Source organism: Entomoplasma ellychniae (assembly GCF_002930155.1).
Classification (GTDB): Bacteria; Bacillota_I; Bacilli_A; order Mycoplasmatales; family Mycoplasmataceae; genus Entomoplasma; species Entomoplasma ellychniae.
Genome location: NZ_PHND01000001.1, coordinates 346,027 through 403,697, shown reverse-complemented (window position 1 = coordinate 403,697; position 57,671 = coordinate 346,027). Strand labels below are relative to the sequence as shown.

General features: G+C 25.5%; 60 protein-coding genes (2 of these 60 only partly in view). 38 read left to right on the top strand and 22 right to left on the bottom strand.

The genetic code is table 4. The features are described 5' to 3' along the window. The 24 genes from EELLY_RS01805 to EELLY_RS01690 form a co-directional block, all read left to right on the top strand. Nucleotides 1–832: the 3' portion of a glycosyltransferase family 2 protein gene (locus EELLY_RS01805; protein WP_104205785.1), read on the top strand. The gene continues 125 nt to the left of window position 1, outside the view; the window shows 832 of its 957 coding nt (coding positions 126–957); its start codon lies beyond the left edge, outside the window; the stop codon is at nucleotides 830–832. Nucleotides 833–835: 3 nt separating this feature from the next. Then, on the top strand, nucleotides 836–1,636 hold the full coding sequence (locus tag EELLY_RS01800) for an RDD family protein (RefSeq protein ID WP_104205784.1): 801 nt from the start codon (nucleotides 836–838) through the stop codon (nucleotides 1,634–1,636). Between the two features lie 2 nt (nucleotides 1,637–1,638). After that, complete coding sequence (locus EELLY_RS01795) at nucleotides 1,639–3,801, top strand: ATP-dependent helicase (RefSeq protein WP_181021040.1); 2,163 nt, start codon at nucleotides 1,639–1,641, stop codon at nucleotides 3,799–3,801. Nucleotides 3,802–3,878: 77 nt separating this feature from the next. Further along, a complete protein-coding gene (locus EELLY_RS01790; protein ID WP_104205783.1) occupies nucleotides 3,879–4,148 on the top strand; it encodes an HPr family phosphocarrier protein in 270 nt (89 codons plus the stop codon). Between the two features lie 60 nt (nucleotides 4,149–4,208). Then, nucleotides 4,209–5,201, top strand: a complete 993-nt coding sequence (locus tag EELLY_RS01785) for a CPBP family intramembrane glutamic endopeptidase (RefSeq protein ID WP_104205782.1) — start codon at nucleotides 4,209–4,211, stop codon at nucleotides 5,199–5,201. Beyond that, on the top strand, nucleotides 5,201–6,109 hold the full coding sequence (locus EELLY_RS01780; RefSeq protein WP_104205781.1) for a pseudouridine synthase: 909 nt from the start codon (nucleotides 5,201–5,203) through the stop codon (nucleotides 6,107–6,109). Before EELLY_RS01785 ends, EELLY_RS01780 begins: the two co-directional genes overlap by 1 nt. Nucleotides 6,110–6,121: 12 nt before the next feature. Continuing rightward, nucleotides 6,122–8,170, top strand: coding sequence for a hypothetical protein (locus EELLY_RS01775; protein ID WP_104205780.1), 2,049 nt, complete (start codon nucleotides 6,122–6,124; stop codon nucleotides 8,168–8,170). 224 nt (nucleotides 8,171–8,394) lie between these two features. After that, nucleotides 8,395–9,228, top strand: a complete 834-nt coding sequence (gene rpsB, locus EELLY_RS01770) for a 30S ribosomal protein S2 (protein ID WP_104205779.1) — start codon at nucleotides 8,395–8,397, stop codon at nucleotides 9,226–9,228. Between the two features lie 21 nt (nucleotides 9,229–9,249). After that, nucleotides 9,250–10,143: a translation elongation factor Ts gene (gene tsf / locus EELLY_RS01765; RefSeq protein ID WP_104205778.1), complete on the top strand. Its 894-nt coding sequence runs from the start codon at nucleotides 9,250–9,252 to the stop codon at nucleotides 10,141–10,143. Nucleotides 10,144–10,148: 5 nt separating this feature from the next. Next, entirely contained in the window at nucleotides 10,149–10,694 is a 546-nt protein-coding gene (locus tag EELLY_RS01760) for a hypothetical protein (RefSeq protein ID WP_104205777.1), read from the top strand. Between the two features lie 70 nt (nucleotides 10,695–10,764). Beyond that, a complete protein-coding gene (locus EELLY_RS01755) occupies nucleotides 10,765–11,505 on the top strand; it encodes a polysaccharide deacetylase family protein (protein WP_104205776.1) in 741 nt (246 codons plus the stop codon). Between the two features lies 1 nt (nucleotide 11,506). Then, entirely contained in the window at nucleotides 11,507–11,803 is a 297-nt protein-coding gene (locus EELLY_RS01750; protein ID WP_104205775.1) for a hypothetical protein, read from the top strand. Nucleotides 11,804–11,882: 79 nt separating this feature from the next. Then, entirely contained in the window at nucleotides 11,883–12,599 is a 717-nt protein-coding gene (gene pyrH, locus EELLY_RS01745) for a UMP kinase (protein ID WP_104205774.1), read from the top strand. A gap of 4 nt (nucleotides 12,600–12,603) precedes the next feature. After that, on the top strand, nucleotides 12,604–13,149 hold the full coding sequence (gene frr, locus EELLY_RS01740; RefSeq protein WP_181021039.1) for a ribosome recycling factor: 546 nt from the start codon (nucleotides 12,604–12,606) through the stop codon (nucleotides 13,147–13,149). Between the two features lie 52 nt (nucleotides 13,150–13,201). Next, nucleotides 13,202–14,863, top strand: a complete 1,662-nt coding sequence (gene argS, locus EELLY_RS01735) for an arginine--tRNA ligase (RefSeq protein ID WP_104205773.1) — start codon at nucleotides 13,202–13,204, stop codon at nucleotides 14,861–14,863. 14 nt (nucleotides 14,864–14,877) lie between these two features. After that, nucleotides 14,878–16,353: a hypothetical protein gene (locus EELLY_RS01730; RefSeq protein ID WP_104205772.1), complete on the top strand. Its 1,476-nt coding sequence runs from the start codon at nucleotides 14,878–14,880 to the stop codon at nucleotides 16,351–16,353. A 1-nt stretch (nucleotide 16,354) separates the two neighbouring features. Then, complete coding sequence (locus EELLY_RS01725) at nucleotides 16,355–16,936, top strand: hypothetical protein (protein ID WP_104205771.1); 582 nt, start codon at nucleotides 16,355–16,357, stop codon at nucleotides 16,934–16,936. A gap of 10 nt (nucleotides 16,937–16,946) precedes the next feature. Continuing rightward, nucleotides 16,947–17,783 carry a hypothetical protein gene (locus EELLY_RS01720; RefSeq protein ID WP_104205770.1) on the top strand — a complete coding sequence of 279 codons (837 nt, stop codon included), beginning with the start codon at nucleotides 16,947–16,949 and terminating at the stop codon, nucleotides 17,781–17,783. A 47-nt stretch (nucleotides 17,784–17,830) separates the two neighbouring features. Beyond that, nucleotides 17,831–18,664 (top strand): segregation and condensation protein A, encoded by an 834-nt coding sequence (locus EELLY_RS01715; protein WP_104205769.1) that lies wholly within the window; start codon nucleotides 17,831–17,833, stop codon nucleotides 18,662–18,664. Further along, nucleotides 18,654–19,307, top strand: a complete 654-nt coding sequence (scpB, locus tag EELLY_RS01710; protein WP_104205768.1) for an SMC-Scp complex subunit ScpB — start codon at nucleotides 18,654–18,656, stop codon at nucleotides 19,305–19,307. Before EELLY_RS01715 ends, scpB begins: the two co-directional genes overlap by 11 nt. Next, nucleotides 19,307–20,059: a pseudouridine synthase gene (locus tag EELLY_RS01705; protein ID WP_104205767.1), complete on the top strand. Its 753-nt coding sequence runs from the start codon at nucleotides 19,307–19,309 to the stop codon at nucleotides 20,057–20,059. The genes scpB and EELLY_RS01705 overlap by 1 nt, the downstream gene beginning before the upstream one ends. 371 nt (nucleotides 20,060–20,430) lie before the next feature. After that, nucleotides 20,431–21,144: a YebC/PmpR family DNA-binding transcriptional regulator gene (locus EELLY_RS01700; RefSeq protein WP_104205766.1), complete on the top strand. Its 714-nt coding sequence runs from the start codon at nucleotides 20,431–20,433 to the stop codon at nucleotides 21,142–21,144. A gap of 22 nt (nucleotides 21,145–21,166) precedes the next feature. Next, complete coding sequence (locus tag EELLY_RS01695; RefSeq protein WP_104205765.1) at nucleotides 21,167–21,958, top strand: hypothetical protein; 792 nt, start codon at nucleotides 21,167–21,169, stop codon at nucleotides 21,956–21,958. Between the two features lie 165 nt (nucleotides 21,959–22,123). Beyond that, the gene (locus EELLY_RS01690; protein ID WP_104205764.1) at nucleotides 22,124–22,354 is read left to right on the top strand and encodes a S1 RNA-binding domain-containing protein; all 231 of its coding nucleotides are present in this window, start codon (nucleotides 22,124–22,126) and stop codon (nucleotides 22,352–22,354) included. Nucleotides 22,355–22,420: 66 nt separating this feature from the next. Here the strand turns inward: EELLY_RS01690 and EELLY_RS01685 are convergent, their stop codons facing one another. Continuing rightward, nucleotides 22,421–22,984, bottom strand: a complete 564-nt coding sequence (locus tag EELLY_RS01685; protein ID WP_104205763.1) for an inorganic diphosphatase — start codon at nucleotides 22,982–22,984, stop codon at nucleotides 22,421–22,423. A gap of 112 nt (nucleotides 22,985–23,096) precedes the next feature. Between EELLY_RS01685 and EELLY_RS01680 the strand changes: the two genes are divergently transcribed. From EELLY_RS01680 to EELLY_RS01620, 13 genes are all read left to right on the top strand, one after another. Further along, a complete protein-coding gene (locus EELLY_RS01680) occupies nucleotides 23,097–23,924 on the top strand; it encodes an ECF transporter S component (protein ID WP_104205762.1) in 828 nt (275 codons plus the stop codon). 339 nt (nucleotides 23,925–24,263) lie between these two features. Next, nucleotides 24,264–24,722 carry a hypothetical protein gene (locus EELLY_RS01675; protein ID WP_104205761.1) on the top strand — a complete coding sequence of 153 codons (459 nt, stop codon included), beginning with the start codon at nucleotides 24,264–24,266 and terminating at the stop codon, nucleotides 24,720–24,722. Nucleotides 24,723–24,841: 119 nt separating this feature from the next. Next, entirely contained in the window at nucleotides 24,842–25,114 is a 273-nt protein-coding gene (rpsP, locus tag EELLY_RS01670) for a 30S ribosomal protein S16 (protein ID WP_104205760.1), read from the top strand. A gap of 13 nt (nucleotides 25,115–25,127) precedes the next feature. After that, entirely contained in the window at nucleotides 25,128–25,622 is a 495-nt protein-coding gene (locus tag EELLY_RS01665) for a ribosome maturation factor RimM (protein ID WP_104205759.1), read from the top strand. Beyond that, complete coding sequence (gene trmD / locus EELLY_RS01660; protein WP_104205758.1) at nucleotides 25,622–26,338, top strand: tRNA (guanosine(37)-N1)-methyltransferase TrmD; 717 nt, start codon at nucleotides 25,622–25,624, stop codon at nucleotides 26,336–26,338. The genes EELLY_RS01665 and trmD overlap by 1 nt, the downstream gene beginning before the upstream one ends. Nucleotides 26,339–26,351: 13 nt before the next feature. Continuing rightward, nucleotides 26,352–26,738, top strand: a complete 387-nt coding sequence (gene rplS / locus EELLY_RS01655) for a 50S ribosomal protein L19 (RefSeq protein WP_104205757.1) — start codon at nucleotides 26,352–26,354, stop codon at nucleotides 26,736–26,738. Between the two features lie 447 nt (nucleotides 26,739–27,185). Then, nucleotides 27,186–28,505, top strand: a complete 1,320-nt coding sequence (locus EELLY_RS01650; protein ID WP_104205756.1) for an ATP-binding cassette domain-containing protein — start codon at nucleotides 27,186–27,188, stop codon at nucleotides 28,503–28,505. A 41-nt stretch (nucleotides 28,506–28,546) separates the two neighbouring features. After that, complete coding sequence (gene ylqF / locus EELLY_RS01645; protein WP_104205755.1) at nucleotides 28,547–29,494, top strand: ribosome biogenesis GTPase YlqF; 948 nt, start codon at nucleotides 28,547–28,549, stop codon at nucleotides 29,492–29,494. After that, nucleotides 29,488–30,114, top strand: a complete 627-nt coding sequence (gene rnhB, locus EELLY_RS01640; RefSeq protein WP_104205754.1) for a ribonuclease HII — start codon at nucleotides 29,488–29,490, stop codon at nucleotides 30,112–30,114. Before ylqF ends, rnhB begins: the two co-directional genes overlap by 7 nt. 54 nt (nucleotides 30,115–30,168) lie before the next feature. Further along, nucleotides 30,169–30,474, top strand: coding sequence for a single-stranded DNA-binding protein (locus tag EELLY_RS01635; RefSeq protein ID WP_104205753.1), 306 nt, complete (start codon nucleotides 30,169–30,171; stop codon nucleotides 30,472–30,474). A 1-nt stretch (nucleotide 30,475) separates the two neighbouring features. Next, nucleotides 30,476–31,246, top strand: a complete 771-nt coding sequence (locus EELLY_RS01630) for a DNA-processing protein DprA (RefSeq protein ID WP_104205752.1) — start codon at nucleotides 30,476–30,478, stop codon at nucleotides 31,244–31,246. Nucleotides 31,247–31,325: 79 nt separating this feature from the next. Beyond that, the gene (locus EELLY_RS01625) at nucleotides 31,326–33,272 is read left to right on the top strand and encodes an ABC transporter ATP-binding protein (RefSeq protein WP_104205751.1); all 1,947 of its coding nucleotides are present in this window, start codon (nucleotides 31,326–31,328) and stop codon (nucleotides 33,270–33,272) included. After that, entirely contained in the window at nucleotides 33,265–33,558 is a 294-nt protein-coding gene (locus EELLY_RS01620) for a hypothetical protein (protein ID WP_104205750.1), read from the top strand. The genes EELLY_RS01625 and EELLY_RS01620 overlap by 8 nt, the downstream gene beginning before the upstream one ends. A 228-nt stretch (nucleotides 33,559–33,786) precedes the next feature. Here the strand turns inward: EELLY_RS01620 and EELLY_RS01615 are convergent, their stop codons facing one another. From EELLY_RS01615 to EELLY_RS01520, 21 genes are all read right to left on the bottom strand, one after another. Then, a complete protein-coding gene (locus EELLY_RS01615) occupies nucleotides 33,787–34,923 on the bottom strand; it encodes an Mbov_0401 family ICE element transposase-like protein (RefSeq protein ID WP_104205495.1) in 1,137 nt (378 codons plus the stop codon). 92 nt (nucleotides 34,924–35,015) lie between these two features. Then, nucleotides 35,016–35,570, bottom strand: a complete 555-nt coding sequence (locus tag EELLY_RS01610; protein ID WP_104205496.1) for a hypothetical protein — start codon at nucleotides 35,568–35,570, stop codon at nucleotides 35,016–35,018. Between the two features lie 227 nt (nucleotides 35,571–35,797). After that, entirely contained in the window at nucleotides 35,798–36,694 is an 897-nt protein-coding gene (locus EELLY_RS01605) for a lipoprotein (RefSeq protein ID WP_104205497.1), read from the bottom strand. A 413-nt stretch (nucleotides 36,695–37,107) separates the two neighbouring features. Further along, the gene (locus tag EELLY_RS01600) at nucleotides 37,108–39,621 is read right to left on the bottom strand and encodes a type IV secretory system conjugative DNA transfer family protein (protein ID WP_104205498.1); all 2,514 of its coding nucleotides are present in this window, start codon (nucleotides 39,619–39,621) and stop codon (nucleotides 37,108–37,110) included. A gap of 236 nt (nucleotides 39,622–39,857) precedes the next feature. Continuing rightward, nucleotides 39,858–41,915, bottom strand: a complete 2,058-nt coding sequence (locus tag EELLY_RS01590; protein WP_104205500.1) for a relaxase MobL — start codon at nucleotides 41,913–41,915, stop codon at nucleotides 39,858–39,860. Nucleotides 41,916–42,094: 179 nt separating this feature from the next. Next, on the bottom strand, nucleotides 42,095–44,551 hold the full coding sequence (locus EELLY_RS01585) for an HsdM family class I SAM-dependent methyltransferase (RefSeq protein WP_104205501.1): 2,457 nt from the start codon (nucleotides 44,549–44,551) through the stop codon (nucleotides 42,095–42,097). Nucleotides 44,552–44,602: 51 nt separating this feature from the next. Beyond that, the gene (locus EELLY_RS01580; protein ID WP_104205502.1) at nucleotides 44,603–45,103 is read right to left on the bottom strand and encodes a sugar-phospahte nucleotidyltransferase; all 501 of its coding nucleotides are present in this window, start codon (nucleotides 45,101–45,103) and stop codon (nucleotides 44,603–44,605) included. Nucleotides 45,104–45,123: 20 nt separating this feature from the next. Beyond that, nucleotides 45,124–48,375 carry a hypothetical protein gene (locus EELLY_RS01575; protein ID WP_104205503.1) on the bottom strand — a complete coding sequence of 1,084 codons (3,252 nt, stop codon included), beginning with the start codon at nucleotides 48,373–48,375 and terminating at the stop codon, nucleotides 45,124–45,126. 7 nt (nucleotides 48,376–48,382) lie between these two features. Beyond that, complete coding sequence (locus EELLY_RS01570; protein WP_104205504.1) at nucleotides 48,383–49,897, bottom strand: Mbov_0396 family ICE element transmembrane protein; 1,515 nt, start codon at nucleotides 49,895–49,897, stop codon at nucleotides 48,383–48,385. Next, a complete protein-coding gene (locus EELLY_RS01565) occupies nucleotides 49,897–50,238 on the bottom strand; it encodes a hypothetical protein (protein ID WP_104205505.1) in 342 nt (113 codons plus the stop codon). Before EELLY_RS01565 ends, EELLY_RS01570 begins: the two co-directional genes overlap by 1 nt. Next, nucleotides 50,231–50,836, bottom strand: coding sequence for a hypothetical protein (locus tag EELLY_RS01560; protein ID WP_104205506.1), 606 nt, complete (start codon nucleotides 50,834–50,836; stop codon nucleotides 50,231–50,233). The genes EELLY_RS01565 and EELLY_RS01560 overlap by 8 nt, the downstream gene beginning before the upstream one ends. Further along, nucleotides 50,817–51,077 (bottom strand): hypothetical protein, encoded by a 261-nt coding sequence (locus tag EELLY_RS01555; RefSeq protein WP_104205507.1) that lies wholly within the window; start codon nucleotides 51,075–51,077, stop codon nucleotides 50,817–50,819. The genes EELLY_RS01560 and EELLY_RS01555 overlap by 20 nt, the downstream gene beginning before the upstream one ends. Continuing rightward, nucleotides 51,070–53,922 (bottom strand): Mbov_0397 family ICE element conjugal transfer ATPase, encoded by a 2,853-nt coding sequence (locus EELLY_RS01550; protein ID WP_104205508.1) that lies wholly within the window; start codon nucleotides 53,920–53,922, stop codon nucleotides 51,070–51,072. The genes EELLY_RS01555 and EELLY_RS01550 overlap by 8 nt, the downstream gene beginning before the upstream one ends. Continuing rightward, nucleotides 53,909–54,109, bottom strand: a complete 201-nt coding sequence (locus tag EELLY_RS01545; RefSeq protein WP_104205509.1) for a hypothetical protein — start codon at nucleotides 54,107–54,109, stop codon at nucleotides 53,909–53,911. Before EELLY_RS01545 ends, EELLY_RS01550 begins: the two co-directional genes overlap by 14 nt. A gap of 186 nt (nucleotides 54,110–54,295) precedes the next feature. Then, on the bottom strand, nucleotides 54,296–54,454 hold the full coding sequence (locus EELLY_RS04120) for a TRASH domain-containing protein (protein ID WP_146063613.1): 159 nt from the start codon (nucleotides 54,452–54,454) through the stop codon (nucleotides 54,296–54,298). A 26-nt stretch (nucleotides 54,455–54,480) separates the two neighbouring features. Beyond that, entirely contained in the window at nucleotides 54,481–54,930 is a 450-nt protein-coding gene (locus EELLY_RS01540) for a single-stranded DNA-binding protein (protein WP_104205510.1), read from the bottom strand. 11 nt (nucleotides 54,931–54,941) lie between these two features. Then, nucleotides 54,942–55,493, bottom strand: coding sequence for a hypothetical protein (locus EELLY_RS01535; RefSeq protein WP_104205511.1), 552 nt, complete (start codon nucleotides 55,491–55,493; stop codon nucleotides 54,942–54,944). A 22-nt stretch (nucleotides 55,494–55,515) separates the two neighbouring features. Beyond that, nucleotides 55,516–55,677 (bottom strand): hypothetical protein, encoded by a 162-nt coding sequence (locus tag EELLY_RS04175; protein ID WP_181021025.1) that lies wholly within the window; start codon nucleotides 55,675–55,677, stop codon nucleotides 55,516–55,518. 38 nt (nucleotides 55,678–55,715) lie between these two features. After that, nucleotides 55,716–56,090 (bottom strand): ASCH domain-containing protein, encoded by a 375-nt coding sequence (locus EELLY_RS01530; RefSeq protein WP_104205512.1) that lies wholly within the window; start codon nucleotides 56,088–56,090, stop codon nucleotides 55,716–55,718. Between the two features lie 2 nt (nucleotides 56,091–56,092). Then, nucleotides 56,093–56,377, bottom strand: coding sequence for a hypothetical protein (locus EELLY_RS01525; RefSeq protein ID WP_104205513.1), 285 nt, complete (start codon nucleotides 56,375–56,377; stop codon nucleotides 56,093–56,095). Then, nucleotides 56,378–56,728: a hypothetical protein gene (locus tag EELLY_RS01520; protein ID WP_104205514.1), complete on the bottom strand. Its 351-nt coding sequence runs from the start codon at nucleotides 56,726–56,728 to the stop codon at nucleotides 56,378–56,380. It lies immediately after the preceding gene. A 325-nt stretch (nucleotides 56,729–57,053) separates the two neighbouring features. On the opposite strand from EELLY_RS01520, the gene EELLY_RS01515 reads away from it, so the two are divergent. Then, nucleotides 57,054–57,671, top strand: the 5' portion of a protein-coding gene (locus tag EELLY_RS01515; RefSeq protein WP_219818100.1) for a hypothetical protein. 84 nt of this gene lie beyond the right edge of the window; 618 of the gene's 702 nt are visible here — the first part of the coding sequence; it begins with the start codon at nucleotides 57,054–57,056; the stop codon falls past the right edge of the window.

The following is a 57,671-nucleotide window of genomic DNA, read 5'->3' as shown; positions in this document are numbered from 1 at the left end:
GGAAAAAGAATCGATTGATTTTATTAAAGATCAATTTTTAGATAATGATAAAATTTCAATCATTTTGAATTCAAAAGGACAAGGGAACGGTTTAAACTGAAATAATGGAATTAAAATAGTTAATGGTGATTATTTTTGTTTATTAAAAGAAGGTGATTTAATCGAACATAATTTTGTTGAAAAAATTCAAGAAATTACATCTTCTCAAAAAGAAAAACTTGATATTATTGAAGTTCAATTTGAAAAAAAAGAATTGATTGAAGCCGTAACCACTCCTTTACTGCCGACCAATACTCTATACCACCCATTAAAAGATAGTGTTATATTTGCATATGTAACTCAAGAAATATACGGAAAAATTTTTAGAACTAAGTTTATTAAAGACTTTAGAATCCAGTTTAAAAAATCAGTTCGTTTTGATTTATTATTTTTGTTTATGTCACTAGCACACAGTAAAACTTTTTATTTATCAGATTTAGTTTTGTTTAACCATAGAACTTCACCACCTAAGTATTCAATTTTTGATATGGCAAACCAGTGACCTCATATTTTAAACTACTATAGAAGAATTGGCATATACAAAGATTACAAAGAAGAATTAGTTTTTGCTTATCATTACAATTTATGTTATTTATATTTAAACTTAGTTAAAAAAATTGATAATGAGCTAACTTATAATAAATCACTTAAATATGTTTCAGACAAAATAAATAGAAAATTAAAAGAGTTTATTTCTACTAATATTTATCTTGATTCACAATTAGTTCCTGAGTTTAATGAAAGAATCTTAAACCTTCATTCATTTATTAAACAAGAAATGTCTAAGAAGTAAAATATGAATTCACAATTATCTAAAAACGAAAACAAAGTTTCAATAATTGATAAAAATTTATTAAACTATGAATATATTAATTATGAACTTGCTAGTTTATATAAAGTATTTTTTGCAAGGTTATTAGATTTATTAATTTCTTCATCAATATTTTTAATATTGAGTTTGATAATGAAACAGTTTTCTCACCAAAGTGTTTTACTTTTTTTATTTACTTTTTTTATCAGTGTTATTATTAATTTTGCATATTTTGTTTTTTTACCATATTTTTTAAAAGGTAAAACTTTTGGAAAAATTATTTTTGGTTTAAAAATAGTAAAGAATAAAAAAGATTCTAAGTTAAAATTTTCAAACATTTTATTTAGAGAAATATTTTTATTATTAGGTGAATGAATGACTTACTATTTATTGTTATTAATATTTTTAGTAATGATAAGTAAAGGAAGACAAACAAATAACATTCTATACACAAGAATTGGTATTATTATATTTTTTATCAATAATCTATTATTATTAGTATGAGTAACAGCGTTGTTGATAAACATAAAGTTTCAAAAAAATCATCAATGTAATTATGATTTAAAACATAAAATATTTATAGTTAAAAAAATAACAAACATTTCAACTTCAGAAAAAAAATTTGAGATAACTTTAAAAGAAACACCAGGTTTTTTAAAAAAAGAAAACTTAGGTGACATTTTTAAAGAAAATGAATCAATATCATTGTCTGTTGATAAAAATAAATTAAAAAGTGAAAAACAAAAAACAAAAGAGAAAAATAAAGAAATTGATACAAAGGAGTAGTAATGATAGAAAATTTATTAGATGAGCTAAATGAAAAACAAAAGCTTGCAGTTACTACAATTAATAACCCTTTAAGAATAATTGCTGGTGCAGGTAGTGGTAAAACAAAAGTTATAACAAGTAAAATTGCTTATTTAATTTTGGAAAAACAAGTAGCCCCATGAAAAATATTGGCTGTAACCTTTACCAACAAAGCTGCCAATGAAATGAAAGAACGTGTTAAAAAATTAATTCCAGATATGAATTATGCACCGCAAATATCAACTTTTCACGCTTGATGTTCAAGAGTTTTAAGAGAAGAAAATGAAAATATAGACTTACCAAAAAACTTTCTAATAATTGATCAATATGATCAAATTTTAATTATTAAGAGCATAATCAAAGAATTTTTTTCAGAAAACATTAATTTAAGAAAAAATATGGAAAGAAAAATCATTTACAGAATAGCTAATTGAAAAAATGATTTACTTGAACCATACGAAGCTATGGATGAGTGCTACAGCACAACTGAAAGAGCAATAGCTGAAATATATGGTAAATATCAAGAACATTTAAAAGAAATGAAGTCAATTGATTTTAATGATTTACAAATATTAACATACAAATTATTTAATAATCATCCTGTAATTTTGCAAAAATGAAAAGATAGATATGACTATGTTATGGTTGATGAATTTCAAGACACTAACGATTTACAATTTGATTTAATCAAGTTTATTACTCAAAACAAAAATAATTTAACCGTTGTTGGTGACCCTGATCAAACGATTTATTCTTGGCGTGGAGCTAAAGTTGACATCATTTTAAACTTTAATAAAACTTTTCCAAATGGTGTAAGTATTACATTAGATCAAAACTATAGATCTACACAAAATATATTAGACCTTTCTAATGATTTTATTAATAATAATAAAAATCGTGAAGCAAAAGAAATATTTACAAAAAATGGGAATGGTGAGTTGCCTGTTTTAAAAGAGTGCACCTCTAAACAAAATGAAGCTGAATTTGTTGCTCAAAAAATTAAACAACTAATAAAAGATGAAGGTTATAATTTTCAAGATTTTTATATTCTCTATAGAATGAATGCTTGATCTCAAGAGTTTGAAAAAGAACTTTATAATAATAGAATTCCTTTTCAATTAATTGGTGGTATGAGATTTAGAGATAGAAAAGTTATTAAAGATGCCAACGCATTTTTAAGAGCAATATCAACAGGAGATACAGCATCAATTGAAAGAGTGTTAAAAAGTATTCCTAAAATTGGGGATGTAACTATTGAGAAAGTTAAATCTTTAGCAGAATCAATGGGTATTAGTTTGAATGATCTAATTTTAAAAGAAGATGTAGCATTGTTAGAAAACATTTCTAAACATTTACCAATAATAAAATCAACTTTAATTAAAGGAATTGAAATTTTTAAACAAGAAAACAGTATAAGAGCTAGTTTGCAATATATGTTAGTAGAAATTGGATATATTAAAAAATTAAAAGATACTAATAAAAATGAAGATATTGATTACATAGATGCATTGTATGATCAATTAGAAAACTTTGACAAAATTTATGATCCTAAAGATTATGAGAACACAGATAAAATAGTTTCATATTTACAAGAAGAGTCGTTGTTAAACTCAGAAATAGATGAGCTAGAAGTTAATAAAGTAACTTTATTAACAGTTCACTCTGCAAAAGGTTTAGAAAATAAAGTTGTTTTTATTGTAGGTTTAAATCAAGATATTTTCCCAGGTAGACTTTCTTCAAATTCTCAAAAAGAAATTGAAGAAGAAAGAAGAGCTTTATATGTTGCTCTAACAAGAGCAAAAGAAAGATTATTTATAACTTATGTTAAAGGTGATTTTTCATTTATTTCACAATCAGAATTATTGCCTTCAAAATTTGTAAGAGAGTTGGATGAAGACATGTATACTTTTGAAGGCAAGTTTCAAAATAAATTAAACCCTTTTATTAAAAGTAAAAATTATAATTCTAGCAATTTAAATGATAGTGTTGCAAGCAAATTTTCAAAAGGTGACATTATAGAACACATGATTTTTGGTGATGGTGTTGTTATAGAAGAAAATCAAGGAAAAATGAAAGTAGCTTTTTCTTCAGATTTTGGTATTATGCCCATTAGTGCAAGTGATGCTGCTATAACAAAAAAATAAGACATTAATATTTATTAAAAAAAGTATTTGATTTGTTATAATATAAATATTAAGAATAATAGGAGAATAAAATAACAATGACACAATTTAAAGCAATTATAATTGATAAAGTGGGTGTTCACGCAAGACCATCACAAATGATAATAGCTGAAGTTTCAAAATACAAATCTGATGGAAAAATCATTTGTCGTGATAAAGAAGGTAATTTAAAATCAATAATGAATGTATTATCAATGCAAATTAAAAACAATGATGAAATTACTGTTGTATTTACTGGAGAAGATGAGCAAGCCGCTGCAGATGGTGTTAAACAAGTTATGATTAATGCTGGTTTAATTGCTGGTTAATCAATAATAAAAAAATTGCTGTTTAAAAAAAGCAATTTTTTTATATTTAGAAAGGGGTTTATGAAGTCAATAAAAAATTATTTTAAAAATATGGATAAAACCTTAAAGTTTGAAAGCAATATTGATTCAAATTTAGAATTTAAATTCAACATCTATAGACCAAAAGTAGAAGGTGTTATTTTCACCACTTTTGTTTTAATTATTCCTTTTTTCTTGCTTTTATTAATCAGTCTTATCTTGAAACCAAACGCATCCAATACTGATGAAAAAAATAATTCTATTGTAGCTTTGAGAAGTGTTTTATTAGTTAGTTCACAAATATTAAGTGCTACTATTGGAGCTTACATACTTTACAAAAGAGATAATCAGTTGTTTTTAAAAACAAGTATATTTGGGGTGTTTGCTTTTATAATATTGCCTTTTGCTATAGTTATTATCATTATTTCGATTATAAACTTAATTAGTAATAATGAAATATTGACTGGATTTTCATCATTGATAATTCAAGGTGTTGTAGAAGTTGGGATTGCTTATTTAATGTTAAAAAAGGCCATCAATTTAAAACTTAGAATAAAAAAAACTTTACAAAAAAATAAAAAAGAGTTATTATTTTTAACTTTTGCCATTGGATGACTAATGTTGATAATTTCAATGCTTTCAACTTTGTTAATAACTCAAAAAACATCTAATCAAGAAAGTTTAGAAAATTTGTTGCATAATTCGTCTAAAATAGTTGTGGTATTTTATTTAATTTTATTGTTTGCTTTCACTGTTGTGATAGCACCATTTGTGGAAGAAATAGTTATCAGGGATGGAATCTTTACTGCTTGTGGTAATAAATGATTTGGTTTTGTTGTATCTTCGTTATGTTTTGCAATGATTCATGTTTTTAATGATGGAGATATACAAAATATTTGGATTTATCTTTTACCAGGAATTGTTTTATCAGCAACTTTTATTTACACAAAAGGCAATGTTACTTATACTTGACTAATTCATGCATTAAGCAATTTTATAAGTTTTATTTTAATAGTAGCGAGGCTAATATCATAATGAACAAATTTAAAGCGAATCAAAATGATAAAAATCAAACGATCTTTAAATTTTTAAAAAAGAAATACAAAGATACTCCATTATCAGTAATTTATAAATGATTAAGAGTTGGAGACATTAAGATTAATGATAAAAGAGTTAAGTTAAAAAGTTATTTGATTCAAGAAAATGATGAAATTACTGTATATGATAATAATAAGCCAACTAAAAGAGATACATTTATTAAGTTAACAAATTATAACCTAAATGTAATTTTTGAAGATCAAAACATTTTGATAGTAGAAAAACCATTTAATCTTGAAGTTCACTCACCAGTAGCTACTAGTTTAGATGATATTGTTAAAAGCTATTTAATTGATAAAAATGAATATAATCCAAGTCAAGAAAATTCTTTTGTAATTAGTCATGTACATAGATTGGATAAATTAACTGCTGGTTTGATTATCTATTCTAAAAACAAAACAGCGCATTCTTTGCTAACTCAAGCTATTCAAGAAAAAGATATGATTGAAAAATATTATAGATGTAAAATTGATATACCAGTGACAGAGACATTAATTGCTGATGGTTGAATTGAATACAATCCAGTTTTAAAAAAATCTGTTTACACTGAAAACGAAGAATTTGGATTTAAAAAATGTAAGTCTGTATTTAATGTGGTTAGTTTAGATGTTATTAATGAAACAACTGAATTAGAAGTGCAAATTTTTACAGGTAAAAAACATCAAATTAGGGCAACTTTAGAATATTATCAAGCTCCTATTTTGAATGACACAAGATATTCAGGAACAATTGTTAATGATAGAAAAATGATTTATTTGTATTCATGCAAATTAGTATTTCAAAATATGATAAATGAATTAGAATATCTAAATGGTAAGATTATAGAAATTACACCTGCTTGATAGAAAGGTAATGTTATGGAAGAACTGCATCAAGAACAAGTTTTTAGCACCGAAATTCTGAATGGTTCAAAAACATCTGCTAGATCTAGCGTTTTTAGTGCTGGTGTTGGTTTGATAGTTACAATTACAAATGCTTTTTTGCAAATCTTAATGATTTATTGGATTTTAGGTGCGTTTGGGACACAATTTAATGGGTTCATAAGAGTTTCTATAGCACTATCTATTGCTGGAGGAACAAGTGAAGGTGCTCTTGGTATAACCACTGTTGTCTTAATGGCTAAACCAATTTTAGAAAAAGATTGAATTTCGGCAAATGAAGTTTATTCAACTTCAAAAAGACAATATAAAACTAAAATGTGAAAAAATTTATTTTTAGTATTAATAATTTCAATAGCTTATCCATTGTTCATAGCCTTATCTTCAACAATTGAAGCTGGTGGTAAGCCTATGTGAAATATTGAAACATCAAATGGCAACTTTGTGCATGTATGACAATTGGGTTTTATTTGCTTGTTTTTTGGTTTTCGACAAGTTATATCTTCAGCTATTTTTGGTATTTATGAAAATATTTTAGAAGCTGATAAGCAAAATTATTTAAGAAGAACTATTATTTTATTTACAGACATTATTGTTTACATGAGTATATTAATCATGTTAAATTTAACCTATAATCCTTTAGGAAATGATATCAAAACTATGTATATTGCTCCTGTCATAGCTTTTTTACCAATGCTGGCATATCCTTTCATAAGAGGCTTTTTAATAAGATTTTATGTTCTTAAAAAGTACAAGTGAATTAAGTTTTATTCAGATTTTAATGATTATAAGTTAATGAGAAATTCAAATAAAATGTTTTTCTCATCAATTACTTTAAATGTGCTTATGAACTTCGACATTTTTATTTTATTTATAATTTTGGGATCATCAGGTCTGAAAGTTTCATCTATGATGTCAATATATATGATTATAGCTTTGAATATTAGATTAATGATGTTGACTTTTATTACTTCTTTTAGAGAATACTTTTTATTAGTCATTCTAAAAGAAGGAAGACTTTCATGAAAAAATTATGTTAATTATGAAATGTATACTTATATTATTGCTGCTTTTAATTTCATAGTAATGGCTTTGTCGACTCAATTTCTGTCATCAGGGCTTTATGGTAATGTTTTAACAAACGAAACATTTGCAACCGCTGCTGAAGCTCATGCTCTAAAGTTCATTTTTAGTAATAAATTATTTTCTATTTTATTTGCAGCATCAACTAGTGCTATTATTATTATTCAAGGTCAGTTTATGCTAATTGAAGCAAAAGGGACTGCAAACAAAATTGTTAAAGCTACTAATATTATTGTTTTTATATATGTTTCTTTAACAATTTTATTGCTATATCTTATTACTTTAACATCAATCATAGATACCTCAAATGATCAATGAATGATAAAAGTTATAACTGGTTTTTATATTATGAAATTATTTTTTTCAGGAATTATATATTTTACTTTATGATTCTACACATGAAAATATGTAACCTATAACTCAGGAATAAAAGGAGTTACTACCAATTTGATTTTTATGTTGACACCAATGACTATAGTTATTGTATTTATGTACACTGGGTTGGACAAAGTTGCTAAGCTTGATATTACAATAGTTGATAAGGTCGTTAAAATAGAACCAATTTCTGTAAAAACTCTTATTGCAATGTTTTCAATAGTTACATTTATGAGTTTGCCATTGTGCTTTTTGTTACCCATATTATTTAAACCAAAAACAGGTATATCAATTATTTTAAATATCCCAATTGTTAAAAAACTTTTAGAAAAACAAAAAGTTTCATTAAAATTAAAAAGATTTGCACAAGTAGGTTTGGACTACCAACAACAAAGTAAGTCAAATGAAGAGTTTATTAACGAACTTTATAATAACTTGAAAGTTCAAAATGCCAAAAATGTATTTGAATTAGATGAGGAAATATCTCATTCTAATTCAAAATATCAGTTTCAAAATAATCCAAAAATTTACACTGTAAAATCTTCTAATAAGAAAAAAAATCAAAGTTAAAACAAGCAAGTCTTGTTTTTTTGTTTTTGTTTATCAATGTTAAAAACAAATTTTGGTATAATAAAAATAGTTGAATCTTTATTCTTAAGTTTTTAATTTTAAATAAATTCAATCACATTTGAGAATTCACAAGCCTAGTGCCTTAATTTTTAATAAAAAAGGTGGTATGTGTTCGAATCATTTGGAAGTTTAACAAATATATAAAAAGGAGATAAAAAAAATATATGGATAAACAAATAACAAGAGAGCAGTTGTCTGCTGCTGGTGTACAATATGGTCACCAAACACAAAGATGAAATCCAAAAATGGCACCTTACATTTATTCATCAAAATCTAAAAATCATATTATTGATTTAGAAAAAACTATGATTCAGTTAGAATCAGCTCAAAAACTTTTAAGTAGAGTTGGTGCTAAAGGGGATAAAGTTTTATTTGTAGGTACTAGAAAATCTGCTAAATTAGCAGTTAAAGAAGCAGCTTTAAGATCTGGAAACTTTTATGTCAACCAAAGATGATTGGGTGGGACTTTAACAAACTTAAAAACAATTTTAATAAGAATTAAAGCTTTATGAAAAATTGAAGAAGAAGAAAAAAATGGGCAATTAGCTTTAAGAACTAAAAAAGAACAAATTTTAGTTTTAAAAGAAAAAGCTAAATTAGAAAAATCTTTAGGTGGAATTAAACAAATGCGTCAATTACCTGCTGTTATGGTGGTTATTGATCCTAAAAGTGATGAAATAGCTGTTAAAGAAGCTATGAAATTAAAAATACCTGTAATCGCACTATGTGATACAAATGTTGATCCAGATGCTGTAAGTTTAGCAATTCCTGGTAATGATGATTTATCAGAATCAGTAAACGTAATTGTTAATGCATTAGTTGATGCATATGCAGAAGGTGCAAAATTAAATATGCCTGAATCTGTTCTAAAAACAATTATGGTTAAACGTGAAAAACCAGATTTTTTAAATGGTGAAAAACCTCCATACAAAAGGGAATTTAAACCAAGAGAACAAAGAGAATTTAAACCAAGAACATCTGAAACACAAAAAAATTAATATTAAAGGAGATAGCAATAAATGGCTGTAAATGCACAACAAATTAAAGAATTAAGAGAAATAACACAAGCTGGAATGATGGATTGTAAAAAAGCTTTAGAAGCAACAAATGGCGTAATTGATGATGCTATTGTTTGATTAAGAGAAAATGGTTTAGCAAAGGCTGCTAAAAAATCTGATCGTATTGCTGCTGAGGGTGTATCTCTTGCAAAAGAAAATGATAAAAATTTAGTTATTATTGAAGTAAACTCAGAAACTGATTTTGTTGCTCAAAATGAAAAATTTATTAATTTAATAAATCAAGTGGCTGATACTATTTTGACTTCAAACGCTAAAACTTTAGAAGAAGCTTTAAATACAAAAACTAAATCAGGTGAAACTGTTAAAGAAGTTTTAATTAATGCCACTGCTACAATTGGTGAAAAAATAGAATTAAGAAGGTTTTCATTAATTGAAAAACAAAGTGGATATTCAACCACTTTGTATAATCATTCAAATAAAAGAGTATCTGTTGCTTTAAAATTTAAAGGTGAATTAGATTCAAATGATGCATATAGTGTTGCAATGCATGTTGCTGCAATGTCACCTCAGTACATTAACCAAGATGAAATCCCAACATCATTTAAAGAAGCTGAATTTAGTATCATTAAAGCAGAAGCAAAAGATGATGAAAAATTAAAAAGTAAGCCTGCAAATATTTTAGAAAATATTTTAAAAGGTAAATTATCAAAAAGACTTTCAGAAATTAGTTTAGTGGATCAACAATATGTTGTTGATGAAAGTTTTAAAGTTGGCGATTTCTTGAAATCTAAACATGTTGAAATCATTGATATGGTTAGATATGAAGTTGGTGAAGGAATTGAAAAAGTTGTATCTGATTTTGCTAGCGAAGTAGCTGCACAGTTAGGAAATTAGTCTATATGCAATACTTATTAATGAATATTGTTTTACTTTTATTGAACATAATTATTTTAGGATCTTTAGGATATTATTTTTGGAGTTTTTATAAATTAAGCACAAGAGCAAAAAAAGTAAATTATTTAGTATTTGGAATTTTAATAACAATGTTATCAATATCTTTAATCTTATCTATTGTGGGGATTATTTTAAATAGAATTGATAATGTAAATAAAACAGCCTTGTATGTGTGGGTGGTATCTCAAATAATGACAATTATTTGCATTGTATTTTTATTTTTATTTTCACAAAGTTTATGTGTAGGTTTAAATGACAAAGCTATTTTATTGTTAGGTGAACAGATTAAAAATAAAGATATTATTAAGATTATAAATGATACAAATTCTCCAAAAGTTTTTGTATTTTATAAACAAGGTAAAAGAACAACTAAATGTATTAAATTTAGTACAAAAATGCTTAAACCAAGTTTTTTTGATGAAAAAATACTTGGTATTAAAGTTGAAGATGAAGATGCTAAATTATATATTAAAAATTCAAATAAAAAGTAAATAAAAAAGTTTATCTATTTTTTGCATATATGGATTAACAAATTTTTATTTAATTTTTAAAGGGACTGTTATGAAAAAAAGTTGAAAAATTACAGTGGTTTTTGTTATTTTTATAGGACTGTTATTTAATGTCATAACAATAAATCACAATAAAGAAGTCAATAAAATTAAAACTGATAAAAAGGTTGTCATGTTGACTTTTGATGATGGTCCCTCATCTTATGCAGATAATAAAATTATGGATATTTTAGATCATTTTGATGTTAAAGTTACTTTTTTCATGACTGGAATCAATTTACAAAAATATAAAAGCGACATTGGAATAAAAAAAGTCGTTGATAGAATGATTAAAAGTGGTCATTCTTTAGGAAATCACTCGTACTTTCATAATAAATACATTAATTATCAAAAAAAATTAATAAATGAATTAGATGGTGTTAATCTAATGATTCAAAATATATACTTAGAAAATGGTATCAAAATAGATAAAAAAGATATCCCTATTAGAATGCCATATTTACAATATTATAAAGGCTTAGGCTATGTTATTCAAAGAATAAAAAATCCTTTTTGAATAAGAGGATATTTAGGAACGGATTATCTTGAACAAGTTACAGGTAAAGACAAAATATTAAATCAATATATCAAACATCTAAAAAAAGGTCAAATATTTGTTGCACACTCCAAAGATTATGCAAAAGTTTGATTACCAGAATTAATACAAAATTTAAAAGCAAAAAAATATAATTTTGCTAACTTTACTCAAAATGAAAGATTTCACTATTCTAATTACGGAAAGTTGGTTTTTTAAAATGGCATATTCATGAATAGAAATTTTACAACTTATTGTTGCTTTTGTAATTGTAATCACAAGTTATTGCATAATTGGTTTTTTTATTTATAAAAAAATAAGACATAAATATAGTGTTTTAAAATTAGTATTAAACACAGCGTTATTATTTTTTTCAACTATATTATTGATATATACTTTGTTAATTATGAATATTTTGTATAATAATTGAGCTGTTGCAAATTACCTTACTTTATTTTTAGAAGTTGTTTGTAGCATACTGATAGTAATTATATTTTCATTTAAAACTGCTAAATAAAAGATAAAGTATTCAATCACGAATACTTTTTTTATAACTTTTTTGGGTATAATAAATAAGATGAAAAGAAGGTGTTTAAATGAAATATAAATATAATACAGTCTTACTTAAATTAAGTGGAGAAGCCTTAAAAAGCGAAACCGAAATTTATAACAAAGAACAATTAGTTGGTATTGCTAAACAAATTGTTGAATTAGCAAAGAACGGTTTAAAACTAGGGATTGTTATTGGTGGGGGAAATATTTGACGAGGTAATCTTGGTAAAGATATTGATATGCCCCAAATAAATGCAGATTATATGGGAATGTTAGCAACTGTTATGAACGGATTAGCTTTAGAATCTACAATTAAAAGATTAGGATATGAAAAAGTTAATGTATACTCATCTTTGCCAATTGAAACTGTAACTGATGATTACAATTTTAAAAGAGCTAGATTAAGTATGAATGAAGGTTATATTTCAATTTTTGTTGGTGGAACTGGATTTTCATATTTTTCAACTGACACTAATTCTGTTATTAGAGCAATTGAAATTAAAGCTGATGTTGTAATGATGGCTAAAAATGGTGTAAAAGGTGTTTATGATTCAGACCCTAAAATAAATCCGAATGCTAAATTTTATAGTGAATTAAAGTACTCAGAAATTTCAGAAAAAAAATTAAGAGTTATGGATTTAACCGCATCAACGTTAGCTCAAGATGCAAACATTCCTATTGAAGTGTTTGATATGCAAGGAGATAATAATATAATTAAAGTATTAGAAGGTAAGTTGGAATCAACTATTATTAAAGGATAAAAAAATGCAAGAATTAATTAACAAAACTGAGCAGTCAATGAAAGAAACTATTTCGAATTGACAAACCCATATTAAAACAATTAGATCTGGTAGAGCAAATGCTTCAATGTTAGATAGAGTAATGGTTAACTATTATGGGAGTTTGACACCAATAGCTCAAACAGCTGCAATAACAACTCCAGAACCTCAAATGATTCTTATTAAGCCTTGGGATAAATCATTACTTCACGAAATTGCTGCAGCAATTGTCAAAGCTGATTTAAAATTAAATCCCAATGAAGATGGTGATGTAATTAGAATCAATATACCCCCACTTACTGAGGAAATAAGAAAAGACATTGTTAAAAGTTTAAATAAAGAGTTAGAAAATTTCAAAATTAGAATTAGAAATATTAGAAGAGATGCTATTGATACAGCAAAGAAAAATAAAGATATTAGTGAAGACCTTGTAAGGGATTTCGAAAAAGATATTCAAGTTGTTACAGACAAATTTATAAAACAACTTGAAGACATTTCAAAAGACAAAGAAAAAGACATAATGTCTTTATAAAAACAAGCAAACATTTGTTTTACAAATGTTTTTTGCTTAAAGGAGTAAAAAAATGAATAATATATTTGACATAATTAAAACTGATTTAAATGAAATATCTAAGCAACTTCATTTAAAGAAAGAACCACTTTTAGAACTTAATAAAAATAATATTAATACTCATTTTTCTACATCTATTGCGTTAATAAATGCAAAAGATAAGAAGATGAATCCGATGGAACTTGCTGAATCTATTAAAGTAATTTTATTAGCAAAAAGTTATTATAGTGAAGTCGAAGTGGCAAAACCAGGTTTTATTAACATCAAATTAAAATGTGAATTTATTTCTACTATATTAAAGAATATAAATACTCTTAAAAAAATGTATGGATTTAATAATAAAAAAAACAAGCTAATAAATCTTGAGTTTGTATCAGCTAACCCAACAGGTTTTTTACATGTTGGACATGCAAGAAATGCTGTGGTTGGATCTGCTTTAGAAAAAATATTAATTGCTGATGGGTATGACACACAAACAGAGTATTACATTAATGATGCTGGTAATCAAATCAATATTCTGGCTGTAACTGTTTTTGTTCATTACTTGTGGTCTTTTGGAATTGAAGCTGTTAAACCAGAAAATTCATATGGTGGAACTTTTTATGATGACTTAGCACAAATTATCAAAGATAAATATGGTGATAAGTTTGTTAAAATTAAATATGATGAAACTCAAATATTAGACGAAAAAACTCAAGATGTATTTAAAAATGAATCTGTAAATTATTTTCTTGAAGAAATTAAATTGCAGTTAAAAGCATTTGGTGTAACTTTTAATTATTTTTCAAGTGAAAAAGAAATGTATGTAACCAAAGATATTGATAAATTATTTAAAGAACTTGAAAAAAATAATGCAACTTATAAAAGTGAAGGTGCATTATGGCTTAAATCGTCAAAGTATGGTGATGATAAAGATAGAGTTTTAATTAAAACTGATGGTTCTTTAACTTACATGGTGCCTGATTTGGCAATGCATAATAGTAGATTAAAAAGAAGCAAAGCTGATTTATTAATAAATGTATTTGGCGGAGATCACCATGGATACATTGCTCGTATGAGAGCAGGTCTTGAATTGTTAGGTTATAACCCAAATATTTTAGAAATAGAGATAGTTCAAATGGTAAGGGTTGTTAAAGATGGCCAAGAGTACAAAATGAGCAAAAGAAAAGGTACTGCTGTTTGATTAGTCGATATAATGGAAATGGTTGGTAAAGATGCTTTAAGATATATGTTAGCTTCTAAATCGAGTAGTTCGCATATGGATTTAGACTTAGATTTGGTTCAACAAAAAAATGCGACTAATCCAGTTTACTATGCTCAATATGCAACAGCTAGATGCAATTCTGTTCTAAAACAAGCAAAGGAAAAAAAAGTTAATCCTAATTATAATGAAACATCATTATTAACTAATGATAAAGAACTGCAATTACTTTTATTATTAGACAGTTTTAATCAAGTAATTGCAATATCAGCTAAAAATAGAGCACCACAAATAATTTGTGAGTATATTCAAAATATATCAAGACAATTTCACTCTTATTATTCTGATAATAAGATTATTGATGAATCTAATATAAAACTTAGTGAGTCAAGAGTAGGGTTAGTATCAGTTATACTACAAACTTTACAAAACTCATTTGATTTGATAGGAATACAAGCTTTAGAAAAAATGTAATAGAAGGAAGTAAAATGCAATATTTAGATTTATATTTAACATCGTTTTTTTTAGTTATAGTTATTGCATATTTCTTATATGTATTTTTTAAAGACAAAAATAAAGAAAAAAGATGGGCTTTCTTTATAGCCCAAGTTTTTTTAACAACCACTTCAGGTGTGATGATTGCAAATATTAATTTTAATAAAATGAATGAAATATTTAAAGGTAACACAATGATTTTATCAATCATGATGATAATTGGAAGTTGAGTGTTGTTTTATGCTATATTCAAGTTTGTTTATGGTCACTTGTCTATAAAATTTAATAACAGAAAAGATTTTATTAAATATTCTAATTTATTTTTAATAATAGCAATTTTATTGTTTTTTATTCAAACAGAAAATAATTTTGTTTTAATTACTATATTTATCATTCAAGCCATTTTGATTGGTGCGTGTCTTGGAGTTCAATCTTCATATTTTTTATATTTCAATGAACAAAAGTTTAATAAAAATTTCCCACTTAAAGTTTCGTTTATTTTGGGTACTACTATATCTTTGGCATATCTAACTTCAAATCTTTTAATTAGTTTAGTGCATATAGTTCCAAGTGATGCTTACTTTATAGAGTTATATGCGCCAATAGTATTAGTTATAATAAGTTTTATTCTGTCATTTTTTTTAAAAGAATATCCAGATAAAATTGGTGGATTTTCAAATAGAATAATTCATCAAATGGCACCTTACAAAAAAAATATTTTAGTCAAGATGATTATTTTAACAATTACTTTATCAATTATCTACACAACTTTACAATCACCTTTTATTAAAATGTATATTATAGCTGAACTAAAGTCAAAAGGAGCTAGTTGTTATTTTTTAAATGCTATTGATAGACAATACACAATCATGTTTTTTGTCCCGCATTTAATTCTTGGATATATTATATTTAAAATATTTAACAATAAAATAAATCTAAATTATGCACTTATATTAGTTCTTGGTCTTATGTCTTTAACCTTATTAGTAAATACTTTTTATTTAAATGCAATTTTGTTGATTATTTCAAATATTATTTTTGGTTCAGTATTATTTACTTTGATGTATTTTTGAATGTCTTTTGCATTAATGTGAAATTCTCGGGCAAAGCAAAAACCAATTTTGGGATGAGTAACTGGTAGTTTTGTGCTAAGTCAGTTTTTAATAACAACTTTATTTAATTATGTCATTTTATTAGATAATTCAATTTTCATAGTTAAAAGTACAAGTGAAATAATAAGTGCTGAATTAATAAATTTAGAAAATTTTAAGAATAAATTATCTATATTTTTGAAATTAGTTTTTGCAATTATGTTTATGGTTAATTGCATTTACATAATAATGGTATTTATGTGATCTAAAACAATTATTGCAGAGTATCAAGATGTAAATTTTATGGTTCAAAAAATGTATAAAATTGAAAAGCAAAGTATAGAAGATAAAATTAATAAAAGAATGGTAGAGGATTAAAATGAATAAAAAAGAATTTATTGAAAAACTTAAAGAAGTTGAAAAAGATGATTTAAATATTAATGATAAAGTTTTTAGAGATTTTATTAAGTTTTTTGTTAATTCTTACAATTTAACTATTGATAAAGAAACATTTTCTCATTGAAATTATTTAGTTATAAACACAACTAAATACAATAAAAGAGCATTTACAACTCAATCAGATTTATGAGCCTTAGTGTATGATGATTATTTTGATAAAAATGAAAACTTAGATTTATTTAAAAATGCTTTACACAACACTATGTTTAAAGAACAAATAAAATATTTAAATCAAAATGTAAAATTTAAAGACGACTATGCAACTAAAAAAGATAATAAAACTTTAAGTCAAATTGAAATACATCACACTAAAAAACTTTTAGAATGAACTGTCAATTATATTGAAGAACTGAAAAAAGCCAAACAATCAGCTATTCAATCAAATCAAATTAATAATTTATTAACTAAAGATGTTTCTCTTGAGTTTTTCATTGAAAAACATGATTATTTTTTAAAAGTTTTTAATTGACATAAAATGGGATTTGAAATAATAATAGGATAAGGAGCCAAAAATGAATCATGATTTAAAGATAAGTTTAGATAAACTAAAAAAAATTATAAAACTAATTAAAACTAAAACATTAAATGATCAAGAACTTGAAAATTTATTGTCTTTTATATCGCAATTAATTGATAATCATTTCTTTAAAAGCTCTAATTTAGTTAATAAGCTCAATAAAAATTTAATTAAAAATAATAGAATTATAGATATAAAAATTAATAGTGATTCAGAAATGATTTCAAGCAAAGATGCTCATGAATTTTTATATTTATTAAAAACATTTTTTTCATTAGCATTATCTAAAAAAATGTTTTTTAATATTTATATTTTTACTGAAGTCAATATGATTATTAATTATTATATTATTAATTCTATAAAAAATAAAAGTTATGATATCTTTAACAATAGATTTAAAATAAATGAATTAGAATATCATAATCAAGTTGTAATGTACAAATATTTGTTTTCTATTTTTGATAAGTTAATTTATATTAGCGGATTTATCGTAAAAAAATATAATTTGACAAAACACGAAATTGAAAAAGACTTAAAGTTTGTTAAAGACTTTGATAAAGTTGCTCAACCTTTTTTCAAAAATTCTCTTAAAAAAGAAAATACCAAAATTTATCTGAAACTTTTAAATCAATCATCTTCTTGACATTTTTTAAGAAAACTAAGAAATAACTTAGAACATTCTTTTAGTGATAATAAATCAGAATTTAATATTTCATTAGAAACAGAAATGTTATTTGTTTTAATAGCCAGAACTCTGATACAAATACATAATGATTTCAAAAATGATAAAGAACTATTCAAACTAATTGACATGAGCCAAAAAGTGAGTTAAAAAACTCATTTTATTATAAAATATAAAAGAATTACAAGGAGATATTTATGAAACATTGAGATAAATTAACGATCGATAATTTTTCAGGTCCTCTTGATATATTGTGAAATATGATTAAAGACAAAAAAATAGATATTCAACAAGTTCAATTAATTGATATAGTGGATCAATATCTTTCATATATTAATAGTCAACAAAAATTAGATATTGAGATAGCTAGTGAGTATTTAGTTATGGCATCACAATTAATAGAATTAAAGTCAAGAAAGTTATTACCAGAGCAAAATCAAGTAACTGATGAAGATGATTTACAGTTTGATGATTTAATTGAACAAATTACACAATATGGTCAAATTAAAGAATTAACTAATTTCTTTTATAATAAACAAGAAGAATATTTAACTTCGTTTTCTAAACCTAAATCAAAGCAATCTTTTAACAAATTATTAAAAAAAGATGATGAAGAAGATATTGATATTTTAAATATAGATCTTGAAGAGTTTGTTAACATTTTTAAAAATGCTATGGAAAGACGGCAACAAGAAGATGTTTTAAATGATGAAGGATTTTGAGATGAAGAAGATGGTTATGACCCAAACCATCAAGAAATAATTTCGCCCCAAATAATTGCTAAATCTATTGTTTCAAGAATGAAAACCAATAAAAGAAAAAGTTGAAAATTAGAAGAAGTTATAATTGATTATGAGGTTAGTTTAATGAATATTATTTCAACATTCTTAGCTATACTTGATTTGGTTAGGCACCAATTGGCAACAATCAATCAAAAAGAAGAAACTTTGGAATTTACTTTTACCGAATCAGTTATAGAGGATGAAACATTGTTAAAAGTCATAGAGGAGGCAGTATCAGATGAACAGTAGTATGAAATCAATTATTGAAGGACTTTTATTTGTATATGGAGAAGAAGGGATAAGCCTTTTAGAAATTCAAAATGTTTTGGAAGACAAAAGACCTGTTGATATTCAAGAAGTTATTTTAGAATTAGAAAAATCATACAGTTCAAGTGAAGACTGTGCTTTTTCGATTCAAAAGTTTGGTAAAAATAAGTATCGTTTACAAACAAAACCTGAATTGCATGAATATTTAGCAAAGTTAGAAGCTACAAAATCTATTTCAAGACTATCTCCTTCTTGCGTTGAAGTTTTATCAATAATTACTTATAAAGGACCTATTTCAAAAAATGGTATAGATGAGATAAGAGAAGCTGATTCTGCATATCAGTTTTATAAACTAAGAGATAAAAAACTTATTAAAGCTGTAGGCAAATCTGAAACAGGTGCAAACTTATATTCTATTACAGACAACTTTTTTAAACTATTTAATATCCAAGGCGGGATGGAATCTATCCCCCAAATTGATTTATTTCATTCAACAGTGAATAACGAAGAAAAATTAAATATTAATTTTGATTCAGAAGCTGAAAAAATGAATCAAAAAAATTCTGAAGTAGAAATAGTTAATGACGAAGATTTCGAAAACTTTGATGGAGATGTGAATTTTTAATGGAAAGGTTACAAAAAATACTTTCAGCAAGAGGTGTAACTTCTAGAAGAAATGCTGAAAAATTAATAATTGAAGGAAGAGTTGTTGTTAATGGTGAAAGAATTACTGAATTAGGTTTTAAAACAACCACCGATGCTGAAATCATGGTTGATGGTAAGATAACTGAAACAAGTAATGAAAAGTTTTATTATCTATTTTATAAACCAAGATTAGTTTTAACAACCATGTATGATCCTAAACAAAGGAAAACCGTTGCTGATTATTTTAAAGATGTTCCCACAAGAGTTTATCCTGTTGGTAGATTAGATTATGATGTTAGTGGATTGATTATAATGACTAATGATGGTGAATTTGCGAATTTTGTTATGCATCCAAGATATGAGTTTTTTAAAACATACCAAGGTCTTTGTGAAGGAAAAATTAGTCATAAGCAAGTTTCTGAATTAGTTAGTGGTGTAACAATTGATAACGATTATTTTACTAAAGCAATTGATGCAAAATTAGTAAATTACAATGTAGAAAAAAATCAATCTATTGTTGAAATGACAATTGCAGAAGGTAAAAAACACCATGTTAAACAAATGTTTGATGCTATTAATGCAGATTTAAAAAAATTGAAAAGAACAAAAATAGAGTTTTTAGAAATTGATGATTTAAGAATTGGCGAGTTTAGAGAATTAAAAGCACATGAAGTAAAAAAGTTTTATGGAATATATAATTCAACAAAACGCAAAGAAGATAAGTTTAAATAAAAAAGGTTAAATGTTGATTGAATATATAAACTATGGAGTTGGCAAAACAACAATATTTAACAAGTTATCAAAAATAACTGTTATCAACTTTTTGAAGATCTATTTATGCATAATTAATTTTGATTTTTTTAAAACCTGATAAATATGAATTTAGAAGACAAATATAAAATACTATTAGATCAAACAATAATTAAAGATCCTATTTTTACATAACTTAATATAAAATGAGTTATGTAAAAGAAAATTATTAAATCAACTTTATAACACTATCAAGAAAATTAAAACAATTTAAATTTTATTAAAATAAATGGTAATGATAATGATTTAAATATTAAAATTAAAATATATTAAAACGTAAGGAGCAAAATTAAATGGGAAGAGCGCATGAAGTTAGAGCTTCGTCTATGGCAAAAACTGCAGCTAAAAAGTCAGCTGCAAATGGTAGAGCATCCAAAGAAATATATATGGCAGCAAAACAAGGAGGAAGTGACCCATCATCTAATTTGACTTTAAGAGGTCTAATTGAAAAAGCTAAATCGAATCAAATACCTAAAGATGTAATTGATAGAGCTATTAAAAGAGCTAATGGTGGAGATGCTGAAAACTATGTATTTAATAGATATGAAGGTATGGGTCCAGGAAATTCAGCAATTATTGTTGATGCCTTAACAAGCAATGTCAATAGAGCGGCTGCAAATATTAAAGATGTTTTTAATAAAAACCATGGTAATCCAGAAGGGAAAGTTTCTTTTTTGTTTGAAGAAGTTTCTTTTTTTGCATTTGATCATTCAAATCAAGAAGAAGTTTTAGAACATTTAATAATGAGTGAAATAGATATTAATGACGTTGAAGAAGAAGACGGTTTAGTAATAGTGACAGCACCATTCAAATCTTTTAACGCTGTTAAGTCATCTCTTGATGAATTTGGAATTTTGCAATATGTAGTAGCAGAAACTAGAATGGTACCAACAGATGGTTATATTAATATTTCTGAAATAGAACAAAAACAAAATTTAAAAACATTGTTAGACAGACTTGATGAACTTGAAGATGTTCAAAATGTATACCATAATGTAAATATGTAATAAAAAAAGCCAGGAGGTTACTATGAATTATTTAAATTTATTTTTACTAATATTAAATTTTACTGGTTTTATAGTTCTTTCTTTTATTTATGTTTATTTTACAAAACAATATTATACTTATGAAGTACCTCGAATAAATTCATATAATGATGTTATTAGTAATAAACAAATTGAATATTTTATAGAAAAGTTAAAAGAAATTTATAACTTGCAAGGTTACAATGTAGTTTATGAATCAACTTCAAAATATGTAAGGTTATTTAAAAATGTTAAAAAAAATAATAAGATAGTAATTTCAAAAAGAATTTTTGAATCAGTTGGTTATGAGATAGATTACTTAATGTCTAGAATGTGATTATCAGATAAAAAAATAAATCGCAAAAAAGGCATAATAGCTTATAAAATAAGTTTAAAATTGATACCAATTTGCATTTTAATTTTTATGTTCATTATTTTTATTTTTCAGTTTGTTGTTTTTATAATAATGCAAGGCAGTGATGTTGAAACAGGAAGATTAAAATCTAATTTTTTATACTTTTTTTGACAATACCCTGTTTTATCAATATCTTTTTTATTTTTTATTTTTCTTTTATTAATTAATTACTTTTGATCAATGACATTAAAACTAAAAGTTGAAAGAAATTATACATTTGAATGTGCTAAGATTATAAACGAATATTTTGATGAGTTTAAAATTGACTTTCAAGCTGCTAGAACTTATTCTATAGCTTTTAAACTAAGTTTTATGCCAATTTATAAACCACAGAACTTTTGAGAAACATCAAAATGAGTTGGGCCTTTTGTGTACTTTTAGTTAAAAAATAATCAAATAATTTAACTATTGTGTATAAATTTTGATTTTTTTCATAAATGATTTGATATCATTAAATTAATACATTATAAAATATCATAACTTAGATTTTCACCTTTGTTGTACCATTATTATTTGTATAAAATTATAGAAAGAAGATCATAAGAAATGAACACAGTTATTACAGCACAAATATCAGACATCGCACCATTTGGAGCATTTGCAATTTTTGAATTAGATGGAAAACAATACAAAGGCTTAATCCACATTAGTGAAATTGCTAACTCATTTGTAACTAACATTAACGATTTTGTTAAAGTTGGTGAAGATGTTCAAGTTTTAATTTTAGAATTAAACGAAGAAAAAGCTCAAGCTAAATTATCAATTAAACAAGTTTAATAATAATAAATCTTTACAAATAAAAAATCACTTATTAAATTAAGTGATTTTTTATATAAAAATAAATTATCCTTGACCAATACCTTTATCTTTTCATTCTTGCAAAATTAAATCTTTTTCTCCTTTATCTAATCTATCTTTATATTTAATAAATCTTTTTTTACATTCATGAAGTTCTTCAATAGCTTCTTCTAAAGTTCCTCAACCATTAATTTTAACTGTTTTATTTTGTAAAGCTTTGTATTGTAAGAAAAAGTTTTCAATTTCATCTTTTAAGTGTTGTGGAACGTCTTTAAGTGTTTGATAATCATTAAATCTAGGATCATCATTAAAAACCCCAAATAATTTAGTATCAATTTCCCCTGCATCTATCATTTTAATTGATCCTAAAATTCTAACACTAACTTGTACACCTGGTAAAGTTGGGTAAGTACATAAACTTATAACATCTAATGGGTCCCCATCTCAGTCTAAAGTGTTTTCTATCATTCCATATTCGCCTGGGTAAAAGTTCGCTCCATATAAAACTCTATCCAAAATTATTCTTCCAGTTATCCCATCAACTTCATATTTATTAGATGAGCCTTTTGGTATTTCAACAACTACATCAACTATGTTATCTTTTGCCATTTTGCAATTTCCTCTTTTCTAATTAATATTTTATAATATTTACAAACAATTTAATGAAATATATTGAAAATAATAAAAACTAATTTATAATTATTATAAGTTAGGATTAATTATGACAACAAAAGATAAAAACAAAAGATTAAGTAAAATAGAAGACATTTCTGAAGAAGAAGTGAATAAACAAATACAACCAGAAAAAGACCAATATGTTGGAGATCATCATATTACAAAATCTGGAGATCATGATCATGTTAAAGAAAATGAATTTAAATTGCATATAGAATTTAGACTTTCAAGATCTCAACTAATTTTTAAAATTGTTTTAACTGGGATATTTATTGCTTTATGCTTTGCTGTTTCAGCAATTGATATGGCACTAGAGGCAATTAGGTTGCCATTAAACGACCAATTATGACTAACATTTAAATTTTTAGATATAGCTTTGATAACTATTTCTATAGCTATGTTAGGTCCAATATTTGCGTCTGTAATTTCAATTTTAGCACCTTGAATACATGGTATTGTTCATGGTTTTGAACATGGTGTAATAACACCATCAGTTGAAATGTTATCTGGTATATTAATAGTTTGATTAGTTTGACTGGTGTTTTATTATTTCTTTAAAAATTCTCCAATTCATCAAGACCAAAATAAAAGAAAAAAATATTTTAAAAGATTTGTACCTTTGCCAATTTTAATAACTGCTTCAACTCTTATCACAACTGCTCTATTTGTATTTGCATTATGAGTATCACCTGATCATCATCATGAACACACACACGAACACAGTGCTGGTGAACCTGAATTAGATGACATTAATGTAAAAATATTATTTTTAGTTTTTTGTTGAAACTTTTTAAAATATACTCTAGCATTTGGAGTGTTTAGCATTATTGAGTGAAAAATGCGACCTATTAATCATATTTATTACAAAAAATAAACTCATAATAGGCATGAATTGTTAAAATTATAGTGTGATATAAATCATACTATTTTTATTAATATAAAAAGTGGGGTTAACATCCGAAATGAAAAATTTAAAATGATTTTAGAAGAAGTAAACAACCAATCTAAAGATTTTTATGTTATAGGTTCTTATGTTGAAGCACTTGAAAATGAAGATTTTAAAAATATAATGAAAATGAGTTTTCTAATATGATTTATCAATATTCAGATCAAAAAATTGCTGATTTTTTACCAAGAGATAAAAATGTTGTTGTGGGATTTTCATATTTTGTACCACCAATAGTTAATTGCTATTTAGAAAGTTAGGAATTATATGTTTTTATTAGTCGTATTTTTTGCACCAATTATGATCAGTATTATTGTTTTGATTGCAATTAATTTTTTTATTTTAAGTAAGCGTAATTTTGAAGAAAGCAAAATTTATTTCGTATCTGTAATTCTTTTAGATGCTTTTATTACTTTTTGACTATTGATTTGAATTGGATTAATAGTGTTGTTTTTATATGAACATGAAGCATTTTCTTTATTTTATCAATATATAATTATTATCACTATTTTATACATTGTAAAAGCATTAAATATTGTTTTTTGTTACATACAATCAAAAAAAATAAAAGTTTTTGAAGGAAATATAATTGCAAACTCAAAAGTGCAAATTTGATTATTTTTATTTTTATTTATAATTCCATTTGCAAATATTATTTGGATTTTTAGAATTTTGTTTTCAATGGTATCTCAAGAAAAGAATAAAGAAACGGTTAATAAAGTATAATAAATATAATAAAAAATATTTTTTTATTTATGAGGAGTTAAGTAAAAGTACTTGACTTCTTTTTTGTTTATTAGTAAAATAATTAAGGTTTTATAAAAATACATTCACAAGGAGGATACATGGTAAAAATAAGATTAAAAAGAATTGGAAAAAAACAATCACCTTTTTATAGAATTGTTGCAGCTGATTCAAGAGTTAACCGTAATGGTCAATACATTGAATTAATTGGAACATTTGATCCATTAAAATCAGAAATTAAAATTAATAAAGAATTAGCTTTAAAATGATTACAAAATGGTGCTCAACCAACTGAAACAGTTAGAGAGCTATTATCTAAACAAGGTGTAATGAAATCATTACATGAAGCTAAATTAGCAAATAATAAAAAATAGCTAGCATATAAATATGGATAAAAATAATTTATTGCACATAGGGAAAATTGTTAATACATTCGGAATAAAAGGTGAATTAAAATTTGTCTTAAATTCAGAATTAACAATTAAAAATTGAAATGATTTCAAACTAATTTTTATAGAATTAACAAGTAAAGAGATTTTACCTTTTAGCATCATAGACTTTAGAGATAAAAAAAATCATTTAATTATCAAACTTGATGGTATTAATAATATAAATGAAGTAGAACGTTTTAAAAATAAATATGTTTACTTTAATAATGAAAAAAATGTTTTTGAAAAAAAGGTGAATTTATCTGATTATCAAATAAATTATAAAAATCAAACTTTATATATTGTCGATTATATGTTCAATGGTGTTTATGACTTAATAAAAATTAAAATTTATGAAAAAGAATTTTGAGTACCATTAGTTGAAAAATATATTGAAAGACAAGACGATAATAAATTAGAAATTATTTTGAAAGATATTGAAGGTTTAATGTAATGAGATATTCAATTTTAACTTTGTTTCCAGGTATGATTAAATCTTATATTTCAGAGTCAATTATTAAAAAAGCCTTAGAAAAAAACAAGATTGAATTAGAAATAGTTGATATAAGAAATTTTACAAACCTTGCTCAAAATCAAGTTGATGATTATCAGTTTGGTGGGGGTAAAGGAATGGTTTTAATGTGTGATCCTGTTGTTAAAGCAATAGAAAGTGTTAGAACTGATAGTTCGTTAGTTATTTTAACCACACCCCAAGGAAAAACATGAAATCAAAATTTTGCAAGAGAAATAGCCAGAAAACAAAATCACTTAATTATTGTTTGTGGGCATTATGAAGGTTTTGATGAAAGAATATTAAATTATGTTGATATTGAAATATCAATTGGTGATTATGTTTTAACTGGAGGAGAACTACCAGCACTAATAATGCTTGACTCAATTACTAGGGTTTTACCAGGAGTAATAAGTCGCGAGTCTCACCAACAAGATAGTTTTGAAAACAATTTATTAGATTATCCAGTATATACACAACCGCGTGACTTTAGAGGTCACAACGTACCAGAAGTTTTATTGAGTGGACATCACGCAAATATAAAACAATGAAGAGAACAACAACAATTAATAGCTACTTTTAATAAAAGACCAGATTTAATTGATGAATCAAAATTAAGTAAAGTTCAATTAGAACTTTTAAAAAAATTAAAAAAATAAAGGAGAAAAAGACATGGCATCTAAAGCAACAAAAACTATGTCATCAAAGTATGACATAGTTAACAATCAACTTAGAAGTGACTTACCAGACTTTACATCAGGAGATACAATCAAAATTGATGTAAAAATTAAAGAGGGAGAAAAATTTCGTACCCAAACATTTGAGGGTTTAGTAATTAAAACTCAAGGATCAGGTATAACTTATTCAGTTGTAGTTCGAAAATTATCAAATGGTGTGTTTGTGGAAAGAACTTTCCCATTACATTCACCAATTGTTGATAGTGTAACTGTACTTAAAAAAGGACGTGTACGTAGAGCTAGAATTTACTACATCAGAAACTTATCAGGTAAAGCTGCAAGAATTAAAGAAGTATTACCACCTAAAAAAGAAAAAAAATAGTAAATCAATAACTTTTAAAAAGTTACGCAAATGTGTAACTTTTTATTTTCTTATTTCCAAACATGCAAATTTTTAATAAAATAATTTCAGTAAAAAACATTAAATTAAATCATGGTATGAAGATAAAATTTAACTAATCGTATACTGATTACAGTAATATTGCTCAAACAAAATCTTTATTTTGTATTGGATAATTGTTAAAGTAATAACTAATAAGATTATCCAAATCATTGATAAGAAAAACTAAATAACAACTCATATAATTTTTCTCCTTTATTTTTAATCCTTATAATTACAAATTAATTTAAAAAAAATTTTGTGATAAATATTTTAATAAAAATGTATAATTATACTATATAAAAAGGTGGAATAACGACATGGATAAAACAGTTTAAACTTAAAAAAATATTTAATTCATTATCTTTTTTGAAAAAAGGAGATAACGATATGATACAAATAAATAATTTTAAACTATCCCAAAATGGACAATTTTTGTTTAAAATACAAAAATTGCAAATTAATAATAATAACCAAATTATTGCACTTATTGGTAATAATGGAGTCGGTAAAACAAGTTTTGCAAAGGCTGTTGCAAAAATTGAACACAAATTTGAAGGTGTTTTAACAAACACATTTAAAACTAATTACATAGAGCAAAAATACTTTGTAAACAATAATAATATGAGTGGTGGAGAATATAGCAAAACTAAAATTCTTGAAGCTTTTATGGCTGATGGAAACTTTATAATTTTGGATGAACCAACTGTTAATTTAGATAGAAACAACTTTAATTTTTTAATAAAAAAAATGAAATGTTTCAAAGGTGTTATTTTATTGATAACACACGACAGAGAACTTATACAAAAAACAGCTAATGAAATTTTAGAGATAGAAGATAATGAATTAAAATATTATAAAACAAACTTTAAAAGTTATATTTTTGAAAAAGAAAATGAAGCAAAACAACATAACATCAATATAGAAAAATATAAATGACAAAAAAAACAATTAGAAAAAGATATTACAACAACTAGAATAAATAATCATAAAAAAGAAAACGGTTCTAGAAAATTAAGTGCATCTGAAAAGAAACTGCAAGGTGGTTCTGGAAAGAGCTCTATGAGTAAAAAGTTAGGTGCGCTTAAAACTAAACTAAACAAATTAGATGAAGTTAATGATAAGTATATTCTTAATAAAAAAATATCTTTTGAATTTGAGCAAGGATTAAAACGAAGTGAAATTTTACACCTTAATAAATACAATTTTATGATAAATAACCGCGACAAAATAGCATTAACTGGGCAAAACGGATCTGGTAAAACAACTCTTATGAATTTTATTTATAGTCAACTATCGCAATTAAATAACCCATTAATTAAAATAGGGTATTTACACCAAGTTATGGATGATAAACTACTTAATCTTTCGGTTAAGGATTTTATCGATTTAAAATCTTATGAATCAAGAACAATAATTAGGGGATATTTATCTCAATTTAAATATACGGACCTAATGTATTTAAAAAAAGTTAGAGATCTTAGTGAGGGAGAAAAAGTTCAACTAAATTTAAGCGCAATTTTGAGTGTACCAACAAACATATTGCTTCTTGATGAACCAACCAATTATTTAGACTTAAATTCTATAATGATGTTAGAATCTGCTATTAAAAAATATGAAGGAACAATAATCATTGTTAGTCATGATCAAGTTTTTATCGAAAACACTTGTAACAAAACCTTAAACCTTAATTTATATAAAGATAAGTAATGGTATTTTGTTATAATAAATAAAGAAATAAAGGGGGAAACATGGCAGTAGATTTTAATTGATTTCCTGGTCATATGAACAAAACCCTTAAAGCAATAGAAGCAAAAATACCTGTTGTTGATTTAGTTATTGAAGTTTTAGATGCAAGAGCTCCATATTCATCAAGAAATACAACTTTTTCAAAAATTTTGAAAAATAAACCTGTTTTATTCATTATGTCAAAAGCAGACATTGCTGACCCAAAAGTTACTCAAGAATGAAAAGAATACTTTGCTAAAGAAAAAAGAGAAGTTTTAATATTAGATAATAAAAATGAAAACATTGTCAAAGATTTAGTCGACGTAATTAACAAAGCTACTTTAGAAAAACAATTAAAAGATAAAAATAAAGGAATGATAAATTCTTTAATTAATGTTTTAGTTATTGGTATACCAAATGTTGGAAAATCAACTTTAATTAATAGAATTGTTAAGAATAAAAATGTTAAAGTTGGAAATAAACCAGGTTTGACAAGAGGAATACAAATTATTCATTTATCAAAATTTATCTCGCTTTTAGATACACCTGGTATCTTACCTGCAAAATTAGACTCTGAACAAGTGGCTACAAATATATGTGCAATTAATTCTATAAAACAAGGTATCTATCCTCAAGAAAGAGTTGCTGGGAAAATAATGCAATATGTATTTAATTCATATGAAAATGTTATTGAAACCTACTTTAAAATATCTCCCAAATTGCAAAGACCAATTCAAATAAGTGAAACAATAATCTTGTTTGAATTAATTGGAAAATCAAAAAAATGATATATCAGTGAAGATTTGTTAGATTACAATAGAGTTATTTCTCATTTTATGCAATGTGTTATTGATCAAAAGTTTGGAAGAATTTCTTTTGAAAAAGTCTTAGAAGCTGTTCCAAAAGAAATTGAAAAAATAGCAAAATCAGATAATGAAAAAAAACATATGGATATTACAGATTTATGATAGACAAATCAAGAATTGAATTTGATTTAGATATTCAAAAAACTTATCATACAACTTTGATTAGTGGTAGTGATGAAGCTGGAAGAGGAGCTATGGCTGGTCCTATAGTTGTTGCTAGTGTAATACTACCAAGTGACTATGCCAATCCGTTAATACAAGATTCAAAAAAACTTAGCAAAAAATCAAGAATTTTTTTATTTAATGAAATTAAAAAAAATGCTGTTTCTTATTACATTTCAGTTATATCAAATGATATTGTTGATAGTATCAATCCTAAGCAAGCAAGTATTAATGGAATGAAAGAAAGCATATTAAAACTAAGTCCAAAGCCTGATGTATGCTTAATTGATGCTGAAAAAGTTAAAATTGATAATTATGTTTGTTTGCCTTTTATTAAAGGCGATGATAAAAGCCAAAGTATTGCTGCAGCTAGTATATTGGCAAAAGTTACAAGAGATCAAATAATGATTGATTATGATATAAAATATCCAAATTATGGTTTTGCAAATCATAAAGGGTATTGTACTAAAATGCATCAAAATTTACTTTTTAAAAATGGTGTTACACCAATTCATAGATTAAGTTATAAACCAGTAAAAATTATTTTGGGTTCTCTAAAATAATTTTTTTCTTTAATAATAAAATGACAGCAAAAGCTGCAAGAAAAAGAGGTGAATATGAATCTAGTAAATATTATTGGACAAATTGAAGGCGATGCTGAAGTTGCATATACTTCAAAAGATGGGAATTCAAAACTTTATAAGTTTATTGTTAGAGTTCCTAATAAGTCAAAAAATAAAACATACCATAAAGAAGACGACTTAATTAATGTTAAAGCTTGATCTACAGTTATTGAGGATGAGTTTTCTTTACATGATCAAGCAATTATTGGGATTGAGGGCAAAATACATTCATCAAAGGGAAAAGACAGCACAAGTATATTTAATGAAATTTATGCAAATAGAGTCTTATATTTAAGTTAAAATGGATAATGTTTTATTATACTTTTCATTAAAATATCAAGCAAATTGAAAACTTATTTATAAAGCTTTAGATGAAAAAGAAAAAATAGAAGCAAAGGATCTTATAAAAATACCAAATACAATAAGTGACAACTTTATCAGCATTATTAATCCTTTATATCCAAATTCACTAAAACAAGTTCAAGAGCCAAGTTTTGTTTTATACTTTAAAGGAAGCATCTCGTTGTTACATAATTATCATCAAAATATTGGTTTTATTGGTGGAGAAGTTGTTAACAGTTACAACAAAGTAGCTGTCATAAAAATAATTTCAGATCTTATTTTAGAAAAAAGAACTATTGTAATTTCTGGTGATCAACCATTACAAGAATTTATAGTTGATAAAGTTATAGAAATGAATGGTAAAATAATCATAACAACTCAACTTCCACTAAATACTTTTTTAACAAAATCAAAAATAATAAAAAAAGATTTAGACCAAGCAGATTATTTGATTATAAGTGAGCATCAAAATTCTTCATTATTTAATATATACACCAATGAAATTTCAAGCAATTATAAAATTGTAGATGGTTTGTCAAAAGCTATTGTTGTATTAGAAACAAATAATTTTGAATCTATAAATTCTTTTATAGCAAATAATATTTCAAACAACAAAAAAATATTTGCAATACCCCAACCAATAAACGACAAAACACAAAAAAGTAATTGGTTAATTAAACAAAATGCGTCTTTAATTGATTCAGGATTTGACATTTTAAATCAAATTTAAAAAAACCACGCCTGTGGTTTATTTTTATGTAAAAAAAGTGTTAAAATATATTGAATAAAAAACAAGAAAAGAGGTTTTTATGGAAATCGATAAACAAGAGCAAGAAAGACTTGATAGTGAGCATATAACACAATCATCAACACCTCAAGCAAGAGTAAAAAGATGGTTATCAAGAACAGACATTGAAGAAGAATTCGAAAGTGAAAAAGGTAAAAAAGAATTATCATATTTAAAATTAGTATTAAACTACATGAAAAAAAATAAAATGTGAACATTTTTATTGATAACTTCTGTTATTATTTTTGCTATATCTTCAGCAACTTCACCTATTCTTATGCAACAAACATTGTTAGCTGCAAAATCTAGCCTTTCAATCCCAATAACTGTAGAAGAAGGTTATTGAGGAATTAAATTATGAATAGTAATAACTGTACAGATAGTTGCGCTTATAGCAATGGCTTTTTCAATGTTTGTTTCGCAATGAACAGCAGGTATGCTAGGTAAAAAAATTGAAGTAGATTTAAGAAATGATTTAAATAAAAAATTAATATCAATGGACATGTCTTATTATTCTGACAAAAAGATTGGGGAAATTCTTACTAAAGTAATTTCTGATACTCAAATCATTGGTGAACAAACAGGAATTATTCCAGTTACTTTCTTAAATGGTATTTTAGTAACAATAGCATCTATATCTGTTATGTTTTTTATCGATGTTTGAATGACTTTAATTTTAATTTTGATATTTGTATCATTAGGCATTATATTTGTAATTTTGTTTTTTCCAATAAAACCAAAAGCGTATGCAGCAAGAAAAGTTGTTACTGAAGTTAATGGTGATGTAACTGATAGAATAAGTAATGTTAAATTAATAAAAGCTTCAGGAACTACAAGATATGAAGAAGCAAGATTTATTGAAAAACATAAAGCTTACTATGAAAAAGGTTCAGCTTTAAATTTTTATCAGTCAACAATCATCACACTTTTATATATAACTATTAATGCTATAGAATCATCAATGATTGTAGCTTGTGTTATTTTATACAGAGATCATCCTGAGAAAATAATAAGTGTTTTGGTTGGTATGGTTCCAGCATCTTCGCTAATGATTGGCCCTATGATGTCTCTTTTAAGAATACTTGTAGGTTTAACTCAATCTAACGTTGCTTCAAAAAGAGTTGGTGAGATTTTAAACCAAACTCCAAGATTTAATAATCACTTTGATGATGAAGAAGGAATTATAATTTCTGACATAAAAGGTAACATTGTTTTTAAAGATGTAGCTTTTGCATATCCAGAAAAACCAACTGAACTTATTTTACCAAAATTTGATTTTGTTTTTGAAAATGGTAAATCATATGCTTTTGTTGGTGGAACTGGTTCTGGTAAATCAACAATAGCAAGATTGCTATTAAGATTTTATGATCCTACAATTGGAATGGTTATTATCAATGATGATATAAATTTAAAAGATGTTAAGCTTTCTTCATATTTAGATCTTGTGGGTTATGTAGAGCAAGAACCAGCCATTTTCTTGGGCGATGTTTATGATAATGTAAGATATGGAAGATTTAATGCTACAAATAAAGATATTATAAAAGCTTGTAAAAAAGCAGAACTCCATGACTTAATAATGAGTTGGCCTGATGGATACGACACTATTTTGGGTGAGCGTGGATTTATGTTATCTGGTGGTCAAAAGCAAAGACTTGTTATTGCTAGAATGTTTTTAAAAAACCCAAAAATTTTAATATTAGATGAAGCAACCTCAGCATTAGATAATATTGTAGAAGAAGAAATTCAAGCAAAGTTAAATGAGTTGATGAAAGGCCGAACAAGTGTTACTATAGCGCATAGACTTTCAACAATTAAGAATGTAGATGAAATTTTAGTGTTAGCTCCTAAAGAAGGAATAGTTCAAAGAGGATCATTCAATGAACTTAAAAAAATAGATGGACATTTTAAAAATTTATATGATGCTGGAAATTCTAAAAAAGCTTGAAAGGGGGTAGAACTTAATGAGTAATGGAAAAAAGAAAGAATTGAATAAATATGGTTTTGATAAAACTTTAGAATTTTCATGAAAAAAATTAGGTAAATTTTTAAAACTTGTGGGTGTGACTGCAAAAAGTAATAAGATTTTATTCACTTTTCTTATATTAAGTTGCATAATGGGCTCATTTTTAGCTGCTTGTCTTCCTTTGGTAGCTAGTATGATGATTACGGCTCTTTCAAATAATAATGTTGAACCAACAATAAAGTTTTTACTATGAAATACTCCATTAATTAAAGGGTGCATAACTTTTTTGTAGGAGGACTCAACTAAGCAATTATCACAATTATTTCAAATGTTAATTCAATCATAACTCTATTTTTTTAAAAAACAAGTAAAATTAACGCAAAAATAATAAATGCGTTTATGATTATGTTTTTTTCTTGTTTTAGGGCACTTTTGGTTCTTTGCCTTACTTCTATACAAAAAATTTATTTTTGTTTGAAAAAAAAGTGTTAAAATTGATTTTAGAGCATATTCATATAACTTAAAAACCTAAATTATTGTTTAAATTGAAATTTCTAGCATTTAATATGTTTTTTATAACTTTAAAAGAAAATATCTTAGAACCATAACCAAGAGTACTTTTAACAAGTCCAGAAACAACAGATTCAGCACTCACACCAATATTTCAAGTTTTATTTTGGTTTTCAATTCCTTTGACGTTATTTTTAAAATATTTTAATATCGAATTACATGCAAAAATTTCTAAAATTTGTATAAGTTCTTCATACATTCCTTTGTAAAAATAACTTAAAGCTGTTTTGAATAATGTTTCAGAATTCTTTATAGAATTATTTAAGAAGACTTTCTTTAATTCCCTAACAGCATGATATCGATCTAATATATAGTCAGCTTCTAAATAATTAGCTAGATTTTTTATTCAAGTAGCACCATCACCACCAACGACTAAATGAGCATTATCAAAATTTTCATAAAAATTACACCCTAATTCATAAATTTTAAATGATAAAGCTTCAGTAGAAATGTTTTCATTTTTTCCAATTAAAAAAGTATTTCTTTTATTGGCTAATTTCTTTCGTTTAAGATTTAATGTTTTTTTATCATAACCAGTACAAAAAGAAATAACCCTAACTTTAGTGTCCTTTCCTCTGTTATATTTTCACCTTTTTTTAGACCTAAATCGATCTACATTTAAAAAAGCATCATCAACAAAAATATAAACTACTTGATTATTTTTTAATAAAACTTTTTTAGTAACTTCATTTCTTTTTTTGTCATTTTCAACAGATTTAAATATTCTTGAAATTGTCATCAATGATAAGTGAGCATTGGGAAACATGTCTATAATGTCTTTATATTTTTTACCACTACCTAATTGATCTTCTATTTTTGCTTTTAAATCAGGATCAATCTTAACGTATTTATTTAAATTTAAGTGAACATCTAACAACTTCACATACTTTTTATCAAAATTATCAAAATAAACCCTTCTATTTATTTTTAAATATCCAAATTCACTAACAATACATCTTTTAGCTAACCTTATCAATTTATATCTTCTTTTATCTCTCTTTATTAGCAATTCATAATCAAGTCTTTCAAGTTCAAGTTTTTTTGTTTTTAGAATTTTTGCAAATTCTTCTCGACAGTTAAATAACATATAAAACACTCCTTTAATAAATACACCAATTTTATTATAAGTACAAAAAAACTACATACTTTGTAGTTAATTTAGTTAAAGTTCTATTAAAACTATCGGTTGTGCCTCTTACTTTTTTTAATAATTTGAAATTGTTTATTTTCTTGCATTAATTTTAACTTTTCTTCTCTTTCTATTTTTCTGATCATTCTATTTTCTTGTTCTTCTAAAGAAAATTGTTTTCATATTCTTTGTTTGTCTTGTTCTTCAGTAGATAAGTTATTATACTCACCTGATAAAATCATTTTTTCAAAATTAACTTTATTTTTAATTTTATTAAACGAATAATTTGACGATCTTTTTATATATTTATACTTTTTATCAAAAGCGGGACCAATAAGCGGTTTCAACTTTTGTTTTAAACTTTTAGCATCAATTATGTAACTTGAACCCTTATCAAATTGAAAAACTTGTCCAGAACTTAACACTACATCAATTATATATTTTTGTTTCAATTTTGTTGATGCTTCTGTTACTCTAATTAAACTTGTGCCAGAATAAACTTTCGTGATCAAAAGTGGTCTTCAGTGTTTTAATTTCAAATCATTATCAGAGTAATCTCCTGGACTTTCAGAATAGCCTAATCAAATTTCTTTTTCCTTCAACATTTAATTACCTGCTTTCTAAATTAGAAAAAGGAGTACTCACTTATGTGAATACTCCCTCTTTCTTTCGGGAATTATTTAATATTATTAGACCCTATATTTAGAATTATACAAAAAAAGAACCAAAAAGGTTCCTTTTTTCCTGCATTTGCATGCGAGACTTGAATTCAAAGTTTAATTTTCTTTGATAAATTAATGTTAACACATAAAATTGTTCTTGTGTTGTTTTTTTATCTAAATATTATAAAATTTATTTTTATTGATCCAACTATATTAAACCCTTCATTAAATTCATTAACAGTTTCACTATCTTCACTATCTATATTAAAATTTTTTAATAATTGTTTTTGATTAGCTTCTTTTAAATAATTTACTGCTTTAGTAGTCATAGAAACTTCATAATATCCATCAACTTCAGTTACTTGTTTTCCGTTTAGCATTGATGGTGTATCTAAGGATTTAGGTGTATCAAAGAAATCAGACGATTCAAAATTTAATAAATTATCAATAAAAGCAAAACCTTCTGGAAATAAATCTTTATCTAAAAAATAATCATATCATTTGGTACTAAGCCCTGTAATAGATTGTGCAATTGCTTTATCTCAAGTTCAAAAAGAGTTCTGATTATCAATGTATCATTGCTTTAATTCTTTATTTGTTTTACCATATCATTCACCTTGGTTTTTTGTTAAATCAAAATAATCAATATTTCAATCACCGTGAAATTCTTGTTCAGCACCTGTTGTTACTGAAAAGTTTTTTATATATTCTTCAAAGCTCATTTCATATTCACCATCTGGAACAATTGGATTATCAATTGCTTTATCAGCTATAGCTTTAGTCAAAACAAAATTATCACTATCAATTTTTCTGCCTTCGACAACACTAATCTTTATTGTTACATCAGTTTCATTATTTTCAATTTCAAAAGCCTCAATTTTTTTAACACCATCAACTTTAACTTTTATTAACTCTTGGTTAACTTCATTTATATCAGTCTTATTTTGAATATGACTAACAGATCTCTTTATGTCTACTATTTTAATTTGTTTATTACAAGCAACAACAGCAAAGCTTGAAGTAACAGTTAAACTAAATGCAGCAATAATACTTAGAATTTTTTTCATATTTTTCACACTTTGCTACATATATTTTAAAAGTAGCTCTTTCTATAATTAACTATATACTTTATTTTATTCAAAATCTAATACATTTTGATATTTATTGGTGCTCAGTTGTTCTTAGTAAATTTGTAAACAATTTTAATAATTCTTACCTTTATCCCACCATTACCACCTTAAATCCCATGGATTTTACTAAAAATGTAGCATTTCATGCTCATTTTTTGAGTAAAAAGGTGGAAGCAAGATAAGAGGTGTAAACAAAAGTTCAAAATACAACTGCTTTTAATATTATTTATTTATAAATAATATCACAACCTAACACAAAAAGTGTTTACAAATATAAAAAAATGTTTACATTTTTGTAAACAAATTAAACTTTTAAATAAAAAACACCAAAATTTGGTGTTTAAAGTTACTTAATTATTAATGCGTTGTTTTTTTATTATAGCAGCTCTTAATTCTACTATTTTACGTCTAATTTCAGGTGTTATATTATTTTGGTTTCTTAAATCATTTAACTGTTCAATTAGTTCTGTTAAATTTCTATCATCCAAAACGTGAATTTCTTTTACTTTGGTAATATTAGAATTTTCATCAACCATTATTTTAACTTCGGGTTTTGTTTTACCAATTTGTTGTTCTTCTGTTTGCTTAATGATATTTTTTAATTCATTTCACAAATCTATTTCATATTTTTCAGAATATAACATAGTTTTCTTTTTAATAAAATTGTTTTCAATTGGTGAGTGATCATAAACTTTTTTACCATAATAATCAATATACTCGTTTTCACCAATTCAAGAAGGTAATAAATATGAAATGTATTTTTTATCATTTAACAAAATAGCTACTAAAGGTTTTGGTAATTGTTGAAGTTCATCTGCTGATATTAAAGCAGTTTTATCTAAAGATTCACTTGCTTCATTATCTCTAGTATTGTAGCTTCTTTTTAATTCTGCTCTTATCCCAAAAGATTTTGAGTATTTTTCATAATCGTCTCTCTCCGTTGAAGAAACAAAATAATTTAATTGACAGTTACCTAAAATTGATTTGGTATTGTTTATTCCATATTTCTCAGTCAATTGACTTTCTTTTTGAAGACAAATTAAAATATTTATATTTCTACTTCTACAAATTGAAAATGCTGAGATAAACTGATCTATTTTATTCATTGAACCAAATTCTTCAAGAATAAATAAAACTTTACGCTCAAGAGCCAAATTAGCACGTTTAGAAGCAATTGAAATAAGTTCTGCATAAATTTGCCCAACAAATAGTGAAACAAGTGAAACATAGGCTTTTTTGTTGTCTGGCACTATTAAAAATATAACTGTTGGTTTTTTAATCGCGTCTTCGACGTTTATTGTATTCTGACAGATTATGTTTTCTAATTCAATGTTGTCAAAAATAATTAAATCATTAGTTAATGTCTTTCATCAATTTTCAACATTACCAGGGTCTTTTTTAAATGTAATTGTAACATCAGCTAATCTAGTTTGTCAGTCATTTTCAGACAATGTATTTTTAGAAATAAAACTTTCAAGTTCTTGAACTTTTTTTGAACTCTTATTTTGGTTTTTAATTTCTATTAAAAGTTTTTGAGCTTTTTCTACATCATATGAGTGTTGAGATATTTTTTCAAAAAACTTGTTTTTATTAGATAAAATTTTTCTAATTGATTTTAAGTTAAAATTATCTATAGTTACCATTTTTGGATATTTAGCATTCAAGGCTAACATAAATTGTAAAGTTCCTTCAAAAAATTCTCTAGCTGCAGAATAAAAGAATTCATTTTTCGGATCTGGAGTAGTATATAAAGAACTTGCTAATTCAGCAATTTGACCAAAAGTTTCACCCTTTAGTTTTCTTTTTTCTTGAGTAATTCAATTTTCCATCTCACTTTGGGATGAAAAATAAACATCGAAGCTTTCATTTTTATTTTCATTTGTTATTTTAATAAATCCTATATATCAGTTTGGATTAGATTCGATGTAGTGGTCATTCACTAAGTTTTCAATACATTCTTTACAACTTAACGAGAAGTGCGTGTAACACCTAGCTAAGTTGCAATGGGATTGTATCATTGCTTTTGGTTCACTAACTTGACCTAATTTTCTTGAATTGTCAATTTCACTTGTTGGATGTAAATATTTTTGTCAAATTTCAAAAATAGAAGTCAGAGGATTTCATGCATCAGATTTATTTGGTTCTTGCAAATTAAAGGTTTTAACTTCATAACCATTTTCAATAAAAGTTTTGGACGTTTTTTGGTATAACTCTCCTTTTGGATCGTTTATAATCATAGATGATTTATTTTTTAATTTAATGTTATAAATTATTGTTGGCAAGATAATTCCAGCAGTTTTACCTGACCCAGGATCACCAAGAACAAAACCATTAACATCACTTGCAGCTGAAGTGTTTAATACTTTAGCTTTTGCATCTCAAACATTGCGAACAACAAATCCTGATTTCAATTTGTTTAATTCAATTTGTAGACTCTCATTAAAATTTTGCATAGAATCTTTTGATTGTTTGACCTTTATGTCATAAATAGAGCCATTTTGAGTTTTTCATTTAGGTTCATCATCAATAATATTTCGATCATCAATAACTAACTTACTAGCTGTTATATCTTTTGTGTCAATATGTTGTCTATACCCGCTTCTTCAAAATTTTGAATATATTGTGATAGCTAATGCTCAATTTAAAAATAACATCAAAACAAAAATCATCACTCCAATAAAAATAGGTCACATCAAATTAAACTTTCCAGTTAACACAAAAAATAAGTTAAAAGGGGTTTTAGAACTCATAGCACCAAGTAATGCTGTTATACAAAATCAAATTAAAATAGCTATTGGAATAGCCAATAATAATTGTCACAAGAAAAATCTTTTAATTATTTTATTTCATAATTGCAGTTTCATTTAAAAACCTCCATTCATAATTAACAAAACACTACATACTATATATATAAAAGACATAGATAAATAAATTGTCTTTCTAGATTTTTTCTTTTTGTTTTTTAAAACTTTTATAGTGTCAAACTGTTTTTCTTTAATTAATTTTTGGTATTTTTTTAAATTTTTAAAATAATCGATAACAAGCCAAACTATTAAACAAAAATTAATAGAGATTAAAGTATATATTGGAATTAACATTTTTATATCCTAATCCTTTCTCTTTCATATTTTTCAATTTCATTTTCAGCTTTCATTTTCAGTCTTTTCATTTCATTTTCAAATTCATATGCTGCTTGTCTAGAACCCAGTTTAAAAGCATCGCTAATCGAATTAGATATTTTAGAGACGTTTTGAGTCAAAAATTTATTTTCTTTGAATTCCTTTTTGATTCCTAGTTGAAAATTTTGATTATAAATTTCATTAAATAACACATTAACATGTTTTGAATAATAACCATTTTCGCCATTCATTAGTGAGTTTTTCACTTCATTAAAAATTAAAGTTTCTTTTTGTTCTTTTGTTAAATTATTTTCAGATAAATTATTATATAAACTTTGTGAATTTATTTTTAAATTTAATTTATCGAGAGCATCTATTGTTTTTAATGTTTGAATGGTTTTGGTATCATTATCATCAATTTTCTTTAGAAGAACTTTTGTTAGTTCATGCGAAATATCATCAACTTTACTTTGGATGTTTTGAAGCATTAACGTACCATTTTTAGACTGCTTTATTATATTTTCAACATATGATATAGCTTCGATCTTTCCTTCATCATTTAATGTGTTAAAACTTAATGTTGAGCCCTTTTTAGTTCTATAAGTTTTCATTGTTTCAAATCAACTTATGTGTTCATGATTTAATAATTTTTGGGTTTTTACCATTGAACATTTAAGTTTTTCTCAAGTGTTAATTTTATTGAGAAACAACATATTGGAATCTACCTTTTTTGCGATTTGCTTTTCAATTTCTGTTAAATTAGTTCTTCTTTCAAAAAATTGTTTTAGTTTATTTTTAGAATGGCTTTCATGAATTAAATTTATGTTATTAATTAAATTATTTTTCATTGATTTTATATTTTTATTATGATTTTGTTTTTCTTTAACAGTTAGCTGTTCAGATAAATATCTTTTTCTAAAATTAAGTTCTAAATCTTTAATTTTTAAACTTAATTCATCTATTTTTTTAATTTGTTTATGAATCAAGAATTGTTGATGTTTAGATAAAAAGAATTGTCCACTTATTTCTTCAGAAATTAAGGCTTTGGTTTCTAATTCTAAAACTCTCATTTTTTGGTAACTTAGTTCATTAGTTTGAGCATTTAATTCAATTCTTTGATAAAAATACTTCATAGATTCTTGGTTTAAATTTCCCTTGAATTTTCATTCACCATTTCTGTTAGGTTCATTTTCATAAAAAAATAAATGAGCGTGTGGATTAGATGTATTTCCATGCATAGAAAATCCCCAACTCATTCTTTTAGGGTCTAAATTGTTTTCAATAAATAATTGATCAATATTTTTACTTATGAGTTTTCCAATTACTTCAGGAACCAAAATATTGTTATCTTCAGCAAATTCTGTATCAAAAGATAAAACAGTATCTCACATTAACCTATCATTGTTATTCCTCATATTTAAAAATTCATTTTTTAAATTTTGAACTTCTTGTTTTGACAACTCACCAAAAATATAACTACCTTTAGTTTTGAAATGTGCCTGATTAGTATAAAGTCCAGTTCCTCATTGCACTTTTTTATATTCTTCAATACTCTTTTGTCTTCTTGAGCGTTCTCTATCTATTTCCAAAAGTTCTTTTAACATTTCTTGTTCAGTTTCTTGTGTTAAATTAAAGATTGTAGATTCTCTAGCTATAAAATCAGAATTTTGAAAATGGCCTGCTTCATTTAATGAATTAAATAATTTTGTTTTAAAGTTTCAACCATACTTTGAATACTTTTCATCATCAAATATATTTTCACTAGCTTTTAAAAATTCTTCACTCACTCCTTTGTTTAATCATTTCTGTCTTCACTCACTCCTGCTTTCTAACATGAATTCATTTAACTCTCTATTTTCTTGCAAAGCTTTTTCAGGAAGTGCTTTTAAAATACATGCTTGTTTTCTTGTTATGTAATCGATATAAGTAATATTTTTAGAACCTTTTTTGCCGCGATAATAGTTTGTCAATCTTTGTTTTGAGTTGTTGGGATCATAAAATCTTATTACTTTGAAAATGTTATTTTGTTTTCTATTCATTAGAACCTGCTTTCTAAATTAGAAAAAGGAGTACTCACTTATGTGAATACTCCCTCTTTCTTTCGGGATTATATTTAGTTACTAGTTGTACAATAAAATTATAATTGATTTAATTGAAAAAACCTTAACAATGAAAAAATAGCAATAAAAAAACCTTTTTATTTTTCAAAAGGTTTATTTTAAAATAAGTTTAAATATTTTTTAATTTTAATAAATATAGGATTATTAACCATAATTTCATAAATTAAATTCCAATCTGGTTCTTCTTTGTTGTTTACAGGTAAAGTTAATTTTAAAGTTCCATTTTTGAACTCACCTTCACTTATTGAATATCCAAAATATCTATTTTTGTGTTCTAGGCTCATAGCAAAAGCAATAAAAATTTTGTGCTCTAGACTCAATGTCTTGTCTATCAAATCAAAAACTTTGCATGTGCTTGCTACAATAAATTTATAAGGATGGAAGAAAGCTAGGCCTGCTCCCCCATCTCCTTGAGTGTTTCATGTAAATAAATTATCCAAAACAGATTCATTATATATATTTCTTATATTGCTTATTCTACAACCGTTTCTAGAATTTGATGCAGCGACATATGAGATATCTCCATCTTTGATATCTATATATTTTTCAATTCTTAGTGCATTATTAATATTTTTTTTAATTTCCAAATGCTCATTAGCTGAAGTTTCCTTTAATTTAAAATTTTTAATATATTTTTTTATATCATAAGCTTTTAATTCAGAGTCTATGTTTAAGAAATGATCATAAATTTTATATTTATCTTTATTGTTATTCTTATTTACTATTTCTTCAAACAAATTAAATAAATAATCATTCAAATTTAAAAAATCTTCAGAAGATATTTTATTATAGAAATTAAAATTTCATGTATCATTTTCAGATACGTTCTTTATGTTAATTGATGTATTTAAAATTTCTTTTCTATTTTTATAATTCTCTAAAAAATCACTTTTAATTTGTGACCATTTTTTAATGCCATCGTATCTACCATGTTTTTTGCTAGATATGAAACCATCATCTTTAAGGTCATAAAAATATGTTCCAAGATAATTTTCAGAATTTGGCCTTCCTATATCAGCGACAAGAATAGATGTTTTAACTTGTGCGCCAGAAGAACTTTTGTTTTGAAAAATATTGTTTGGCATATTAATAACAGCCATCAGCGAATTATTTTTCAAGAACTCTCTTTTAAAATCAGTATTTCCTTTAAAAATAGAAGTTGAAACAATTATTACAACTTTTTCTGTTGCCAATGTTAAAGATTTATTTATAAATTTTCACATTTCATCCTGAGATAAATAAGGCGGATTCATTATAACTTTTTTAGGATTTTCTACAAAGTCTTTTTTATCGTATTTAAAAATTCCAGATTTTTTAGGTTCGGGGTTGTCGTCATCAACAAAAATATTAGTCTTACCATCATCATTAATAAGCATATTCACTAATGTTAAAAAAAACATTTCTTTAGATATCTCTATTCCGTATATTTTTTTACTTTTAATTGTCTCAATTTCTTCATCATTTTTAGCCATTGATATTAATTTATTCATAGAATTAACTAAAAAAATTCCCGTTCCACAAGCAGGATCTATTACAGAGTCATCTTTTTTTAATTCTGCTAGGTCTATCATTAAATTTGCTATGTGTTTTGGAGTTAAAACTTGACCTAAAATTTTTCCATCTCCCGATGTGTATCTCAGTAAAACTCTATACATGTCACCAGAAAAATCATGATAAGACTCTTTTTTCATTTTGTTTATAATTGGCATTAATTTTTGATCTATGTTATCAATAATTTTTTTTCAAATTTCATTATTTATTGAATATGATTCAATTAGATTACAAAATCTATCAATAATTCCAATATTTTTGTCTCTTTTATTTTCAGGCAAAACATTTAACATTTTAGTTTTTATAGAACTAATTAGTAAACCACTAATGTTGCTTGTATTAGTCTTGTGCTTTTCAATGTCTGTTTGTATTTGCTTAAAATGCGTTAAAGAAAAAATTATAGAACCAGTAATTATCGGTCTTTTTTCTGTAGAAATTTTACTATCATCCATTAGCTTATTTAAAGAAGAAATTGCATCACTTAGGTTATCAACTTTTTCATCAATCAAATCATCAGCTATAATATTCTCGTAATCAAACTCATTTAATATTCTTTGAGATGGTAAGGGTTCAAAAATGAGGCTATCTTTTTTTGAATAAAATTGATCAATTATGTAATCACCCTTAGAACCTGAAGCAGCTATTCCAAATACGTCATAATCTTTAAAAAAACTCATATAATGCAGTACTCCATCTGTTGCAAAAATTTTTGGGTCAGTTATTTTTCCGATTTTATTAGATGTGTGTTTTTTCTTATCGTTTTTAATTTCTCCTAAAATTAAAAGCTTAGTCTCGGGATTAAAATATATTAAATCTGGTTTTCCTAAAGAAGGATTGATAGAATTAGAAAGATTTTTTGATGCTGTTGATAATTTTGAGTTTATTTCTTCAAAATCAGACTTATTAACATTTCAATCATATTTGTACAAATTTCTTTTTTTCATATCACTAACAACATTAAACAAATAATTATGTAAGTAAAATTCTAATTCACTATTTTTCATAAAACCTCCTAATATTTTATAAGTACAAGTAAATCAATTATATCATTCAAATTAAAAAAGTAGTTCTTTAAAGATAATTTGTTTAGGTAAAATGTTTTTGCAAATATATGCTGTTTCAGATGGTGGGTTTTTGCAAACTAACCCCTCATTTGATTTAAACTTAATTCTTTTGTCAAAAATTAACAATTGTTTGTCTTGTATTTTTTCTCTTATAGGTTTTAAAGCTATTGATACCAAAGGCACTAACATAGCGAATGGTTTGTTTAATTCTTCCAATTTGATAAACACTTGTTTTCTTAAACTGTAAGGTGGATTTGAAATGATGTAATCAAAAGATAAAACATCACCACTTTCCAAATCAAAAAAATCAAATCCGTCTTTAATGTGCCTATAACTGACCTTGTGACCTGCCTTTTTTAAAACATTTACATATTCGCAATCAATAGTGTCAAATGGGCATAATATTTTTGAGTTTGGTTTAAGAAATTCTAAAATAGGTTCAATCGCATAGGGCAATGTGTACCACTCATCATTTTTATTAGGAAAATACATTTTATTCACCTGCCTTTCTTTTATTTTAATTTATAGCCTTTTAATTTTCTTTTTCGCTTAACTACAGCAAATAAAGTAATAGCTATTATAGCAATTGCTGGTATTGTAACCAATCATCAGATTCCACCAAATAGCTTTTTATTTGGTTTTTCACCTCCTGGTCCAGGAATTTCAGGATCTGGTTTTTCTGGAAGTGGTTTAATTGGTGGTTTAACATTAGATTTAGGGTCATTAATTACTTGATAACTAGTAGCACCACTTAACAAAGTTGTGCCCCTAACAGCATTTATTCTTACTCACATTACACGTTTTTTAGCAACATTCAAGAATTGATCAATATATTCATTAATATTGGGTTCTTGTGTTATGTCTAGTTTCATACCATCAATAAAAATTGCATAATCTTTTGCATATTTATATTCTGGGATTTGTTTGTCAATAAAATTACCTGTTGGTTTTCCATCTTTATCTTTTTCAGGAATTTGCTTTAACGTTTCATTCTTAGCTATTCTATATTGATCAAGAGTTTGCCCAACATAACCTAAAAGATAATTTTCTAAAAATGCTTTTTTGTTTTCTTCAGGTCAGTTACTAAAATTACCTTCTTGAGTCTTAAATTTTACATCGCTTAAACTAATTTCAAGGTCAGGATCATATTTTATGTCATTGTTTATTTGAAATTCTAGATTCCCAACAAGTAGTAATGATTCAGGAGTAGCTATTACAGTTACATCTAGTTGTTCAATAGGGTTATCTTCACTTATACTTACAAATTTACTTAATTCCATATCATTAAGTGGAATATGCCCTTGTGTTGATTCAATAATATAATCTTTTTCTATGGCAGAGCCTTTAAAACTAAACATTTGCTCTTTTATTTTCCTTGTTATATATGCTTTAGCAGCAATTTCCTCTGTTTGCTTCATAGGAAAGTAAATTGGTTGTCAATCGCTTAAATTTAACCTATCATCAGTTTCTGGGTTATAAGTCATATGGCCATTTATTGCAGCTGAAACGTATTGACGTCAATATTTTACAATTTGCTCATATTTAATAAGTTGTAAAGCATCTGCTGAAGTTATAATTGCGTTTGCGATCATAAAACTTCTTAAGTGACCACCAGATGTAACTGTAAACCATTCATGTATTTTAGAATTCTTTTTTGAAGATTCTAAATCTAAAAAACGTCTATAGTTTTTAGCATCACTATCTAAAGTTATGATTTTATGAATAACAGTTCCTTGTATTGCTCTAATATCTTTATTTATTGGTGGATTATGGATAGAATTACTACCTCATGAACTTTGATCTACAAAATCTTTTAAATAAAAAATATAATGCCAAGTTCCTGGATTAGAAAATTGAACTTCATTATTAATTTTCACTTGTGTTTTTGAACCAACTTCTTGAAATGTAACTGGATCAATTTCAACTCTTTCTATTTTAGAAAATTGTTTTAACTGTTCATCATCATACAAGTATTTAATTCCCTTATTAACAACATAAGCTTCAGCAAAGTATCCTCACCTTAAAGGATCATCTTGAACATCTCCACCAATCAATTGTCCATAACGATCTTTTGGATCAATTAAAAAGGGTTTGGATAAAGGTTTTTCATTAACAAATATTGATTGAATTCTCACACCAGTTTCTGGATTTATATAAGGATCATATAACTCATTTTTTTCACCATTTATAAAAGGTTGTGTTAAAACTCATTGATCGTATTTATTTTTATCACCTGGTGTATTTTGTGGATCTCAACCCATTCATTTAAAGTCAACGTTGGGATTTAGTGAATTTATTTGTATTGTTCTACTAAATTTTAATTTACCATCAACTTCAACTGCAATTTCATAAGTGTTGTCTTCTTCCATTGTTGAGCTTTCATCATTTCTACCATCTGTTAATGTAGCTACAAAGACATTCCTTCAAACTTCAGCATCTTCGCCATTTACAAGCAATCGTTCATTTTTGTTAATAGAATTTGAAGCAAATTGTACAATTACTGTGTTGTGATAAATGAATGTTTGTTTACCATCTTTTTGAATAAGCTCTGGAACATCATTCATTGTTTTGCTAACGTCATTTAAATCTACAACTTTTCCAGGCAAAATTTCTAATCTTTTCAAATAACTCATATCTCAATAGCTTTGATCAACTTTTAAGTTAATTTTTGTTGTATAACGAACAAATTCTGTATTATTAAGCATGAAAACAGTATCAACTGTGTTATCAACATTATTTCAATTATATAAATCAAATGTTACTCCATATTGTTTATATGAATTTCATTGATCACCAAATGTTGTTGGTGCTCTTTCTCTTAAAAGTTTTTCAATTTCACTCTTATTTGCTTTTCCTGTTGGTTTTGGTTCTTTACCAGATTGTCAAGTTCCAGTGCTTTCATTTCATTCTCCTTGAAAATCACTAGATTTTAACTTTTCTTCCGAATCTATAGCAGCACCAGTATATGATGTATATTCAATTGTTTTTTTGCCATTATTTATAATTGTTTTTTTAAATGAATTTAAGTCATAACTCGACTTAAAGGAAACACTTTTAGGTTTAAATCCAATCATAGCTCCATGCCCATAAGCTGAACCTTTATTGTATTCTAAATATGAAGACGTTTTAATTTTCATTTGTAGATAATTTCCTGAAAAAGATGTTTTATAAAACATTTCAACCTGATGGTTGTTAGAACTATTATTTCTTTTTGAAAAAATTGATATATAATCGCTTTGAATTGTATTTAATGAAAAAGTTGTTGATTTATATGAGTCTTCTGAATCAAATTTAGCAATAACAGCAGGACTAGCTGATGATGTTACGTTTGTACTATTATAAATTAGATATGACAGCATTATCTCCAATTCTAAAGTTTTATAATTATTTTTAAAGTCATCAACAGTTTTAGCATAATTCAAAGTGTTTAAATTTAAAATTGTATATTCTTTTGATGCTGTTCCATTATCATAACTTTCCTCATCAAATGTTGAATTTATATCTGATAAGTATTTTTGATAACCTCAACCTGTTCTCATCCTATTAACTCTGTGTTTTGTATATGAGTTATTTAAAATATATTTAAAATTTGGATACATAGGATTAGTTATATTATTATTGTAATTAGATTTTTCATTTGTTAAAGAATAGTTATAGTTATTTAATAAATCAGATTTATTAAATACATAGTATGTAGTATGTATATTAAATATCGATAATAATGCAAATAATAATATGATTAAAATATTTAGTGTTTTTTTCATAGACATTTTATTCCGATCCAATCACTCCTGTGGTTAAACCAACAGCTCCTAAAGGTCCTTTGCTAACAGCACCAACAGTCTTAGTCGCATTAGAAGCTAATTTAGAACCAGTTTGGAAATTACTTTTTGTTGTTTGATCAATTCTTGAATAATTTGAATATTCACCAATTTGTGATTCCACTTCAGCAGCAATTTTTTTAACCCCCATTAGAACAGCTATTGAGATTATTGCCATAATCAAAGCAAAAATTATGTAACCGGCTTGACCTGTTATTGGTGGAAAGCTAATTAATGACTGCATGCCGGCAGAAACTGTATATGTTAAATTAATTCCCAAAGTTATAATCGCTATTGAAAGAGTTTTAGCAATTATCTTCTCTCTAGTCATTTTCATTCTTGCTCCACCATCAAAAGCAGAGGCACAAGCATAATAAATACAAATAAGAAAATTAAAAAATAACCAAAATGTTTTTTCAATTAAAGCAGCAAATATTGATAGCAAAAATATCAAGGTAGAACCACCAATCGCTAATCCTATAAAACCCCAAACTGTAAAGGCTTTAACAATTGTCTCAGATTTTCAAAGACCACCAGGCACTGACCCCCCAAGCACAGCTAATAAGACTGGATATCTTGCAAAAAAATCACCACTACTTGTTGGATTTAATCCAAAGAATAATAATTTATAAACATTGTCTGTAAATGCAAAAGATTTGTCTTGAGGGTTTCCTTCTACTACAAAAGAAATGTAACTAATGGTTAAGTCTAATCCAGTTCCGATTATTCAAAACCCAACAGGGATACAAAATATATAGATTACAGTTTTAAAACTACCTATGCTTGCATCTTTAAGTCTTTGTTGTGGTGAACGTTTATCGTCTGTGTTTGCCATAGAAATTGTTTGAAATAAAAATATTATAATTAATACTAAAGGAACTGATATACAAATTATTCAAAAAGCAACAGGAATATTTTCGACAACAAACTGATCTCCACCAAAGATTAGTTGATTAATCCCACCAGATGAAAAACCAATAATAATGTAATTAATTATGTAGCTAATAAACATTATAGGCAATGCAATCATTCTTATCAAAGTTAAGATTAATTTTTGACTTTTGGCTTCATTCATAGCTTTTAACATTTCAATTAATTTATTTAAAAAAGCTTGTTGATCTCATCCGCCAGGCATACCTGCTTTAAGAGTTCCAGGTAATTTAACGAGTTCATTTATTGCCATTAATCTAAAACCACCATTTGGCAAAGGCTCTCAAAAAAAACCATCGGAAAAATCCACATAAGGTGATGCAACCACAAAAGGTGGAACATTAGGCAAATCACCTAACGTTTTTAAATCCTCTAACCTTTTAATTGTTATATTATTAACATCAAAAGATAAAGTGGTTTTATAAAAAGTAAAAAATAAAATTGAAACAGAAATTATCAAAATAACTAAAGCCCAATTAATTTCTTTTCTATAATTGTAAAAATCATTTTCTTTTAACTTTGAATTTATTGTCATTATCTCACCACGCTTAATACAATTAATGCACTCTTAGTTAAACCCATGTCAGTTCCGATTAAAGATGCTGCAAAAACACCACATAATGGAACAGCTATCCCTAACACAATCATCGCGATTACAATAGTTATTAAATTTTTTGTACATTCATCCTTTTTTTTCTGATTACCCGCTGCTGCAGCAATTTGTTTTTGAACTAAAATTCAAATCATAGCACCAGCAGCAACAATAAACCCAAGTCCTCCAAAAGCACCTATTACAGCCAAAACAATTCCCCCGATGTAATCTGCAGGCGCTTTAAAGTCTGGTGCTTCTGCTAATAACATTAAAAATTTAATCATCTTCATTTCCCTTTCCAAATAACACATCCTTTAAATTTGTGCTACTTGAATCCTTTCTAATTTTGTTTTTTCATTTGTTTTGAGTTGATATTTCTTGATTTTCAAAACCAACAGGTGTCTTAAAAAAATCATTTTTAATAAACCCAGTTTCTTTATCGATAGTTGCATCAAAATACTCATAATTTAACCCTTGTAATATTGGCACAATGTAATTTAATAATTCTTTAAGATAATCCATATTACCAGCTATAAAAGCTGTTTGCAAATTTTGTCGAACAGTTATTTCTTGATTATTTTGTTGAATTACTTTAGTGACTGCTTTTGCTGCAATATTTGCAATTTCATCTGTTTTATTATCAAATAAGTCATATTTCATTCCCCTGATTAAAGCTCTTATATAAAAATCATTTGTTTTTGGTTTTGGTGTACGTTTTTTTGAGTTTTTATGTTCCAATATTTTTTGTTCAAGAAATCTATCATATTCATAAACTATTTCTTGCGCTTCATCAGTATTGAATCTGATGTTTAAGTGGTTTCTTTTAGGTAAGGATTTATTTTGAATAGGATTTTCAATTTTATTATTTTTTACTTCGCTCATTAATCAAACCCCTTTCTATTTTATTGAGTTTAATTTTTAATATTTTTTGCTGCCCTTTATAAAATTGGTTGTGCACGTGTTGCTGATCTATATAAAATTTACCAATATGAGTAAAAACTTCTTGTTGATCAATTAATACTTCAATTAAATGTACATAAACACTTTCTAAGATTTTCTTAGATTGTTTTTGTGTTAAATTAGTTCTAAATGAAAAGTCTTTTATGTATTCACTTTTAATCATAATTTCTATTCCTTATTATTTCTTTTTCAACATCATTTAGTTCAATTTGAATTTGATGCCTATTGTTGTTATTTTTCATAAAAACTCCTCTTCCTTGACCAGCATTTAATATGTGTTTTTTTTCTTCGGTTGTTAAACCACCATCTTGCGCAAAAAGAGTCTCAACATCTTCTAATCCCTTTGAGCTACAAAGCATTATTAGTCTTGCTGGTGTATTTGTCAATATAGATTGAGTTTTTTTAGAACTTTCTCCATCTTTAACAAAGTCCTTTACATCTTGAGTACAAAAAGTTAATCCAGCATAATATTTTCTAAAACGTTTTACTGATGAATTTAAAAAGTCCAAAGTAACATCTGAATTTTTCATAAATTCATGCCCTTCATCAATTAGTAAAGTTTGTTTAACTAAAAGTTCATAAGCAGCTTTATTTGGGTAAGGATTTTTTTCTTCTTCAAATTTAGCAACAAGTTCAGCATATTTAATATCATTTTCAATTCTTAAAGTGTTAAATTTATTTGTTACATATGCAAAAAGTAAATATAATAAAGCATTTTGTAATTTTTGATTATTTGTATCAAAGATTGATTTGATGTTGTAAACTATTAAACTATGATTACCAACTTCAAGAGTTGAATGATTATTTAGCAAATATTCATATTTACCATTGTTCTCAAAATCTTGTTTTAGACTATAAATTCATTGTTGATGAAGCATTTGTTGATCAGAACTTATTGTTTTAAGTTCTAATTCCATTAGTCTTATTAAGTCTGACATAATTGGGAAATCATTAGTTTTTAAATCATCTAAAGATAATTTATTTTTTAAAGCTTTATTGATTGATGTTGTATTTAAATAAAGAGTTCCGACTTCTTTAATCAAGTAACCTATTTGATAGTCATTAAAATCAGGATAAAGCAATTTAAATCAACCTTCTAAATTTGTAAGATAAAACTGCATATCATCATATAAATTATTTGTTAATTCATCATTTGGAGTAGCCATTATTTGAAGTGGATTAATTACTCCATTTTTTGTACCAACGTGTACTACTTTTTCACCTAAATTTCTTGCAAGTGGAGCATATTCATTTTCAATATCAAAAATATGTGTATGAACTTGATTAACAGTATTTCAAATAGCTAATTTTTTAATTGTGTGTGATTTACCTGAACCAGCCATGCCAATAAGTAATAAATTATGTGAAGTAGTTAAACCACTAGGTAAAAAGAATTGATCATAAATTATTTGGTCACCAACAACACTAACACCTAAATAAAGCCCTCTTCTGTCATTTAATTTTTGAGATATGAAAGGATAGGATAAAGCCATTGTTCATGTTGGTATTTGTCTTGAAATTTGTTTTTTTAAAGGGGTTCTTGGTTTTAATGAAAAATGTTCTAAAGCTTCTATTTGTCTATTTATTAGATCATTTAAGTAAATTCCTATTTTTTGAAGTTCAGATTTTAATGAATTTGATTGTTCTCTTAATTCATCTTCATTGTTACCTGAAAAAATTACTGTTGCACTAACTTCTTTTAGCTTTTCAGTTCCTGTTGCTAAATCAGCAACAATTTGAGAATAAACCTCTTGTTCATATTGCATTGCTTTTATATCGACAACTTTAGTTTGATTTATTGTTTGAGAATTTGTTTGTAAATTCATTAAGTTATTACTTAAGAATTTGTTTTCATTAATTAAGCTCTCTTTTATAGTAACAATAGCGCTAGTGGAATTTCTAAATAAGCCAATCATTCAACCAAGTTCGACCTTCATTGGAAATTTTGTGATAGCTGCAACTTTGAAATATTGCTCTTGACCATTCACCTTAAAACAATTTCTTTTAAATTCTATTTCTTTAAACGCTAAGAATTTTGTTAAATCTTCTGAATTACTCTCAATTAAAGTTGGAGACAAGGGTTCAGCTAATGGTGTGTAACTTTGATAAATTAAATTTACGTTTTCATATGAACTCATTTTTTGTCCAGATAAGCCTTTTTGATTTAGTATAGCTGTTATTCTATTAATCTCTGTTATCATTTCTTTTTCATCTTCAGCATAAACAATAATATGATATTTTTCTTCAATAAAATCTTCTCTACTTATATCGTTTTTATAAATATATTTTTTAGTGTATTCTTCTAAAACTCTTCTTCTAGCTTCATACTGAATTATATTTATTTTTTCTGTTTCAAAAAGTTTATTATTTATAGATAAAAGATTTGAAATGTGTTGATTATTAAAATCTCTATTACTCATAACAGACAATTTAACAATTTGTAAATCATATTTTGAATTGACTAGTAACTCTCATCAACTATTTGCCATCATTTCTAGATCTATTAAATCTTGTTGAAAAATATTTTTACCCTCAAACTTTATTCCACACATAAACAATTTATCTGTTTCATTTTCGTTTGTTAGAATTAAAAAATCTTTTGCTGCTTCGATGCTTGAATCAAAATTTATTTTTTTATAAGAATTAAATTTTTTGGTGGAATGATTTTTATCTTCTAATTTATATATTTTTTTATCAATGTATTTAAAAGAAACACTTCATCATAGTATATGATAAATCCTTACCCCATTACCAGCAGATGGGACAGGCATTAAAGGTATCATTAAAATAAATAAAACACATATCATGATTACTGTTTTTATTACAATATTTCAGACCAGACTTGAAACATTTGGAATTGATAAAATTATTAAAACACCAACTACAAAACCAAATAATGTTGCTATCAAATCGGTTCATAAAATACCTCATTTTAAAACTGCTTTTTGTGGAGGTTTTGGTATTACACCCACTAATTCTTTTGAATTTTTTTTGTTATTGTTTTCCATCAAACTCATCCTCACTTATTGGTTCTTTTACTAAACGTTTTACAGCTATCATAATTATTTCTGTTTTGCTAAAGTCTTTATTAAATTTAGCTGCACAATTTCTTTGAATTGAATCTATTAATTCTTTTTGTTCAATTGTTGGGTTTATTGTTGTGTACATTTTTTTTGGTTTTGGTTGTTTTGGCATGTAACACCTACTTTCTAAAATAAAAAAGAGAGAACACTCACAATTTGTGAATGTCCCTCTTTCTTTCGGGAATTTATTAAGTTTTAAATTATATAATCTATATGCTTAATAAACTTTTCTTTTGTTAAAAGGTTTAAAGGTTTAATGTTTTGCTTGGTATTTCTTTCATTTTGGTTAACGCTTTTATTAATCATCATTTTCAAATATTTCTACAATTCAATTAGTGTTGCAAGTTTTAGTGCAGAAGTAATACACATTGTTGTTTATTGTTCAAACTGAAGGTTTATTTACTCTTTTTTCTTTGCCACATTGATCACAAATTATTATTTTTTCAGTATCTGACATACTATTCCTTTCGAGTTTTTAATTTTTTAATCTCATAATGTTGACTCATCATCACTTAAAATAACTTCATCTTGAATAGCGCCTGCGCTAGAAGTTGCTAATACAGGTGATTCTAAAATAATATCTGATTCATTTACAGAAGGTTGATCTTCTGTATTTTCATTATTTTTTGAAGATCCTAAAAAGTTTACACGGTCAGCAGTTATTGTTGTAATGGTTTCATATTTTCCATCTTTTTGACTTGTACGAACACTTATTCTTCCAGATACAGAAACTAAGCTTCCTTTTGAAAGAAATTTAACCATGTTTTCTGCAGTTCTTTCAAATGCAAAACAAGGAATAAAGTTTGTTATTTCTTTTTGTTGTGAATATTCACTCACAGCAACTGTAAAAGAAACAAATCTACCTTGACCATTACTAGTTGATTTTAATTCTAAATCTTTGGTTATTCTTCCGATAATGTTCACTGAGTTCATTTTGTTATTTCCTATCTTTTCAATGTTTTTTTGATTTGTTCATTTTGTTCATTTTGTTTATTTTTAGGATGATTTAAGGATTCTTGATTCAATTTAATTCCATGCTCAAGTTGCTTTATATATTCTTGATCAGATAATAAATCTCATCCATCACTTGGTCTATTTCCATTTTTAGTTAATTCAATTTTATTTTTTGTATCATAATCATAAATTTCATATTCATTAGTTAAACCAGTTCTAGCAAAATCATCTAATTTTTTATTTGTTAAATCACAGAATTTTTCAACAAATCAAGAAGTGATTTGTTCTTTTTCTGTGTTGTTGATAAGTATTTCTAAATATTCGTTTAAAGAATGTGAGTTATCTTCTTTATTTAGTTCTTCTTTGACTGTGTTTATGGTGTCAATATCTCAAGTTTGATAAATTTGTTGTGGTGGGCCTGCATAACCAATTTTGTTATTTTTATAACATTCAATTTCCAAAATTGCTCTTTCTTTTGCAAAAATTTCAATTTTATTTGTTAAGTAGTCAAATATTTCAAAAGAGTTTCATTTTTCTGACATAATAAGTTTTCCTTTCGAGTTTTTAATTTTTTGATTTTATTCATTCTTCTAAACGATCTTCGTAACATTCTATACAATAGAATTCTAATCATTGTTCATTTTCTAACAAGAACTTAGCATCATCTTCTACTTCTTGTTTACAATTTTTACAATAATCTATTTCATTCACTTGAATTGGTTTCATTACTTTTATTCTCCTTTTTTAATCTTTTAACTTTATTTTTAATAATCAGTGTAGACAAATGATTGTGGTATAAAGTTGATTCCAAACTCTTTAAGATTTTTAGGTTTCAAAAATTTATGTATATTACCTAATCTATAAGCATGAGCAATATTTTTACCTTTGAAATAATTATCAAAATATTCTTTTGTTATCCCTGATTCATTTTTAGTTATTTTTCATAGTTCATTTGGAGTAAAAGAAATTAATTCTATAACTTCTACTTTAGCTATTATTTTACAAATCGGTTTTGTTGCATAAATGTAAATATATTTTATTTTTGTCGAAGGCATTCTTGTTCTATATTCAAATAGTTTAGTTTTATTGATAATTTTTTTTGAATAAGTTGGATTAATTGGCAATATTATATTTTTCATGTTTAATCAACTTTATTATTCATTTTTTTTAATCTTTTAACTTTATTTTTAATAATTCTTTGATAAGTATCTAACACTTCTTTAACGTTATATTTTTCATTTTTGATAACCTGATTTAGAATTCAATAATCGTCGTGTTTAAGTTTTGTTTGATTTGATCACTTAAAACTTCTATTAATTAGTTTTTGATTATTATCATCAACTATTTGTAAAATAGATTTCTTTATTATGTCTTCTCCATATTTGAAATCTAAAGTCTTAAGGTATTCGTAATATTTTCATTCCATTTATTTTTCCTCCTGATTTTCACTTTTAATAACGTCTGATAAATATCACTTATATGTGTTGTCATATTCTGGAGTATTTCTGTTGTTTTTTGTCGGTCAAATGTTTAAAAAGATATCTAATATAATTAATCTCTTATCTCTAGTAGCTTCTTTGTGAAATTCAAAAATCTTATTTATTGTATCTCTGTTGTACGAATGTGCTCAAAAATAATTTATTTTTAAATCATTATCTTGTATCCTGATTTTCACTTTTATCCAAGAAGAATTTGCATTTTGAATTGAATCTGAATAAATTATTTGTTCAATAATAATATTTTTTAAAGTTAAATTAACTTTTATTTCTTTTTTCATTAATCTCTCTTCCTTTCGAGTTTTTTTTGATTTGTTCATTTTGTTCTTTATGGTTTCTATTTTTCTAAATTTGATATATATAAGATATATAGATATAAGATATATAGATATAAGATATATAGATAACTGAACCCAAACCAATGAATATTTAATTTTCAAAGAACATGGGCTCAACTTCTGGTATGTGTTGTACACTTCCTCACACAACTTAACCGTTCCTCAGATGCTGCTATCCAAAATTTGTAACAAAGAAATAAAAAAAGCGATTATAATCGCTTTTGTTGACCCTACAACCTTGTTATACGCCCATATTGTAAGGAGATGCATGTTAGTTGTAGATAAAATTTTAGAAGATTTAAAAAAGCAAACAAAGGAAGGTTTTCTGAAATACAATATAAATGAAATAAAAGAAATAACTAAATATTTAAATGAATACAAAAATATAAATGAATCAAAAAATAAAAATTCCATAAATCAAGCATTTAATTTTGCAAATGATGATGAATGATATACTACTAAAGAAGATGTTCAGTTTTTTATAAACATGGCTAACATCCCTAAAGATAAGGTTATTTGATGCCCTTTCGATTTGAAAAGTTCTAATTTTGTTAAAATTTTCAAACAAAATGGTTATAAAGTAATTTCTTCTCATATTTCTGAAGGGAAAGACTTCTATAATTTTGAACCCAAACAACAATGAGATATAATTATTTCAAATCCGCCTTTTCGCGGAAAACACAACATATTAGAAAGACTTTTAGTTTTTGGTAAACCTTGAGCATTAATTTTCGGAATTCAAGCACTAAATTCAGAGAAATTTTGTGATAAATTACAAATGTTTGAAAAACCACAATATATTCATTTGAAGAGAAGGATGTGTTTTACAAAGGACCACATTAATTATGACGTTATGAAATTAAGTAGACCTTCTTTTGCAAGCATG